The sequence below is a fragment of the Sphingobium algorifonticola genome (assembly GCF_004005485.1).
In the GTDB taxonomy this organism is placed as follows: domain Bacteria; phylum Pseudomonadota; class Alphaproteobacteria; order Sphingomonadales; family Sphingomonadaceae; genus Sphingobium; species Sphingobium algorifonticola.
On record NZ_RZUL01000007.1, the window covers coordinates 1 to 57,671 of the forward strand.

Sequence of the window (57,671 nt, forward strand, 5' to 3'; positions counted from 1 at the left end):
TGCCCTCCCGAGCGGGCGAACGGCAGATAACCGAGCTCGTCAAGCACGATCAGGTCGAGCCGCGACAGCTGCGCCGCCAGGGTCCCGCCTTTGCCGATCCGGGTCTCCTCTTCGAGGCGTGTCACCATTCTTCGTTGAGAATTGGAATCCCAAAGGTGGTTCGTCGAGGGTCGTCGAAGGTTTCAAAGAATCGCAGCGATCGGCAATGGAAGCGATTTGTGAGCGAACCAACAACGTGCTTGTCTCGCTCCCGACCGGCGAAGGGAAATCCGTCCTGTTCCAGGTGCCCGCGCTGAGCCGCGGCTTGAGAAACCGGCGTCTTACGCTGGTCATCTCTCCGCTGAAGGCGCTCATGCGCGATCAGGTCGAAGGACTGCGCGACCTGGGTTTTGCAGAATCGGCAGATTTCTTGAGCGGTGACCGTCCGAAACACGAAATCGAAGAGGTCTTGCAAGGCGTCCTCGACCATCGGGTCGTGCTCTTGTACGTAGCACCCGAGCGCTTGAGAAGCGCTGTCTTCCTGGACGTTCTCGACAAGCGAATGCACTCGGATGGCGGCTTGGATCATGTGGTGATCGATGAAGCGCATTGCGTAAACCAGTGGGGCTTCGAATTCAGACCCGATTACTTTTTTGCAACAGACCTCTTGCTGCGGAAGTGCCGTGAAAACGTGGGTGCTGAGCCTACACCATTCCTCCTGCTGTCCGCGACGATTACGGCATCTGACAAGGAACGCCTCGAAGCCATCGTATCGGGTATTGACGACGGTCAAAGGTTGCCAATGCTGGTTCGGCCCGAAACCTTTGCCCACCCGATCAGGTCTCACATCTCAATCCTGCCGCGGAGGGTTCGTGGCAGAATTGGTCAGGACGATCTCGAGAGAGAAATGGCAGAACGTCTGCCGCTCATCGAGAAGGCGATTTCCGACGCCAAACAGAACCGGCTCAACACCGGCCAGCGAAGCGCTGTTATTGTCTTTGTTCCCACCAGGCGCCTCGCGGAAGACCTTGCCAGGCGATTGTCAGATGACAGCGGAACCGACGCCGAATTCTACCATGCTGGACTTGATGCCGCGACAAAGGAAGAGGTTTACGCCGATTTCCGCGATGGTGAACTCGATGTTCTCGTTGCCACCAAGGCGTTCGGCATGGGAATGGATATTCCCGATATTCATTGGGTCGTCCACTTGTCGCCGCCCGGTTATCTGGAAGACTATCTTCAAGAGGTCGGCCGGATTGGTCGTGGCGAAGCCGAGCGCGAGCAGGCAAGGCTAACCAATCTCAGCGCTCTGCTTCCCTTTTCGAACGAGGATTTCGAACACATACGAGACCTTCGCGCGCGCAATACTCTCAGGCCTCAGGACATTGATGACATATTCTCGGAAATTCGAGGTAAGGCTCATAGCGTCGACGGACAGTCGCTCGCGATCGTTCCCGCAGAAGGCTATCAACCGCTAGAAACTGAGACGGAGAGGCGAGCGGCTGCCACGAGGCTGCGGATGGCCATCTATTGGCTGGAACGTGCCGGGCGACTCACGCTCTCTGGCTCGCTCGCGGACATCCTAACAATCGGAATCTCTCCCCAGATTCTTGAGAGGATCTCACAAGAGGAAGGGCCGCTTGGCGAATTGGCTCAGCTGCTTCTCGACCTCGAGAATGCCGACGCCGATAATTTAAGTGTTGCTGGTCAGGCGGAGAGCCGCGGAGGGAGGGCAAGTCAAACGGGCCTGCTCGGCCGGCTGCTCGAGGGCCTCGCCGATATCGTCGGACTGGTCTTCAGCGATACTTCCGACCAAAGCAAAATCGAGCCGTTCGCAAGTCCTGCAAGCCGCTCTAGCGGGCGACGGGCGACAGGCTCGGATCAATCGGGCCGAACGGCAGTCGTCAATCTTTCCCAGATCAGATTTCGTCTGCGATCGATGGATTCAAATGACGATGTCCTGGCAGGTTTGGTAGATCTCGAAAAGCGCGGCGGTGTTTCGCTAAATCGGGAAATCGAGTTCTCTCTCAGGCGGTTGGCACGAGATGAGCGTGAAGACAACATTCGAACGCTCTTCCGCTTCGTCGATGACGCCGCGAAGCGATTGCTGGACAAGCTTTCCAAGAATGCCAGCGTCGAATTCCACCCATTCGAATTGGTGGAGATCGAACCTTTCATTCGGACGGTCGCCGTAGAAGGGCCCGCCCAACAGGGGGATCAAGAACGCGAGGCTGAACCAATAACGCTAGCCGAGACCGACGACGAAGCCGTTCGGCGCCGACGCCGCTATGAACGCGCCTTTATCAATGGGTTTCGGACTTTGGTGCGATCGTCTGGCGTCCGCCTTCGACAAATCGCGAACGCCGACGAAACAGTTTTTTGGGAGGCTAAGCTCGCATCTTCTGAAGGCCGAAATGCCGATCTACGCCGTAAGGCACTGGTTCGCGGCGCTCAATCGGTGTTTGACGTCCTTAAAAAGTCAGATGAACGAATTGCCGTATCCAAGCTCGTTGAAAGGGTTCGAGACGCGAGTTTTGGGAAGAAATTCCGCGAGCAGGATCTCAAGAAAACGGCTGGCCTTCTGGCGACGATGAATCTCGTCGGTATGAGCGTTGATATCGTCCAGTTTTCGCACGTTGTGCTTCTTGGCGAAACCAAGCCCGACGATGAGGAACTGTGGAGCGAGCTTGCTGAAGTCAATGATTTTTCCGAAGCGCGCAACCTTGCGATGGAACTGTTTGCGAACGTGCGGGCAGATGCCCAAGAGGCATTCATTACCGGCTATTTTTCGAAGTCTGACGCAAGTGGTCTGAAGGATTTTCTTGAGACTCAGCTGGGCGAAATCGAGGAAATCGATGAGGATGAGGATGCTCCGCACAACTCGGGCATTATCGTCCAAATGCAGGAAAAGCTGCGGGCCACCAAAGCGGTAGAGTTCTTCGAGAAATTCAGGACTTCCGAAGAGCCTGCGCAGTGGGAAGCCGTGTGCCATCCGTACAACCAGCATTTGCTGGTCAACGCGGGGCCAGGGGCGGGCAAGACTTTCGTGCTAGTGGGACGTATCGTTCACCTTATACGCGAGCAGCACATTCATCCGTCACAGATTGTCGTGCTCGCATTCAATTGTGCGGTGGTTTTCGAAATCAGGCGTAGGATCCGCGATCTGTTCAGATCACTTGGCTATGCCGCTTACGCATCTAGACTTCGCGTTTCGACCATTCACGCATTTGCCATGCGACACCTCGCCAGGGATGGCTGGGAGGGCGAAGAATCCATGATGGACGGGGCTCTTTCCGAGTTTGCCCGGCGCATGGATCGAGATGTTGGGTTTCGTCGCGCGGTTTCCGGTGACGTTCGCTGTATTCTGGTGGATGAATTTCAGGATCTCACCGACGAAGTCTATGCCATCCTGCGTTCACTACACCAAGGCAGCGAGTTTCGTGCAGGTATCATGGTGATCGGGGACGATGATCAGGATATTTTAAGGTGGCAGCGCCCGGCGGGGAATTTCTCCGAAACCTACTTCGACCGTTTCGCACAGGACTTTGGAGGCGACAGCCTCAAACAGCTCTTGCTGTCGGTAAACTTCCGTTCCGGAAAGGAAATCGTTCAGAAGAGTCAGGCGATGATTGCCGCGTTCTTTGACCGATCGGCTCGCTCACACCGCCTGAAGAAGTCCACCCTCGTTCCCCGGCAAGACGCACCTGCTGAATCAGAGTGCCATCGCCTTGATTGGCGCGGGAAATCGTTTGGTGACGCCGTCAATGAAGTACTTAGATTATGGAACCGGATTGGCGGTCGTTCAGGAGAGACGGTAGCTATCCTCTGTCGCTCCAACGCCGAAGTTGCTCAAGTCCATCGGCTGCTTGAGCCCCACATATCCGGAATAACAGTTCAAGGAACGGCGAACCTACGGGTGGCCAATCTTCGTCACGTTGGTCTCTGGCTCGATTTTCTTCGAGCTGAAGTCACCAAGTCAGATCGTGCGCTTTCGGCGCAATTGGCTGACAAGCTTGTCGACCAATTCATCCGCAACATGGACACCCCCGAGGGCAAAGCACCCGGGGGAGATATGGTTAGCTTGGCAAGTCTTTGGGAGTTATGCTGCCAAGAGCAGGCCTTTCCGCACATATCATCACTGATCCGCTTCGTCGAAGAGTTGCGGAGCGATGACCTAAGCCGCCTTATGGGAACGGCCGCGACGGCTTCGACCGTTGTTGTATCCACCATTCACAAGGTAAAAGGCCTCGAGTTCGATAGCGTTGTCATCCTCCCATCAACCCTTCCATTCGGAAAGAGCCGCCATGGCAGGCATGCGGATCTGGAAGGGGACGCCGCAGAGGAAGCCCGCCTTCTTTACGTTGCAATGACCAGGGCCAAACGCAATTTGTGGCAATTTGTCGGAGATCGGGAGCATAGCTGGGCGAGAAGCTCACCCGCTCCCTTCGATGGCCAGCAAACCGACGGATGTGTGCTCATCGGGTCTCCTGAGGATGTTGGACTCGGTTGGGCATTGCAACGAAGCGGCTTCAATCCTGAGCCGGAGCGATGTCAGGATTATCTCGAGCGCGAAGTCAAAGTGGGTGATCCCGTGCTGCTCGGCGGGCGAGGGCTAGGTGCGAACAAGGCGCTGCTACATCGAAGCGCTTCGGGCGCAGTGCGTCAGATCGGATTTCTGGCGAAGAAGCATGGTGCCGGAAGCAATAATTCTGATCTGCGTGTTAGCTCGGTGATCAGATTTCACCCAAATGAGACAAACGATGGCGATCTGGGGGCGGTCGTGGCCGAACGAGGATGGGGGTACGTGGCACTGGTGTCGGGACGAATTCGATAGCTCGGTAATATCCTCGTCGAACCTTCCTCGGGCCACTTATGCGGCCCTGAGGTTCTGCTTATCGATGTTGGTTGGCGTCGTTGCCGCTGTTGAAGGGATATGAAAGCCCATCGCTCCGCAGTTTTGGTCGCCGCGCGCCTCAATTTCCTCGCGCAGCCAGCGCAGCAGAACAGTCGGCTCGCGCTCTGACAGCAAGCGAGCGCGATGCGCGACGACGGCAAAATCACCCGGCGTTTGTCCCTCATGGACTGGCCACTCTGCCGGCCAGACCTGGCCAAAGTGTGCCTGAAAGAGCTTGCGAGCCTGGTCCGTCTTCATCGGCCTGAAGGTGGCGCGCATGGTGAAGCGCCGCTGCGTTGCCGCATCCAGCTTGTCGGCGAGGTTCGTTGTGGCGACGAACGGTGTCCGCAAATGTTCGAGTTGGACGAGCATCTCATTGACCTGGCTGACTTCCCAGCTCCGCTGTCCCGCTTCGCGCCGGTAGAGGAAACTGTCTGCTTCATCGATGAGGAGCATGGCGCCGCGTTCTGCCGCCCTTGCAAAAGCCTCGGCGATGTTCTGTTCGGTCTCGCCGACATAAGGGCTCATCAGGTCCGAGCACCGTCGCTCTTCGACTTCAATGCCCATGACCTCGGCGAGATGCCTTGCAAACGCTGACTTCCCTGTCCCGGATGGCCCCGAAAGCAGCAGGCTCCACCCACGGTCCGGCGAGTTTGCCAACTGCTCCGAAAGTCGAGCAAGATTGGTGTCCGCTCGCGACAGCTGCGGGTCATAGAGGGAACTTCCAGGACTATCGGGTGCGCAAGACTGACCGAGAATGCGCATCACGCTGTGAATGGCAGTCTTTGCAACATCGCGGCCCCCGCTGGCGTTGCTGCTGTCTCCCCTTCTCGACTGCTTGGACGAATCTTGACGGTGCATCGCACTGGCTGCTGCGATGTGGCAGCGGTCTTCCGGCAAGCGTCAATGGCATCGCGGTTGTCGCGCTGGATGTCAGCGGCCTCCACCAGTGCATTCCATGCCTCGGGGCTGTCGCTTTGCATCAGCTGTGCGCCTGCGTCCCACCGAGAGGATGCGCCCACCATCCGCGCTGCCATGTGCTCGGGCCAGTACCAGCTATCCGGCATTACGCGGGCAATGGTGCCGGGAAGGAAAGACCATACAAGAATACCTGCCAGCAAGGCTCCGGCCGCTACTTGGTAGAGCTGCTGCCGCTGCTCGGCAGCGGTACGCGCATAGGAAGTGACGCTCCGCATTTCCTGGGCGGCGTAGTTCAAGTCACTCCGAGCCTGGCTTATCCTGTCCTGATCGCTGCGTCGCGCGGCTTCGGCTGCGGCGGCGATCTGATTGCCAATGCTGTCAGGGGTCATCTGCAATGCGGGATGGCGCGCCATTCCCTTCAGGCTCTCGCTGATCGCGCCCATTCGCTTGGCCAAGTCGGTGAGAGTCGCGCCGTAGTCGGGAATAACAATGTCGGCGCGCTCGGCGGCAAGGTGCTGAACCGCACGGCGCATCAAAGCCAATTCACCTTCCAAGCGGGCGAAAGCCTCGGCGGCGGGATCGCTTGCGGTATCCGGGGTGGCCGGGTCGGGTTTCGGCTCCGGCTCAAGGTCCAGGGTCAGTTCCACGTCATCCGTGTCAGTATCCATCGCGCTTCTCCTACAGGCCCATGCCGATTGACCGGCTCCGCTCCATCGAGATGGAAGTGGCAAGGTCGCGGGCCAGATCGCGACCGAGTTCTGTCTTGATGCCCAGCTCGCGGGTGCGGCTGCGCAGCAGGGATTCAACCTGCGCGTCGCGCTTCAGCCCCTTCGCCATGTCCGTCATGCGGTTGGTGAGCCTCTGCGCGCCCTTGGTGTCACCATCGCGCTGCATGGCCTGTCGCGCCTGCCCGGCCTCGCGCTTGTAGAGGACACTGTCTGCTTCATCGATGAGCAGCATGGCGCCGCGTTCTGCGGCTCTCGCGTGCCTTCCTTGCGGCACAGCCCGGCAATGCTGTCATCACCGCGCAGGCCGTCGAGAACGATCCGGATCTTGTCTTCTGCGGAAAAATGCCGACGGGTCTTGCGGCGGATGGCCTTCACCACCCGCTCAGCGGGGGCCTTCACCGGCGATTTTGCATTGGAGGGTTTGGGCTTCATCTTCGTTCCTTCGTCACTGCGACGAAGCCCAAACCCTCCTTAAATCACAACCTCAAATCTGTGCCATGGGCGCTGACGGCGGACAGGACGATCGAGATCATCAAGCGGTCCGACCGCGCCAAGAGCTTCGAGGTCTTGCCCAGACGCTGGGTCGTCGAGCGGACCTTTGCATGGCTCGGTCGTAACCGGCGTCTTGCCTAGGAGTTCGAGCAGACCATCGCCTCAGCAACCGCCTAGCTCTTCATCGCCTCAATCCAACTCTTCACACGTCGCATCGCAAGACTATGAAATTACGCTGGATAATTTCGAATCAGACTCTCAGAGGCCGTCCGGAATTGCACCAAAGATGATGAAAGCTGGCAGGAGATCGTCAGGCCTCCTTGAAAAGTATGCTGACTTGCTGCCGGAGCCATTGATTTGCAGGATCGTTATGCGCCCTGGAATGCCAGACCGAGCTGATGGAATGCTTGGGCAGATCAACCGGGAATGGCATGCTTTTCAGTCCGAAAGCCTCGTCGATCACTGTGGTGTATTTTTCCGGTACGCAGGCGGCGAGATCGCCGACCGCTAGCAAAGGGGCAAGCGTCCCGAAGTTGGATGTCCAGACCACGATGTTGCGATCCATGCCCACCTTGAGCAATTCGGCATTCACGCTTGCCAATCCGGATCCCTCAGAGCGTACGCCAATCCAGCGACAGGCCAGCAGGTCCTCGCGCGGCGCTTTGCTCGAAAATATGGGATGATCTTTACGGGCCAAAATGCTCCAACCCTGATAAAATAGACGGAATACGAACATGTTCGTTATGAGATCGGGCCGAAACCCGAGAAGTATATCTACTTCACCATTTTCTAAAGAGTCGACAATATGTGGCCTGTTGTTTCTAACAAACTCTATAGTTATATCCTGTGATATGTCTCTAATATGAGAAATGAATTTTGGCCCGAAATACATATCTCCCAGGTCAGAGGTTGCGATTACGAAATGCCGTTTGTCGCGCCTGGGATCGAAACTCTCCGATGCCTCTATGGCGATTTCGAGCGTCTTGAGCGCGTAGGAGATCGGTTCGGCCAATTGCATGGCGTATTGTGTCGGGGTCATGCCACTCCTGGTGCGGACAAACAATTCATCGTTGAACAGCTCGCGCAGCTTTTTGAGCGCGTTGCTGACAGCAGGCTGCGAGATCCCAAGGATCTCGGCTGCCTCCACAACCTTTCTGGTTTGAAACACGCATTCGAAGACGCGCAGCAAGTTCAGGTCGACATCGCGGATCTTCACCACACCAACTTCCCTCAACCAAGAAATCGTTCCGCAGCGTAAACAGGCCCAACATGGCGCACAATCGCCTTGGCTGCGCCTCTGTCCGTTCTCGACCCCGACTGCCCAGGCCAAAGGACTGGTGCCCGGGTTCTGCAACCTCGCCTCAATTCCGCAGGCCGCCCACCGCGTTCGGGAGACTCGGGTATTCGAGGATATATCACTGTCCGTGATGGAGTCTATTTGAACCTGCTGTTTGACGCAATGAGGTTCCAAGCTATCCGTATTAGGAAACTTGGTGACTTGAATTCTGGATAAGGCGCGGGTGAGCACATGCGAAAGGCAGTGGCAAAAGTTGAGGCAGTTCCGCCGGGGGAGATGCTTCCCGTGGACATCGAGGGGCTGCCTCCAATCGTGATCTTTAACCTGGATGGAGAATTATTCGCGACCAGCAATATTTGCACGCATGCCGTCGCCCGGCTCAGCGACGGTTTTTTCGAGGAGGGGGTTATAGAGTGCCCGCTTCATTCCGGGTGCTTCGATGTGAGAACCGGCGAGGCCAGGGAATTTCCATGTGAAATACCGCTCAAGACCTACAACGTCGAGGTCGATGGCGATGACATCCTGGTTGAATTTGACGAGGCGTGAATTGAATTCATTTAGCCCGTGAAATGGGCCTAGTGCAGGAGAATGAGGAAGATGACTGGGGATCAATCAGTTATTAAGCGCCATCAGGAATTGGCGCAAAAGTTGCTCCAGCCGGTTTACGGGCACTACATCAATGGCGAGTGGGTTGAGTCTCGCTCGCGCGAGACGATTGACATGGTCGATCCGACGACCGGCCAGACGCTAGCGAAGATCCAGTCAGGCGTTGGGGAGGATGCTGTGCGTGCCGTTGAGGCAGCGGCGGCGGCTTTCCCATCCTGGTCTGCGACTTCGCCGGCCCAGCGCCAGGAGATCCTGGCCGAAATGGGGCGCAGGCTGAAGGCGCGGGCCGAGGATTTCGCGATGATCGACACGCTCGACAATGGCAAGCCGTTCATGGAGGCGATGCATTTTGACATCCCGATGGCCATTGAGCAGTTCCAGGTCTTTTCCGGGATGCCATGGTTGATTCATGGTCTCACCATGGAGGTGCCGAACGGCTTGGGGTTGGTGTTGCGCGAGCCGCTGGGGGTTTGCGCCCAGATCATCCCCTGGAACGTGCCACTCATCATGATGGCGTCGAAGATTGCGCCCGCGCTAGCGGCGGGCAACACCGTTGTCCTCAAGCCGGCCGAGACGGTCTGTCTTTCGGTTCTCGCATTTGTCAAGGAAGTGCAGGATCTCCTGCCGCCGGGCGTTCTCAACGTGGTGACCGGCTATGGGCCGAATATCGGCGAGGCGCTCGTCACGCATCCCCTGGTGCGCAAGGTGGCGTTCACCGGCTCGCGTCCCACGGCGCAAAAGCTGATCCAATACGCATCGGTCAACATCATTCCCCAGACCATGGAGCTCGGTGGCAAGTCGGCCAACATCGTTTGCGCCGATGCCAATCTCGATGGCGCGGCCGAAGGGGCTGCAATGTCGACTGTGCTCAACAAGGGCGAGGTGTGCCTTGCCGGCAGCCGGACCTTCGTTCACGTGGATGTTCTCGAGGAATTCACCGAAAAATTCCTGGCCTTGCTTGCTCGCGTGCCTTCGGGCGACCCTACCGAACCGGGGACGGTTCTGGGGCCGCAGGCTTCGCGGATGCAGTATGACAAGATCTTGGGCTATATCGATGCGGGGCGCAAGGAAGGCGCGCAATGCCTGATTGGGGGTGGCCGTCGCGAGGTCGAGGCTTGCCCGGACGGGTTGTTCATCGAGCCGACGGTGTTTGCCGGTGTGCGCAATGAAATGCGTATCGCGCAGGAGGAAATCTTCGGACCGGTCAATGTCGTGATCCCATGGAGCGACGAGGATGAGGTCATTCGCATGGCCAACGATAATCTCTATGGTCTGGGTGGTGGCCTTTGGACGCGCGATCTCAATCGTGCGCACCGCATGGCGCGTCGGATGGAAACGGGAACCGTCTGGATCAACCGCTATTACAACTTCGTCGGCGGCATGCCGATCGGCGGTTACAAGGGCAGCGGCTTCGGCCGCGAGTTTGCGGCCGAAGTTCTCAACCATTACACGCAAACCAAGAGCGTCATCATCTCGCCCGACGATGGCCCGATGGGGGTCTTCGGCGCATGAAGACGGGTTCATGCCCCGGCAAGGTCTCGATCCGAATCGCCGACAGCGATATCGACTTCCATGCCGAGCCGGGCGATCCGCTTTTGCGCGCGGCCCTGCGCAGCGGTATCGGCATGGCGTATGACTGTAATTCGGGCGGCTGCGGTTCGTGTCAGATCGAGCTGGTGGAAGGCGAAATCGAGGACATCTGGCCCGAAGCGCCGGGGATTGGCGCGCGTGCGCGCAAGAGGGGGCGGTTGTTGGCGTGCCAGTGCCGCCCCCTTTCCGATTGTGTGGTGGAGGCCCGTGTCGAGGATCGTTTTCGTCCCGTTGTCTTGCCGCAAAGAAGGTCGGTCCGGTTGGTCGGTTTCCGACCCATCACGCATGATCTGGCCGAATTCACCTTTGCCAGCGAGGATGGAAAGGCCGATTTCCAGCCCGGTCAATATGCGATGCTGGCGATTCCCGGTGTCGAGGGCGAGCGGGCTTATTCGATGGCCAACCTTGCCAATGCCGAGGGGCAATGGTCATTCGTGATCAAGCGGATGGCCGGTGGCGCCGCTTCGAACCGCTTGTTCGACGAGCGCGAAGCGCTCGAAGGGCTTGAGCTCGATGGACCCTATGGCACCGCCTACCTGAGAGAGGAAACGCCAAGAGACATCATTCTCGTGGCCGGTGGTTCAGGCCTTTCGCCCATCCTGTCGATTGCCGCTGGTATCGCCCGGAGCGAGAAGCTGGCGGGCAAGCGCGTCATGGTCTTTTACGGTGGGCGCGAGGCCAAGGATCTGTGCGCGGCCCGCCAACTCGACCGCCTTTTCCCGGACGGGCATCGGTTTGAAGTGATCGAAGCGACTTCCGAAGGCGAGGAAGGCGCCTGGGAGGCGGGAGCTTCGCGCGTGCAATACAAGGGCTTTATCCATGAGGTCCTTGCCGCGTATCTCAAGGAGAACGCATTGGATTTCGGCGGCTTTGGTTATTATTTCTGTGGCCCTCCGCCGATGACCAACGCATTGCTCAGAATGCTGCAGCTGGAATTCAATGTTCCAGAAGATCAGTTGTTCTTTGATAGCTTTCTGTGAGCGGTTTTGGATTGGAGAAAGCAATAATGTCGACGATACGAACTCTGGAACATTCGACGCCGAGCAGCATAGATTACCGGGTCTACGATGATCCCGAGATCTTTGCCCTCGAGCAGGAAAGGATTTTCCGGGGTCCGGTGTGGAGCTTCCTTGGGCTTTCAAGCGAGGTTCCTGAAGAGAATTGCTACAAGAGCACCTTCGTCGGCGAAACTCCGGTCGTCTTGGTCGGGGGCAAGGATGGCGCCTTGCACGCTTGGGTCAATCGTTGCGTGCACAAGGGGGCCAAGGTCTGCCGCAATGCGCGAGGAAGGGCGGAGGGCGGCGCCTTCGTTTGCGTCTATCATCAATGGGCTTACGATGCGACCGGCGCCTTGCGCTCGGTTCCCTATCGCCGCGGCATGGTGGGCAAGGGCGGGATGCCCGCAAGCTTTGACATCAAGGCGCACAGGATGATGCCGCTACGGGTCGATAAGGTGGGCGACATGATATTCGCAACATTCTCGGATGAGGCGCCCGATCTGCGCAGCTTTCTCGGTCCGGCCATGTGCCGGGCCATCGAGCGGATCTTTGTCCGCCCAACCAAGGTAATCGGACGGGTTGCGCAACGCATAGAGGCGAACTGGAAGCTCTATGCCGAGAACAGCCGTGACAGCTACCATGGCGGCCTGCTGCACCTGTTTTACACCACTTTCGGGCTGTGGCGTCCTGCTCAGGATTCCAAGGCCGAGATCGACGAGGTTTATGGATTTCACAACTCGTTCCAGATCCGCAAGCCGCAGCAAGCAGAAGATCCTCAGAAGCACAAGGAGGAAACCGCCCGTCCGCTCGACGCGATGACCTTGCTTGACCCCACATTGCTTGAATTGCGACAGGATATCGGGGACGACATTTCCCTTTCGATCCAGTCGATTTTCCCATCCGTCGTATTGCAGCAGATTGGCCAGGCCCTTGCCGTGCGGCACATGATCGTCCGCGAACCGGGCGCCATGGACCTTGTCTGGACCTATTTCGGTTTCCAAGATGATGAGGAGGACATGACACGTCACCGCTTGCGGGCCATCAACATGGTCGGGCCGGCTGGCTATGTTTCGGTTGAAGATGGAGAGGCGGTCGAAATCTGCACCGATGGCATCAAGGGCCCTGACGGCCATTCGCTCATCCTGATGGACATTGAGAAAGCCGAAAACCCAACGGTCCCGATGGGGCTCGATGAGAATGCTGTGCGCGGATTCTGGAAGGGCTATCTTAAACTGATGCGCGCGGGAGAAGGGCAATGACAGGCGATCGGAAGATGGAGGGGCTTGCCGCGGCCGTCGATCGTTTCAATACGCATTACGTCTATGTTGTCGACAATGACGTTTCCAACTGGCCGGAGTGCTTTGCGGAAGATGGCGGCTATCACGTCCTGACGAAGGACAGCGCATCGGAAGATCTTCCGGCGGGTTTCCTCTTCTTCGAGCGCAAACCCCAGCTTATCGACCGGATCAATGCCTTGCTCAATGCGAGCATCTATCCAAAGGCAAACCTGCGCCACCTGATCGGCGCATGCAAGATCCACGAGGCAACAGGCGATCGGATCAAGGCGACCGCGCCCTTCGTGGTTTACGAATCGCGCGAACAGGAAGTGCCGAGCGTTTACGCGACCGGCCAATATGAAGACGAATTTATCCGGAACGAGGGCGGAGAATTGCTCCTCTTGTCGCGGCGATGCGTGCTCGACAATGACATCGTCCGCACGATGATGGCGCTTCCTCTTTGATACGCATTTGCTGAAAAATCGAATAAGATCTCAGTCAGGAGAAGAATAGATGTCTGGTCCAATTATTGAGCTCGGCTACATGGGCCTTTCGGTTTCGAACGCAGATGCATGGAAGAATTTTGCCGGAAAAATAATGGGCCTTGAGATCAGCGACGAAGGTGAAGGCGACCGCTTTTACCTTCGAATGGACGAGTGGCATCATCGTTTCGTCGTTCATGTCGATGGCCAGGATGACCTTGCTTACATGGGGTGGCGCGTGGCCGGCCGACAGGAACTCGATCAAGCGGCTCGGCTGCTGGAAGCCAATGGAGTCGAGGTCACCTTCGGTTCACCCGAGGAAGCGGCCGAACGGCGCGTTCTTGGCTTGCTCAAGCTCCAGGACCCGGGCGGCAATCCCACGGAAATCTTCTATGGCCCGCAGGTCGATGCCCATCGTCCCTTCCATCCCGGTCGGCCTATGCACGGTCGTTTCGTCACTGGCGCGCAAGGCATGGGGCACAGCATCCTTCGCCAGTCGGACGATGACGCGGCCTATGCCTTTTACGAAATGCTCGGCTTTCGTGGCGACGTGGAATACCACTTGCCCCTGCCCAATGGGATGACGGCCAAGCCGATCTTCATGCACTGCAATGAGCGCGATCATTCGGTCGCTTTTGGCATGGGTCCGATGCCCAAGCGCATCAATCATTTCATGTTTGAATACACCGATCTGCGCGATTTCGGCAGGACGCATGATCTTATTCGCAAGGAAGGCACCGATGTTGCGCTGGCATTGGGGATGCACTCCAATGACCGGGCGCTCACCTTTTACTGCGCCAATCCATCGGGCTGGCTGTGGGAGCCGAGCTGGAATGGACGGCCGTCGAGCGATTTGCAGGAATATTACGTTTCCGATATTCTTGGCCATGACAATGAAGCAGAAGGCTATGGGATGGACCTTAGGCTGAAGTCGTAGCCTGTGCGGGAGTTGCGAAGTCGTAGGCGGAATTCGACGCAACCATCAAGGGGGTGAGAGCGGATTCGGTCGAGCGAATTTGCCGATGCGCTACGCCAGCATGGCTCGATTTGAGGCTGCCTTGGATTCGGATTACTTCATGGCCTCGCGATCTGTTTGCGTGATCGCATGGCGCAAGGACTTGGCGTGATCGCTCGACCTCTTGGCGGTGCGATCCAGAAAGCAAGGCGCAGCCGATGCCGCCTGCGCGCCATCCTCTCCACGCCGCCCGCATATCATCTGGGATATGGCGAAGGGGGGCGGCCTTTGGCGAGAGCCAAATATCCGATGTGGTGATATGGTTTATCAGGCAATCGGTCTGTGCATATATCGCTGACCCCTTTAAATTGGGTTCTAACCTAACCGAGTGAGGCGTGGACGTGCGCCGATGCCTGAAAGCTCTGTCGAATTAACAGATCCAACGAACTGGGAGGGGTGAGCATGTTGATGAATGAAGCAACCGGTAAGAAAAATATCTCTACGAAATTGACCGGGTCGGTCATGGTGCGCGGATCGCTATTGGCTTTGGCTGTCAGTCTGGGGTCTGCGGCTCATGCGCAAGATCAAGGCTCTGCGGCTCATGCGCAAGACCAAGGCTCTGCGGCGCAGGCTCAAGACCAAGGCGAAGGCGGCGACGGCGCCGTGGAACAGGCGCGATCGGGCGGATTGGATGAAATCGTTGTGACCGCCCGGAAAAGGGAGGAAAATCTTCAGGACACCCCCATTTCCGTGACGGCCTTCAGTAGTGAGGCGCTTGAGCGGCGTCAGGCGGATACTGTTGGCGATGTAGGTCGTTTTGCGCCCAACGTAAGCCTTGAACCGGTCGCCAATATTTCCGGCTCAAGCGCATCGATCACCACCTTCATTCGCGGTGTCGGACAGACCGACTTCAATATCACCGTCGATCCAGGCGTGGGGCTATACTACGACGGAGTTTATGTCGCGCGGACAGCGGGGGCATTGCTCGACCTTGGAGATGTGCAGAGCATCCAGATCCTGCGTGGACCGCAGGGAACCTTGTTCGGCAAGAACACTATCGGGGGCGCCATTATCGTCAATTCAATTCCGCCTTCCAATGACTTTGATCTGGAAGGCGAGATCGCAACCGGTAGCTTCAATCGTCTCGATGCCAGGGGGATGATCAATGTCCCCGTCTCCGATCGGGTCGCTGTTCGCGCTGTGGTCGGATTGCGGACCCGCGATGGCTATCAGGAGCGTCTTTCCGATGGGGGACGCCAGGGCAACGTCGACACTCTGGGCGGTCGCATTGCCATTCGTGCGGAGCTGACCGATGATTTCAAGGCGACGCTCAGCTTCGACGCCAACCGGCGGCGCGAGCAATCCGCGGCCAACACATTGCTTCAAGTGTCTGAAGGATTTGATGTTATCGGAGTAGCGGGTGGCTTTCCGGTAACCAATGGTGGCTTTCAGAGTTTCTTCTGGAACAAGGTGCTTCAGGCGCCCAATTGCGGACCGGTGGGAACTCCGGCTCCGGCAACAGTCAATTGCTATGGGCCGCACTGGTTCACCAACAATATCGATAAAACCTGGGGGACGAACCGGAATCTCTCCAATTTTGATCTGTGGGGCACAAACCTCACACTCGATTGGGAAATCGGTTCCGTAGACTTCAAGTCAATTACCGCCTATCGAGAAACCAAGGCACAATTCTCCTTTGATTTTGATGGCTCGCCCATTCCTCTTGGTGAGAGCTTCAACAATATCGATCAGAAGCAATTCTCGCAGGAGTTCCAGTTAACCGGAACTTTATTCGATGGCGTGGTCGATTTCACTGGAGGCCTTTATTACCTGAAGGAGAAGGCCACCGATAGCAATCTTCTCACCTTCGCCTTTGCAGACTTTGTCAGCGGCGGTGATGTCGACAACGATAGCTATGCGGCCTATCTCCAGGCAACCATCAATGTAACGGATCGGTTCTCGATCACCCCGGGCATCCGTTATACCGACGAGACCAAGCGTTTCGACCCATCGCGCCAGCGGATCACCGACGATCGAACCGGGGGCGCCTTGCTCCTTCTGAGCCGCTGTTTCGTGCGGCAGACGCCAATCATTCCGCCCGATCCGGCGCTGTGCCCTACGCCGGATACGACGCTCAATCCGCAGGGTGACAATATTCTGTCGGCTGTCGAGGTGCAAACGAAGGCGAGCGAGTGGACCCCCGCGCTCTCACTGGACTACAAGGTCACCGACCAGACGCTGATCTATGCCTCCTATTCCAAGGGGTTCAAGAGCGGTGGCTTCACACAGCGTATCTTCCCGCCCGAGCCGGCGGCCACGCCGTTCGCGCCGGAATTCGTGGAAAGCTATGAAGTCGGGGTCAAGAGCGAATTGTTCGACCGTCGCCTGCGGCTCAACATTGCGGCGTTCCAGGCGGATTACACCGACATTCAGATTGTCGTGAACGAAGGAATCGCACCGAAGGTTCGCAATGCGGGTCGTGCGCGTATCCGGGGTATCGAGGTCGAAACGCAGGCGAAACTGGCTGACTTCCTTACCATTCAGGGTGGCTTTGGCTATCTCGATGCCTATTACCGGGAGGTTTCGCCGACTGCCGCGCCGGTGAACGTCAATTCGCGCTTCCCTCATGTGCCGAAATGGACAGCCTCCGGTTCGTTCGACGCTGAGCTTTACAAGGGCGATGCGGGCACACTCAGCCTCCATGGCGACTGGAGCTACAAGGGTGGCCACTTCAAGGACGCGATCAACACGCCCGCGCTTTACCAAGAAGGGTACAGCGTGTTTGGCGCGAACCTGAGTTACGAACTGCCCGGGGATAACTGGGATGTGAGAGTCGGGGTCACGAACCTGACTGACAAGCGCTATCTCCTGGGCGGATATTCCGACCTTCAACAGACCGGCGCCACGACTGGGGGCTATTCTCGTCCTCGCGAGTGGTTCCTCAAGCTTCGTTATCGTTATTGAACGGTTGAGCCAGAGGCAGGAAGGATCGGATTATTGCAATGGCTAGTCATAGAGTAGGGGTGGCTGATGTGCAGGGGGTGTGGGCCATCATGCCCACACCGTCCAAGCCCAACGCAGAGGACCCTAATGCGCGCGATACGGTGGATCTCGACGAAACCGCGCGGGTCGTCAAAGCGCTGATCGACTCAGGGGCCAACGGCATCCTGACGCTCGGTTCGCTGGGGGAGGTGGCCACGCTGACCTGGGATGAGAAGCGCGATTTCATGAAGGCGCTTGTCGAGGCTGCAGGCGGCAGGGTGCCTGTCTTTGGGGGGACTTCGACCCTGTCGACGCGCACCACAATCGATGAAACGCGCGCGGCGCGCGATATCGGGGTCGATGGCACCATGGTCGGTCCGCCGATGTGGTGCGCGCCCGATGTTCCCACGGCCGTGCAGTTCTACCGCGATCTTGCGGAAGCCTGCCCCGACATGTCGATTTGCATCTACGCAAATCCGGAGGCCTTCAAATTCGAATTCCCGCGCCCCTTTTGGGCGCAGGTTTCCGAGATCCCGCAGGTTGTCACTGCAAAATATCTGGGCATTGGCGCACTGGTGCCGGATCTCAACCTGACGAAAAGACGGATCCGCTTTTTGCCGATCGATATTGACTACTATGCGGCGGCGAAGATCGATCCGGAATTCTGCACGGCCTTCTGGTCGAGCGGCGCGGTATGCGGTCCCAACCCGGTGATCGCTTTGCGTGATGCGGTGGCGCAGGCCAAGACGTCAGGCGATTGGAGCAAGGCCGAAGAGCTGACCGGCGCGATGGCACAGACCTATCAGACGCTCTTTCCGCAGGGCTCGTTCAAGGTCTTTTCTTCCTATAACATCCCGCTCGAAAAGGCGCGGATGGATGCCGCAGGATGGACGAAGGCTGGTCCTTGTCGTCCGCCCTACAACATTGTTCCCGAGGATTATCTCGAAGGCGGGCGCGAGTCCGGGCGGCGTTGGGCAAAACTTCACAAGAGCTTGGCGTGAGGCGCGAGTGATGGAGCAGCGCACCAAGGTGATCGATTTCTTTTTCGATTTCATGAGCCCGTTTGCCTATCTGGCGCATAGCCAATTGCCGGAGCTTGCGCGCAAGCACGGTTATGAACTGCGCTATCGCCCGATCGATCTGCCTGCGGCCAAGTTGGCTGCAGGCAATACCGGTCCGCCCAATGTGTCGATGCCTATCAAGTTGCGCTATCTGCGTAAGGATCTCGATCGCTGGGCTGAGCGGTACAAGATCCCGATCTCCTTTCCTCCATCCCTGAAGTCGGAGCTGGCCAATAAGGGCGTGTTTTTCGCCGAGGCCAAGGGGCAGTACGAGGATTATGTCCGCCATGTTTGGTCCCATTCCTGGGGTGAGGGGCAGGACATGTCGAGCGAGGATCTGCTGGCTGAGATAGCGAGCGAGTTGGGGTGGGAGCCAGATGCCTTTCTCGCCTATGTTCACTCCGAAGAAGCCGAAGATGCCTACCGATTAAGCAATGAGGAAGCGCATTCGCGCGGCGTATTCGGCGCGCCGATCATGATGATTGGCGAGGAAATGTGGTGGGGGAACGACCGATTGTTCTTCCTTGATGAATATCTATCGAGCCAGTGAAAAATTGAAATTGGGATTTATGCTATGGATGACCTGATCGACACCAAGCGTGGTTTGCAATCCGCCAGTATGTTCATCGATCCACATCTTTATGAGGTGGAGATGGAGAAGATTTTCGGCCGTTGCTGGCTCTTTCTCACTCATGAGTCGGCCATTCCGAATTATGGCGACTTTGTTACTGCGAAAATGGGCGAAGACGAAGTCCTCGTGGTTCGCCAAGCGGACGGAACGGTCAAGGCCTTTCTCAATGTCTGTCGGCACCGCGGTGCTCGCGTATGCCCTGTCGAGGCGGGGAACCGGCGTGCCTTCGTCTGCAGCTATCACGGGTGGTCCTACGCCGCCGATGGGTCATTGGCGACCGTCCCCTTCGAGAAGGAGCTTTATGGCGGCAAGATCGACCGCTGCGCGCACGGTTTGAAAGAGGTGGCAAAGGTTGATAGCTATCGCGGCTTCCTGTTCGGCAATTTCGATCCAGGGGCGATCTCGCTTGAAGACTATCTGGGCGATGTCCGCTGGTATCTGGATATCTGGATGGAAGCGAGCGGGGGTGTGGAACTGATCGGTGCGCCGGCGCGCTCGATCGTTCATTGCAACTGGAAAGCGCCGACTGAAAATTTTGTTGGTGATGCCTATCACGTTGGGTGGACTCATGCTTCCTCTTTGGCGGTGAGCCGTTCGATGTTTTCCCCGATGTCGGGAAATCAAAGGCTGCCCCCCGCAGGGGCTGGTGCGCAGATTGCAACGCGCTTTGGCCACGGACTGGGCATTCTTTACGATGTCAATCCGGGCGGCCAACCCGCGCAGACGGCCGAGAAAATCCTGGCCTGGCAGGCCACGAAAAAGGGCAAGATCGCGGAGAAATACGGGGAGCTCAAGGCACGTTTCTACGGTTCGCATCTCAACGGTTCGTTGTTCCCGAATGTTTCCTACCTTTGGGGGACCAACACGTTCAAGATCTGGCAGCCGCGTGGTCCGAGCGAGACGGAAGTTTGGACCTGGGCGATCGCGGAAAAGGATACGCCCGAGGATCTGAAGCGGGATATCTACAACGGCGTACACGGAACCTTCGGAACCGCAGGCTACTGGGAAGCTGACGACAACGACAACATGGAATCGGCTTCGCTTCTACCGACAGGTTGGCAGTCGCGCAAGTTGCGACTCAACGCCCAGATGGGGATCGGCAACGACACGGTGATGGACGAAATGCCCGGCGTGATCGGCCAGGCGGCGATCGGCGAAACGTCCTACCGCGGATACTACCGCTTTTATGACGAGATCCTGAAGCTTCCTTCTTGGGATGCTTTCGATCTGAATGACGAGGGATGGAAGCAGCAATTGATCGACGCCGATTGCTGATCATCCCTTTGCAAAATCTAGGCTTTCAGGATGCTATAAAATGGAAAACGCAAATCAAATCGTCAAAACGATGGGCGCGGATGTATGGGATGGCGATCCGGAGCTGATCGCCGATCACGATCTGCTTCACAGGGTGCAGGCTTTCACCAATCGCGAAGCGAGGTTGCTCGATACCGGGCGGGTGCGGGAATGGCTCGACGAGATGATCCATCCCGACATTTGTTATGTCATAATCAGCCGACAGCTGCGATACATCGAAGAGCGTCGCTATTCGCCGCCCGACAGCGTTTTCATCTACGACGATGATCACGGTGCGCTCAATGCACGTGTGGAGCAGCAGTTGCATCCGCAGAATTGGCGCGTCAATCCACACGAGGCTTATGTGCGGATCGGCACAAACCTCGAGGTTACCAAAGGTAGCGCAAAAGACAGGCTTTTCGTGCGGACGAATTGGCACCTTCGTCGCATGCGTCGGCAGTATGAGATCGACGATTTCATCTATTCCCGACACGACGAGCTGGTCATCACCCCGGATCAGGGGTTCAAGTTCGTGAAGCGCTTCATTGCGTTCCCGGAGCGCTGTGTGCAGGGCCGTAATATGACGCTGTTCCTGTAAGCGCCTGCATAAAGCAAGAAATCTGTAGGCTCGACCTTGTTTGAGCGCTGGGTCGGCGTGCGGATCAAGGAGGACAAGAATGGGTTGGTTGGAAGGTAAGATTGCGTTGATCACTGGCGGAGGCGCTGGCCTTGGGCTGGCACTGACGCGGCGTTTTGTCAAAGAAGGCGCGCGTATTCTCGTCATGGAGCGCGATGCAGAGCGCGCGGCCAAGGTCAAGGACGAGCTGGGCGACAAGGTGGAGATTCATGTTGGCGATGTCACCTCTTATGCCGACAATGAAGCCGCGGTTGCCAAGGCGGTTGAGAGCTTTGGCCAGCTTGATTGTTTCGTGGCCAATGCGGGCGTCTTTGACTTTTTCAAGCCCCTTGCCGAATACAAGGGGGATGAGCTGGCGGCCGCTTTCGATGAGCTGATGGCCGTCAACCTCAAGGGTGGGCTCCTTGGCGCTCGCGCTGCTTTGCCCGAGCTGGTCCGCTCCAAGGGCAACATGATCTTCTCGATCTCCAACTCCGGGTTCTATACTGGTGGAGGCGGACCGGTCTACACTGCGTCCAAGCACGGGGTGGTCGGGCTGGTGAGGCAACTGGCTCATGAGCTGGCGCCCAAGGTGCGGGTCAATGGGGTCGCGCCAGGCGGAATGCATACCAATCTCTCGGGGCTCAAGGCGACCGATACGGACAACCAGAGCCTCAAGGCGATGGAGGGTTTCGACGAGCTGATCATCGGAATCACGCCGCTGCGTATGGCGCCGACGCCCGAGCAATATTGCGGGCCTTATGTCCTGCTCGCCTCTGAGGAGAACGCGGCACCGACGACGGGCGTCGTCATCAATACCGATGGCGGCCTTGGCGTGCGGGGTATCATGAACGTCAATGGCGGCGACGAGCTCGAGATCTGAGCGCAGACACACAGAGAGGCGGAGCAGATGAGAATCTGCAGGTTCAATACGGATCGGGTCGGGATCGTCGAGGGCGATGAAGTTTTCGACGTGAGCGGGGCATTGGCTTGCCTTCCCGACAGCCGCTGGCCGTTTCCGCAAAAGGACATATTCATCGCGGAGCTTGCACGATTGCTCCCGCTCATGTCGGAATTGAAGGAACAGGCCACGCCCACGCCGATCGCGGATGTCCGGCTCGAAGCCCCTGTCGCCAACCCATCGAAGCTGATCAACGCGCCGATCAACTATCGCGCGCACATCGAGGAAACGGCGGCCAACCAAGAAATTGCCCATGGTCGCGACATGACCAAAAGCATCTGGCATTGGGGGCTGTTCCTAAAGGCCAACAGCGCCCTTTCCGGGGCTGGCGAACCTATCCGCCTGCGTTATCCAGGGCGCAGGATCGATCATGAGATCGAACTTGCGGTGATCATCGGCACACAGTGCCACGGTGTGACGCGCGATGAGGCCCTGAAATATGTGGCCGGCTATACGGTCGGATTGGACATCACCATCCGGGGGCCGGAACTGCAAAGTTTCCGCAAGTCGGCTGATAGCTTTGCGGTGCTTGGCCCGTGGATGGTCACAGCGGACGAGATTGACGATCCGGGGTGTCTCGGCCTGGAATTGCGGGTCAACGGCCAGATTCGTCAAAAGGCCAACACCCGCGATCTTGTCTACGACGTTCCCAAGCTGATCGAATACGCCTCCTCGATGTATCAACTCAATCCTGGCGATGTCATTTTTACTGGCACGCCGGAAGGAGTCGGGCCCATCGAAGCGGGAGATAGGATCGAGGCGAGGATCAGCGAGATCGGCGAATTGCGCGTCGATGTGGCTCCTGAAATTGTCGCGCTTCCGCGACACGATCCTGTTCTCGAGGAAATGCAATGCTGAAATCGGCATGATCGTCCAAGTCAAACCGATACGCAGGATCGTGCAATGCGACGAAGGCGAAGGGTTGCTCGACGTGCTTCTTCGGGAAGGTCTGCCCATTTCTTACAGCTGCAAGACCGGCAATTGCGGTATGTGCGAGGTGGAACCTTTCGATCTGTTTGCGCCCGATCGCCACAAGCAGGCGGTCCTGATGCAGAAGAACAAGGCCTTTCTTGCGTGCCAAAGAAACATCTCGATGGACATGGGGGTGCGTCTCCCATCGGTCAGACCGGCGGTGAACGTCCCCTTCCAGTATCATCGCGGCCGGATCACTGCTCTTGAAGAGATAGAGACCAACGTCATCCAGTTTGACTTCGATATCGGGCGAAGGCCGGCGCGTTTTTTCCCAGGGCAGAAATATGCTCTTTCCATGGATCGGGGGCGCTCCCCTCTCCTGTTTCCCGCCAATGCACCTGGTCAGTCGACCCTGAGCTTCCTTGTCGAAGCAGACACAGAGCCACCGTTCCTGGTTGAATTGAAGAAGGGGATGTCCGCCGGGCAGGAATTCAAGCTCGTCGGACCCATCGGAAAGGGCTATGTCCTGCCGCAAGACGAGGCCGCTGCCCTGGTTTGCGGGGTTGGCCCTGGAATGGTCGCGGTGCGCTCGATCGTTGAGGCGCTGATCGCGCAGAATCCGAACCGAGCGGTGCAGTTCCTGTTGCAGCCGTCGGCCTCCTTCATGCACCTGGTCGACGGTATCTGCAATTTGTGCACGCAACATCTGCCCAATAGCGAGCTCGTCGTGTTCAACGGACCGCAGCCGAAGGCATCGATGAGGCTGACCAGCCGACGTGGTTCGACGACCGAGATGATCGATTTCATCCAGCTCGAACGCCATCGGATCAAGGCGGAGCAGGCCAATGTCTTCGCCCCCGGCTTCGCTGTTTTGCCCCTCATGATGAGCCTGATGAAAGCTGGCCTCGATCAGGACGCAATATTTTTCACCGAGGCCGAGATCAATTTTGTTGAAGAGGAGGGCGTCAATGTCTCCTGATGGTAAGACGGCGAGCCAAGGGCACAATATCCGCCAGGCATTTTATGAAAAAATTGATCCTCACAACCTTACCCCCTTGTGGGAAGTGCTCGGAGCGCTCGTTCCCGAAACGCCCACTCCTCGCGCGCAAGCCTACAAATGGGATTTTGCCCAGACGCGGGACTATCTCATGGAGGCGGGCGATCTTATCTCGGCAGAAGAGGCCGAGCGCCGGGTTCTGGTGCTGGAAAATCCGGGCTTGCGCGGGCAATCGCGCATTAGCGACAGTCTCTATGCGGGCCTTCAACTGATCCTCCCCAACGAGGTGGCTCCTGCGCACCGCCACACGCAATCGGCTCTCCGCCTCGTCTTGTCGGGGGAGGGAGCCTATACGGCCGTCGATGGCGAGCGCACGACCATGCGGCGCGGGGATTTCATCATTACGCCGGCCTGGACCTATCACGATCATGGCAATGAAGGTGACCAGCCAGTCATCTGGCTCGACGGGCTCGATATTCCGATCGTTGAATTGCTGAACGCCGGTTTTCGCGAGGGCGCTCCGGAAAAATCGCAGATCGTTCAGAGACCGGAGGGCGATGCGCGTGCGCGTTACGGTAGCAACATGCTGCCCGTCGATTTCGAAGGCGAGCAGGGGATGGCCACCAAGCTCTTCGTCTATCCCTATGTCGATGCGCTCCGATCGGTCGAAAAGATCGCCAGTTCGCCGACCGATGACCATTTTGGATACAAGCTTCGCTATATCGATCCGGCGACGGGCTCCTCCCCCATCCCGACGATCGGAGCATTTCTCCAGCTCTTGCCCCGAGGGATGCGCACGCGAGCCTATCGTTGCACGGATTCAACAATTTATGTCTGCCTCGAGGGGCGAGGAACTTCCTTTATCGAAGGCCAGGAATTCCCCTTCGCACAGAACGATATTTTCATCGTGCCTTCTTGGCATCAGCTGGAAATCGCTGCGGCCGAAGAGACGGTTCTCTACAGCTATTCGGACCGGCCCGTCCAGAAAATGCTCGGCTTGTGGCGCGAGGCGCGTTTGTAACGTGCATGACTGAATTTTCAGGAGAATTATCTTGAGCGAACTTTGCTTTGAACTTCCGCCATCTCCTACCTTGACGATCGAGGAGAGCGATAAATGCTTTCCGGTCAACCGTATCTACTGTGTGGGAAAGAATTACGCGGCTCATGCCCGCGAAATGGGGCGGGATGAACGCGAGCCGCCGTTCTTCTTCATGAAGCCGGCCAATGCAGCGGTGGATGCAGCCCATCCGATCGAACTCGAATATCCACCGCAGACCAGCAATTTCCACTATGAGCTCGAACTGGTGGCCGTGCTGGGGGCGCCATTGCGAAACGCCACACAGGAAGAGGCGATCGAAGCCATTTTCGGCTATGCTGTGGGCCTCGACATGACCCGGCGCGACCTGCAGCTCGAAGCGCGGGAAAAGGGGCGCCCCTGGGAGCTTGGCAAATCCTTCAGCCGATCAGCGCCGATCGGAGCGATCCGTCAAGCCAAGGAGTGGCCGGATTCGCAGATCGTCCTCACCGTCAATGGCGAGGCCCGCCAGGAGAGCCGAACTTCCATGATGCTTTGGGGCGTGGCGGAGAGCCTCGCCTTTCTCTCGCAATTTGACACGCTTGAACCAGGCGATGTGTTGATGACCGGAACGCCTGCCGGGGTCGGTCCGGTAACACCCGGCGACAAAATGGTGGGAACGATCTCGCAATTGCGGCCCATCGAGGTGCTCATCACCGAGCCCAACCAGGATAGATGACCGGAGGTTAAGGCAATGAAACAGGATGGCCTGAAAGAAGCGATCGGATGGGAAGGCGGAGATTGCGCGAATATTCCTCTCAGCATCTATACCGATAGAGAGGTTTACGAGCGTGAACTGGAACGTCTCTTTTACAACGGGCACTGGTGTTACCTTGGGCTTGAGGAAGAAATTCCCAATCCGGGCGATTTCAAACGCACGGTCATCGGGGAGCGTTCGGTCATCGTCGTGCGCGACAAGAGCGGTGCGATCAACGGATTTGAAAACCTGTGCGCACACCGCAAGATGAAATTCTGCCGGGCTCGCGATGGCAATGTTGGGGAATTCGTCTGCCCCTATCATCAGTGGATTTATGATCTGCAAGGCAATCTGCGCGGCGTGCCTTACCAGCGCGGACTGCGCCAGGACGGCAAGCTTTCCGGGGGTATGCCTTCCGATTTCAAACGGGAAGAAAATGGCCTTCGCAAGCTGAAAATTGCGACACGCGGGGGCGTGATCTTCGGTTCTTTCGATCAGGATGTCGAGAGTTTCGAAGATTATCTTGGCGAAGAGGTGTTGCGCTATTTCGACCGGATATTCGATGGCCGCAAGCTCGTCATCCTTGGCTACAACAAGCAGAGGATCCCTTCCAACTGGAAGTTGATGATGGAGAACATCAAGGATCCTTATCATGCGGGCCTTCTGCACACCTGGTTCGTGACCTTCGGTCTGTGGCGCGCTGACAACAAAATGAGGCTCCTGATGGATCCGACAAAGCGCCATGCCGTGATGGCGGGCACGCGCAGTGTTCAGCAAGCGCAGGCCGAGCTCGTTTCCGGTGTCACGAGCTTCAAGGCGGACATGGCCCTTAACGATCCCAGCCAGATCGACATCGTCCATGAGGAATGGTGGGGCGAATATACGGCAACTATGATGACCTTGTTCCCAAGTGTCATCATCCAGCAGCAGGTCAACAGCCTTTCCACCCGGCATATCCAGCCATCCGGACCGAATGCCTTTGACTTTGTCTGGACTCACTTCGGCTTTGAGGACGACGACGAGGAAATGCATGCGCGCAGGCTCAAGCAGGCCAATCTGTTTGGTCCTTCGGGCTATGTCTCTGCCGATGATGGAGAGGTGCTCGAATTTTCTCAGGAAGGCTTCTCGGCCAATCCGTCGGATCGGATGATTGCGCTCATGGGTGGGCGCGGTACCGAAGAAGCCAACGTCATTGCAAGCGAGAACCTGATCCGCGGCATGTATAAATACTGGCGCGAGGTAATGGAGGTTTAAGATGCCTGACAATTTTGAATTGAATAGGATAGCGCAGCTTTATGCCTCCTACGAAAGGGCGATAAACCAGCGTGAGTTTGAAGCCTGGGTAGATCTTTTTTCATCGGAACCATACTACCGTATCACCGCGCGCGAAAATTTCGAAAAAAATCTGCCGCTTTCCACTCTTGTCCTGAGCAGCAAGGGAATGATGAAGGATCGCGCCTATGGTATTACGCAAACCATTTTCCATGACCCTTATCATCAACGCAACATAACCGGATTGCCCTTCGTCTCCAGCGTCGAGGACAGTGCATCAGGCAAGGGCAGGCTCGTGCAGTGCGAGGCCAATTTCAGCGCCTTTCGCACCAAGCTGGATAAGTTGAGTGAGGTCTTCTGCGTCGGTCGTTATTTCGATGAAATCGTCGAGGAAGACGGCGCATTGAAGTTCGCCAAGAGGGTTTGCGTCATCGACAGCGAGATGATCCCCAATGCGATCATCTACCCGATCTAGGAACCCGATCCCATGCTGAAACTCTTCGAATTTTTTCGTAGCTCTGCATCATACCGCGTCCGGATTGGGCTCAACCTGAAGGGTCTGGACTACACGTCTTGTCCGGTCAACTTCCGCAAGGACGAGCAAATGTCGGAGCCATTCACCTCCCTCAATCCGGCAAAGCTCGTCCCAGTGCTGGAAACCGGGGATGGTTGGTCTTTGGCCCAATCGGCGGCCATTCTCGAATATCTGGATGAGGTCTATCCGGAAAAACCGTTGCTGCCCCGGGATGATCCGAAGGATCGTGCCTTTGTCCGACAATGCGCGCTTGCTGTCGCCTGCGACATTCACCCTTTGAACAACCTCCGCGTTCTCAAATATCTCGTTGGCCCGCTGGGTCTGTCCGATGAAACCAAGAACGAGTGGGTCCGGCACTGGATCTGCGAGGGGTTCGAGGCGCTCGAAGCGATCATTTCAGCGCACAATGGACAACAGGCGCGCTTTTGTTTTGGCGATGCGCCCACGCTCGCGGATTGCTGCCTGATCCCGCAGATATACAATGCGCGCCGTTTTGAGGTCGATATGGCGCAATTCCCGATTCTCGAAAGAATCGACAAGAACTGTGGGGCATTGGAGGCTTTCGCAAAGGCTCATCCCGACGCCGTAGCCTGAAATGGATGACCGCCCAGCTTGCCAAGCTTTCACGCAATCACGATCTCGCCAAGGCGATCAACTATATGTTGCGCCGCTGGGATGCGTTCACGTGCATCCCCCGTCAGCGCCCATGGCAAAGAATTGAGGTTGTAAGTCAAGGAGCATTTGGGCTTTGTCGTAGTGACCGAGGAACGAAGATGAAGCCCAAATCCCCAAAGTCTAAATTGCCTGCCGAACAGGTGGTCAAGGATATCCGCCGCAAAACTCGCCGGCACTTCTATTGCTTGCTGATGACCAGATGCTGCGGGTCAGGTTGCAATGCAGGTTGAATAGCCCCTAGATTTGTGGACGCCTTCTTTCCTAAATTTGAGGACAGGAGGCGACGATGGGACAGGCTAATTTCAGTGATGAGTTCAAACGCGATGCGGTGGCGCAGATCACCGAGCGGGGCTACCGGGTAGCGGAGGTTTCGGAGCGGCTCGGGGTAAGCCAGCACTCGCTGTATGCGTGGAAGCGTAAGTTCGCGCAGCGCCCGGAGGAAGGATCGAAAGATGCCGAGATCCGGCAGTTGAAGCGCGAGCTGCAGCGGGTAACCGAGGAGCGCGACATCTGACGTGACCCCCTGATTTTCCTCCAAGCTTGATTAGAGTCCGGCCCTACGAGAAGGACAGACGAGATGAAGAGATCGAGGTTTACAGAGGAGCAGATCATTGGCGTGCTGAAGGAGGCGGAGGCAGGCGCGAAGACTGCTGACGTGGCCCGGGCGGCACGGGGTGTCGGAAGCGACGATCAACAACTGGAAGTCGAAGTATGGCGGGCTGGAGGTGTCCGAGGCCCGTCGGCTGAGGGAGCTTGAGAGCGAGAACGCGAAGCTCAAGCGACTGCTGGCCGACACGATGCTGGACAACGTGGCGTTGAAGGATCTCCTAGCAGAAAATGTATGACCCGCCCTGTCCATGCAAGGGTCGATTGGTGTTGACGGTGCCAGTCTGCACAAATGTATCCGACCTCTCGCGAGTGGGCCGCTGTTGCGGCCAGGCCTTGATGAGATCCGCGCGCCTCGTTCCCAGATAAATGCTTCGGGCTTGCTGCCCGCTTTTTTGCAGGGGTTTACGATGCGCTGGTCCACTGTCTCGTCATCACTCTCACGAACCTCGCAGTTGGTGGCGGCGCTGCTCAGCTGAACGCTGGAATTCGCCGCTCGTAGGTAGCACCCGGCTTGGTCAGGATCACCCAGACAATGCGGGCGATCTTGGCTGCCAGGGCAACCGTGACTTTGTTCTTATGCATCCTGCTCTCAAGCCCATCGAGCCATGGCCCCAACCTGTCCCGGCTGCGGTCAAGGTGTGTGACACAGGATCGAGCACGATGGACTATCATCCTTCGCAGATACTTGTTGCCGCGTTTGCTGATACCGAGCAGCTTGTTCTTTCCGCCGGTCGAGTGTTCGCGCGGTACGAGGCCGAGCCAGGCCGCGAGATCACGAGCCTTGCTGAACTGCTGCCCGGAACCGGCCGCTGCCAGTAGAGCGGTCGAGGCCAGTGGGCCGATGCCCCGCACAGTCATGAGGCGGCGTGCGGTATCGCTGCGCGCTGCGATGTCTTCGATCTCCTGGTTCATCGTTGCGATGCGCTGCTCGAGTTCCATCATCTCACCGTGCCTCTGCATTCGCATAAAGCGGTGAATCGGGATCCAGGTAAGCCATCACGACATCGACGATCAGCAGAGCTGGCTTGTTACCAGGCTCCAGATGGTTTGAAAATGCGTCAGCATAGTTTGCGGATAGGTCTTCGTTCATATGACGCCAGCCTCATTCAGTTTTTCAAGCGCAGTCGCATCAAGCCCGAGTAAAGCACCATAGATTTCGGCGTTGTGCTCTCCGGGGATCGCCGGGGCGGGGCGGCGCACCCCCGAAGGGGTCTTCGACAGCTTGGGAAAGGCGTTTTGCATCTTGAGCTTGCCAAAACGCTTGGTCTCGACCTCGATGATCGCTTTGCGCGCCTGAAAATGCGGATCCTCGATCATTTCGGGCGCGCAATAGAGTCGGCCGGCGGGGATCGAATGGTCGATCATCAATTGCTTGACCTCGGCGACGGTGCGCTGCGCGGTCCAGTGGTTGATGATCTCGTCGAGCTCGCGCTGGTGCTTGCCGCGCGCGATATGGGTGGCAAAGCGCGGATCGGAGGCAAGCTCCTCCTGCCCCATGGCCTTGGCAAGACGCGCGAAGATCTCGTCCTTGTTCCCGCCGATCATGAACATCCCGTCTTTGCACTTATAGACGTTCGAAGGGGCGATGCCCGGCAGGATCGAGCCCGACCGCTCGCGGATCACGCCATTGTGGTCATATTCGGGAACCAGCCCCTCCATCACCTGCAGCACCGCTTCGTAGAGCGCGGTGTCGATGATCTGCCCTTCGCCGGTGCGCTCGCGATGGTGGAGCGCGGCGAGCACCCCCATGCAGCCATAGGTGGCGCACAGCGTATCGCCGATCGAAACGCCCATGCGCGCGGGCGGGCGATCGGGTTCGCCGACGATATAGCGCCAGCCGCCCATCGCTTCGCCGATCCCGCCAAAGCCGGCGCGAGCGGCATAGGGGCCATTTTGGCCATAGCCCGACATCCGCGCAATGATGAGCCCCGGGTTCTCGCGCAAGAGATCCTCGGGCGCCAGACCCCATTTTTCGAGTGTTCCGGGCTTGAAATTCTCGATCAGCACATCGGCCTTGGCGATCAGCTGGCGCGCTAGTTGCTGGCCTTCGGGGATCCGCAGATTGCAGGTCACCGACCGCTTGTTGCGCGCGATTACTTCCCATTGAACCTTTTCTTCGCCCTGACCCCAGAGCCGCATCGGATCGCCTGCCCCGGGAGGCTCGACCTTGATCACATCGGCGCCCATGTCGCCGAGCAGCTGGCCGCAAAAGGGCCCAGCAATGAGCTGACCAAGTTCAACGACGCGAATGTCAGCAAGGGCACCCCTGTTGGAAGGCGTCATCATACTTTATCCCCAAAGCCAATTCCGCGGGCGCACATGGCTGAGGCAAGGTTCGACTTGCGATCTTGCGGTGACCTCTGAATCTCGCCAATCGCTGCTGTTTTTCGAAGGAACCGCCCAGTCTGCTGCAAACGGTTGAACTGCATGGAAGGATTATGAGGCACAGCGTTTTTCCTGAGATGAAGAGGGAAAAAGCGGCGCACGGGCGACCATTCCCGGCAATCTGCGCTGCATCAGATCGCCGAGCCAGTGATTGGCCTCAACCAGGGCATCAAGGTCAAAACCCGTGTCGATGCCGGCTCGCTCGAACATATACACAACGTCTTCGGTCGAGATATTGCCGGTTGCACCCGGCGCAAAGGGGCAGCCGCCCAGGCCGCCCAGCGCCGAATCAATCGTGACCGCCCCTGCCTGAACAGCAACCCATGCATTGGCCAGACCCGTCCCGCGCGTATTATGAAAATGGGCCCTCAACGGAATCCGCGGCACCGCCGCGCGAACTTTGCCAAATAGCGAAGCGACCTGGGCCGGATTGCCGGCGCCGATTGTATCAGCAAGGCAGATTTCGAGCGGCTGCGCCTCAGCCAGAGCGACCGCCATGGCGACGACTCGATCCTTGGCCACTTCCCCTTCGAACGGACAACCAAAGGCCGCGGCAATAGTGACCTGGCCGGTTTTTCCAGCGGCGCGCGCTTTCTCCATAATTTCACGAGCCACTTCAACCGAGCCATCGCTCGTCTGGCCTTGATTCGCCATGGCGAAGCTGTCGGTCGCAACCGCAACCGCCCCAAGCTGGTCGATCCGTCCGGTGGCCAGCGCACGCGCGGCACCGCGCGCATTGAGAACAAGGCTGACATAGGTGACATCTGCGCGCTCGGGCAGTTGCTCGCAAACGGCTTCGGCGTCTGCCATCTGTGGCACGGCCCGAGGATTGACAAAGCTGGTCACTTCGATCCGCCGTGCACCGGCAGCAATCGCGCGATCGATGAGCGAAGTTTTATCCTGAGTTGATATGAGGGTTTTTTCATTCTGCAAGCCATCGCGAGGGCCGACCTCAAGTATCTCGACATTTTTCGTATACATTATTGCTCTCGCTCTATCTCTTGGACTTGGCTCAAATCGGGACGGGATTCAACAAAAGCGTGGTAGGCGCGCATGATGTGAGACCGCAGCAGCGTTTCGGCCATAATGCTATCGCCGCGAGCCAAGGAGCCGATAATTTGCTCATGATCATCATAAGATCGGCGCAGTTCTTCGCGACTGTATTGGTGAACGGTGCGCGAGATTACTGGCCGCTCGATCAAGCCGTTGAGCAGGCTTGCAATATGACGCGATCCTGCCGCCCGGTGAAAAATGGTGTGAAACTCGTGATTTGCATCGAGAAAGGCGTCCGTGTCCACCGAGGGCTTGTCAATCGCCTGACAGATCCGGCGATTCGCAACGCGCAGTCTCTCTATGTCGGCGTCGCTTATCCGCGCGGCGGCGCGGTAGGCGGCCCTGCCTTCGAGCAAGGCACGCAGTTCAAAGCTCTCGATCACGTCATCATGCGACCAGTGCGCGATCATCGTTCTATTGGTATCCGTGCGGATCACCAAAAGCTCAGCTTCAAGCTTGCGCAATGCCTCTCGCACAGGTGTTCGTGAAATCCCGCATAATTTTGACAAGGATGCTTCCGTGACCGGCGCTCCGCCAGCCAACTCGCCGCTCAGGATCTTTTCCTTGATCATGCTGTGTGCGAGATCCGAGGCGCGGGACATGACTCGTTTCTGTCAGCTTGAGGTTGAAATTCGACCCGGTGCAGAAATTTGGTATACTTAATTGGGAAACAGTCAAGATCAGATGTCCACCGGACCATTGGCGACATTCGATGGGATTACTGCGATCGATCTTTGAATGGCCCCTTGTGCTCCGGGCGCCTTGGATGATCTTGATTTGCCCAGAAATTCCACACCCGGCCAGCCCGGTCGAAGCGGTGATCGAGGCTGCTGATTGGTTCCACACCAAGATCACCCGGTCGAACGAGATGTGGCCATGCGCGAAAATAGACCGGCTTCGCTATGCCGGGGCGTCGGGCAATCCGTGCACTAGCCAGAACCTATTGCTCGGAGAATGCCTCGGCAAGATTTTCCGACATTCGCTTGAGCACTGTTAAGCATTGGTCGATTTCGGCCTGATCCATGCCTTGCGCGGCGATCTGGTTGATCTTCGCACCATAGCACATCAGCTCGCTTTCCAGCGCGCATCCGCGATCGGTCAGCCAGATCTTGAACTTGCGCTTGTCGGCGGCATTGCGTTCACGAACCTGTCAGACTCTACCAAAAAAGCGGTCACAATTCAGGGAAGCACGTCACTCCGTCAGGTGGAACGGCCTGCTGCGATCTAATTTCTGCTCATCGCAAAGGTCCCATGATGGGGGTATTACAGGGGGTATTTTTGGCGAAGCTGATAGAGAAATAGCGGTATAACAGCTGGTTAAGTGACCTTGGTGGATCCCTCCTCCGCTACCATCCTCTTGTTTGGCATGGCTGCCAAGCGGGAGAAGGAAGGCGTATCACCGCGCACATTGGAAAAGCGATCGCTGGCTTGTAAAGCTGCGTGGCGATGCATTTGGGCGCAAGCCGGTGGCTGACACCAGCCCTGCAAAATTGCTTTATGAGATCAAGCTTCACGAACGATCGAGGCGTTAGCAACCGCCAAGGCGAGAGCCTGTACTTTGTGCACAAGGCGACTGCCCTGTGCGCCTGACTTAGCTATTGCGGCGATGATTATCGCAAAGGATCCGCGAACCTCTGGTCGACGAGCAATCAGCGGTCGTCCGCGAAAGCCGTTGTGATAGCGCAGTTCAAAGCAAGGTGCGAAGCCTTTCCGTTATGCGCTGACGTCGCATGAGCCGCCAAAGCGGACAGGCCAATTTCCACTTATATGGCCGTAATCGCGGCGATCGCGCTCCTACAGGCCCCAAATCGCCTATATCACCCCAATTTGGTAAGATAGGCACTTGCAACCTGTCCGACCATTATCTACTGTGGTGGTGCGATGATGCGTCCATAATCAATTTGGACGCCGGCAAAGGGGAGAATGGCTGTGGCGAAGTTGACCCAATCGACGTCAGTACTCGCGCTTTTGGTTTCGGCGATGGCATTCAGTGCGCCTGACGCCGCCTTGGCGCAGGACAATGGTGATGCGGAATCGGCGAATGTGGCAGCGGCAGGGTCGTCCGCGACCGGCGAAATCGTCGTGACCGCGCAGAAAAGGTCGGAGCGGCTTCAAGACGTGCCGCTATCCCTTCAGGTGGTCGATCCGGCCCAACTCGAAGCGGCAGGCGTCCGCCAGTTCTCGGACCTGGGCAAGGTTTCGCCATCGCTCGTGATCCGCCCGGCCGAGCATCCGCAGAACGCTCAGATCACGCTGCGCGGCGTCGGCACCTTCGCCTTTTCGATCGGTGTCGAGCCAAGCGTCGCCATTCAGGTCGACGATGCCCCGCTGGCATTTCAGGCGCGTGCCTTTACCGATCTTCCTGACGTAGAGCGCGTGGAAGTGCTGCGCGGGCCGCAATCGACCCTGTATGGCAAGAACGCCTCGGCGGGCCTGATCAACTTCGTGACCAAGGATCCGACGACCAGCTTCACGGGTACGATCAACGCGATCGGCACCACGGATGAGGAATATGGCGTCAATTTCAGCGTCGCCGGACCGATCAGCGACACGCTTGGCTACCGGGTGTCGGGCAGCTATTCGTTCTTTGATGGCAATGTCCGAAACCTCGTCAGAGGCGGCGAAGTCAACGGCCGGGAGGTCTTCACCACCCGAGTCAAGCTGTTGTGGGAGCCGGTCGACGACCTTAGGGTGATGCTCACCGGCAATTATATCGATGGCCGCACTGATTTCGGCCGGCCGTTGATCCGGCTCGATCCCGCGGCCAATTTCCGCGGTAACGCGACGCTGCCCGCATCCGTCTATCTGAGCCCGGGCATCGAAGTCGGGCTGGGCAATCAGGAGGTCAACAACCAGCGGTTCACGGGCACCGAATATGCCGGCGGCGGTCTGACGCTGAAGGCCGAATGGGAGGTCGCTGACCACACGCTCGTATCGATCACCTCGTGGGACAAGTTCAAGCTCGACGACTTCTTCGATTCGGATGAGCTCAACGTTGCCCCGACTTTTGACCAGAATCAGATCGGCACGTTCGACTCCGAACAGTGGACGCAGGAACTGCGGCTGCTGTCACCCGACGACAAGGTGCTGCGGTACACACTCGGCGCCTTCTTCGCGGACACGCAGTTTAAACGCCCCTTCGTGCGCGGCCCGGTGGCGGGCGCGTTGAACGGCTATGCTATCGCCAATTGGTCAGCCACCTCCGGGTCGCGACAATATTCCGCCTTCGGCCAGCTGGAACTCGAGCCGATCGAGGGTACCACCTTCATCGGCGGGCTCCGGGTGCAGCAGGAAGAGGTCGAATATACCTTTCTTGATGTGGCGGCGGGTAACCAGTTCTTCTCGGGCAATGCTGACGACACGGCGGTTACATACCGGCTTGGCGTTCGCCAGGAGTTCACCGACGACCTGATGGCCTTCGTCAATTACGCGACCGGCTACAAGGGGCAGACTTACGATCTGACGACCGGGTTCAACGCCAATCGTGCCGCCGCCGGGCCCATTCGGCCTGAAACTGCGGGCAGCCTGGAAATCGGTGTTCGCACACAGTTCTTCGACCGGCGCCTCACCGTCAACGCCACCTATTTCGACGCGACCTATGAAAATCTTCAGGCCCAGACAATCGAGGTGCTGCCTGACGGCACGTCGAACTTCCGTCTGACAAATGTGGGTGAAATCACCACAAAAGGTCTGGAACTGGAAGCGTCGGCTGCGCTGGGCGATGTGAACCTGTCGTTTGCGGCAACCTATCTCGATGCGATTGTCAACGATTTCCCGGTTGCGCAGTGCTTCCCGGGGCAAACCGCGGCGCAAGGTTGTGTGTCGCCCGGTCCCGGTCAGCCGACACGCCAGAATCTGAGCGGAACGCGGCCGTCGCAAACGCCCAAATGGCGCTTGGCTGCGAATTTCAACTGGACCCCGCCGCTCGGATCGTCAGGGCTTCGCGGCGTCGTGCAGGCGGCATGGAATTATCAGACGGACCTCAACTATTCGCCCAACCTCGACCCGGAACTGTTCCAGCCGGGCTTTCACATCGTTAATCTTGCACTGGGGGTGCGCGGAGAGGATCGCAAGTTCGAGGTAGCTGCTTTCGTTAACAACTTGTTCGACCAGCAATATTTTGCAGGCTTCGCCAACCGCTTCGGGGACTTCGGCAACCGCCGTGCAACCGCTGGCATTTTGCCTCGCGACTTCCGCCGCTATGGTGGGATTCGGGCTTCCTTCAACTTCTGACGCCCATAACCCTGCCGGGGCGATGCACGTCGCCCCGGCTCACTTTACCAGGCTCCAGATCAAGGCTGTATCGCTCCATGACGCTCCGCTCGCTGTTCCGCCTCGCCGTCGCAACCATGTTGCTGTTGATCGCGCCTGCCGTCACGGCCCAGACCGCGCCGTGGCGCTCGCTTACGCCCGATGCATCTTTGTCAGGATGGCGTGTGACCGGCGGCACTGCGAGCTACCGGCTCGAAAACGGCGAAGTTGTCGGCCGATCGGTCCTTCGCACACCCAATAGTTGGCTGGTATCGGAGGAGATCTTCGGCGATTTCATCCTGGAGTTCGAGGCGAAGACCGATCCCAAGCTCAATTCGGGTGTCATGATCCGCGGGCAAAGCCGCCCCGATTACCGTAACGGGGTGGTCCACGGCTATCAGTTGGAGATTGACCCCAGTCGCCGCGGCTGGTCCGGCGGACTTTATGACGAACAGCGTCGCCAGTGGCTCTACACTCTTGGTCGCAACGAAGCGGCGCGGCAGGCCTTCCGCTCCGGCGATTGGAACAGCTACCGGGTCGAGGCGATTGACAACCGTATCCGCACCTTCGTCAATGGCGTCCCGGCCGCCGATTTGATCGACGACATGGATGCGCGCGGCTTCATCGCTTTCCAGGTCCATTCCGTGCCTGACGATCCGGCGATGCAAGGTTTGGAGGCCCGCTTCCGCAACGTGCGCATTCTGACAAGCGGCCTTGCCCGATATGCCTCCAGCGCAACCCCTGCGATCGAGCAGCAGAGCTACCTCGTCAACCGTCTCACCGATGCTGAACGCGCCAGCGGCTGGACGTTGCTGTGGGACGGCAAGACGACGCGTGGCTGGCGCGGGGCCAAGCTCGACACCTTTCCGCCGAAGGGCTGGTCAATCAGCGATGGGATGCTGACGGTCGAGGCGTCGGCTGGCTATGAATCCCGCAATGGCGGTGACATCATCACCATCCGGGAGTTCTCCGACTTCGAGCTCTCGGTCGATTTTCGCCTTACACCGGGCGCGAACAGCGGGATCAAATATTTCGTCGATCCCAACCTCCTCAAGGGCGAGGGCTCGGCGATCGGGCTGGAATATCAGTTGCTTGATGACGAGCGCCACCCCGACGCCAAGATGGGCCGCGACGGCAATCGCACACTCGGCTCGCTCTATGACCTGATCACGGCCAAGAACCTCTCTGACCCTGACAGTTCGGGCAAGCGGTTCAACCCGCCCGGCGAATGGAACCGTGCGACGCTGATCGTGCGCGGTGCGAAGGTTGAGCATTGGCTCAACGGCTTCAAGGTTGTCGAATATGAGCGTGGCAGTCCTGAATTCCGTGCGCTTGTGGCGCAAAGCAAGTACAAGGACTGGCCGCGCTTCGGCGAGTGGGAAAAAGGTCCGATCCTGCTTCAGGATCATGGCGACAAGGTTGACTTCCGGTCGATCAAGCTGCGGGAGCTGCGCTGATGAGTGAACCGAAGGGGATGTCGCGCCGTGGGGTGCTGGCCGGAATCGGGGCCAGCGCGGGCGTCGTCGCGATGAGCGCGAAAAGCTATGCCCGGGTGCGTGGGGCCAATGACCGCCTGCAGGTCGCTGTCGTCGGCCTCAATGGGCGCGGGCAGGCGCATTATGCGGCTTTTTCCAAGCTGCCCAATGTCGAGGTAACCCATTTCGTTGACGTCGACGCGCTGGTCCTGCCGAAGCGCGCCGCCGAGTTCGTTGCGAAGGGCTATGCCGCGCCGAAGCTCGAACGTGATTATCGCCGCGTGCTCGATGGGCGCGGGGTGGACATCATGGCCATTGCGACGCCCGATCACTGGCACACCAAGCTGGCGATCGATTCGATGGCGGCATCACGCGATGTGTATCTCGAAAAGCCGATGAGCATGGCGCCGGCCGAGGGCGAGGCGCTGATTGCGGCGGAGCAGCGTTACCGTAGGACGCTCCAGATCGGCAACCAGCAACGATCGAGCCGCGAGACTCGGGAGCTTGCCGATCTGATCCGCGCGGGTGAACTGGGCGACGTGTATCACGGCGAGACCTGGTACGCCAATGCTCGCAAGTCGATCGGGCGTGGCGAAGCGGTGGCGGCACCAGCGCATCTCGACTGGGATCTGTGGCAGGGGCCTCGCCCGCGCGGCCCGTATCGCTCAAACCTCGTACACTATAACTGGCATTGGTTCTGGCGCTATGGCACCGGCGAAATCTGCAACAATGCGCTGCACGAAATCGATGTTGCGCGCTGGCTGATGGGCCTGGGCTATCCCGAGACGGTCGATGCGCGCGGCGCGCGCCATTTTCACCGGGGCGACGACTGGGAGATGTACGATACGCTCCAGCTCGACCTCGCCTATGGCAACGGCAAGACGATCCGATGGGATGGGCAGAGTTGCAATGGCATTGCGCGCTTCGGACGCGGCCGCGGCACCTTGCTCTATGGCACCAGGGGATCGGCGCTGGTCGACCGCAACGGCTTCGAAATCTTCGATCTGGCAGGCAAATCGGTTCGCAAGGTCCAGGCCCCGGCGGAATCCGAAACGACCGGCACGGTGGGTGAGGGCGCGCTCGATATGCTGCACGCTGGCAACTTTGTCGACGTGATCCGTGGCCGTGCGCCTGCGCTCAATTCGCCGGTGGGGGAGGGGCAGGTCAGCACCACGATCTGCCATCTCGGCAACATGGCGTATCGCACCGGTGCGGTGCTGCGTATCGATGCGGCGAGCGGCCGACCAGATAATGCCGAGGCAATGAAGTTGTGGGCGCTCGACTACGAGCCCGGCTGGGAGGTCAAGGCCTGAGCGTGGCGCCATGACCGAGGGGCATGCAGAGTGCTTCGTGGCGATGGGAACGCGGGTGGAGCTGCATGCCTTCGGGCCGTGTGATCCGCAAGCCTTGCGGCTGGCCCGTCACGAAGTCGAGCGGGTCGACGATGCGCTGACTATCCATCGTCCGTCGCCTACGGTCACGCTGAACGAGGCGCTGTCGGTGGCAAGTGGCGCTGCGGTCGATGATCCCATATTGCTGGCAGCATTGATCGAGACCCGCGTATTGATGCGCATGACCGACGGGCTGTTTGATGCGACCGTGCGCCAGGGGGCCCCGCGCGGGGCATGGGACCTTGATATCGCACGGGGCCGGGTCGAGGCCGAAGGCCCGCTTGCCTTCGACTTCGGCGGCATGGGCAAGGGGCTGGCGCTCGATGCTGCTGCGGCTTCGCTGAGGGCAGGGGGCGTGCAATCGGGTCTGCTGTCGGCAGGTGAAAGTTCGATCCTCGCCATCGGCCAGCATCCGCTTGGCGGTCCATGGCCGATAGGCGTTCCTCACCCCTTTGCGCCGGGAACCTTCCTTGCCGAACTCGACCTGGTGGATGAGGCTTTGTCCGTCTCCGCGACGGTAGATGCTGCCGCGCCCTGTCGTCAGCCGACCCTGCGCAGCGATAACGGAGCGCCCGTCACTGCGCCCCTCACCGCAGTCGCCGTGGCCGCGCAAGGGGCGAGGGCGGAAGGCCTGAGTACCGCACTCCTTGCCGCCTCGCCCGAGGAACGTGATCGCCTCGCGCAGCGCCACTCGGGCCGGATGCTTTGCTTTCGTTACGAAGGTCGCGATGCTATCACCCTTGCCATTACCGGAGAGCTTGCCTGCAATGTCTGACAATGCTTTCGATCTGACACGCCGCCTGTTTCTCGACCGCGTTGTGCAGGCCGCTGCGCTGGCCGGCATGGCGCAACTGGCGCCTTGGGCCGCGGCTTCGGCGGCGGACCCGATCGGGCGCGATCGGGTCAGATTGGGCGTGATCGGCACGGGCGATCGCGGCCGCGCCTTGATCCAGAACATCCTCAAGACACGAAACTGTGCGGTCGCCGCGATCTGCGACGATTATGCCCCGCATCTCGACAAGGCGCGGGCGCTCCTGCCGGCGGCCACCCCCGCGTTTACGGATCACCGGGCGATGCTGGACGCGGGCGGGATCGATGCCGTGGTGATCGCGACCCCGCTCCACGTCCATGCCATCCAGACGTTCGATGCGCTCGATGCGGGGCTTCACGTCTGGTGCGAGAAGGCCATGGCCCGCACCATCGCCGATTGCACTGCCATGGTCACGCGTTCGCAAGCGGCGGGCCGCATTCTGCAGATCGGCCATCAACGGCTATTCAACCCGACCTATCTCAATGCGCTCGCCCGCGCGCGGGCAGGGGAGATCGGCACGATTACGCAGGTTCGCGCCAGCTGGCATCGCAACCGCGACTGGCGACGCGCGGTGCCGCCGGGCAGCGACCTTGAACGCAAGCTCAACTGGCGTCTTTACCGCGAAAGTTCCGCTGGGCTGATGACGGAGCTTGCGACACACCAGATCCAGGTCGCCAACTGGTTCTTCGGCGCGTTGCCAACGCGCGTTATGGGATCAGGAAGTATCTGCTTCTGGAAGGACGGGCGCGAGGTCTACGATCATGTCGCTTTGATCTTCGATTATCCTGGCGGGCGGAAGCTGGTTTACACGTCGCTCCTCAACAACGCGCGCTATGGCTGCGAGGAGCAGATCATGGGGCACAAGGGCTCCATCGAGCCCGAATTGGGGCGCATTTATGCCGAGACGCCGCCGCGAGTGCCGGGTCTGCAGCAGATGCGCCGGGATGTCGCCAAGGGGCGTCGACGCACCATCCCGATTGGTGGGGCGACGTGGTTTCCCGAGCTTCCCGTCACTACGCCCGGGGAATCGCTTGGCTGGGGCGAATATGACGAAAGCATGCTTCAGTTCGAAGCCTTCGCCGAAGCGGTCAAGACAGGCACCCCCGCCCCCGGCCTGTTGCGTGAGGCCTATCACGCGAGTGTAGCGTCCTTGCTGGGCGAAAGTGCGATGGACGCGGGTCAACCGATAAGCTGGCCCTCGGGCCTGGCTTTCGAGAAGCTCGAAGCCTGATGCCTGGCTGATAGGATCTGACGGCTCCTTGTCCGGGGGCTTTCCTCGCGCTGCCGACAGGTTGCGGTCGCATGGCATCGGTGATCCACTCATCTTATCGGGCGATGTCGCTCCCAAATTCTATCCACCGCATTGATTGGATATCATCCAATCAATCACTTTGCATGGTCTATCCAGATGCTGCAAACTGGCATGACCAATAGCGATAACCCAACGGGGAGAGTAATATGGCCCGCAAAAGGCTTTTCCGCGCGATTGCGCCGCGTGCAGCAGCGTCATTGCTCGCCATCTCGTTTGCCATGTCCGCAACGGCGTACGCCCAGGACTCCGCCGACGACAGCGACGATGCTGATGCCAAGGTGATTATCGTCACCGCTCAAAAGCGTAGTCAAAACATCCTCGACGTGCCCGTCGCGATTTCTGCAATCAGTCAGGATACTTTGCAGGCCGCGCAGATCGATCGTTTCACAGAGCTGACGGCCGTGTCCCCCTCGCTCACCATCACCACCAGCGGCAACCGCAACCAGAACCCGATCTTCCTGCGGGGCATCGGCACCTTCAGCTTCTCGACCGCGGCGGAACCTGCCGTGCTCGTGATGATCGATGACGTGCCGCTTCTGTTGCCCGGACAGTCGATCGGCAACTTTGCCGACGTCGCCCGCATTGAGGTTCTGCGCGGCCCGCAAGGCACGTTGTTCGGGAAGAGCGCATCTGCGGGCGTCATCAGCATCGTATCGCAGGCCCCTTCGAAAACCTTGACCGGGTTCGTTGAAGCGTCTGTCACGGATGACGAGGAATATCGCACTCAGGCCGCTATCTCGGGCCCGATCGACGCGAATGGTGGATTTCGAGTTTCGGGGTTCTACAACAATTTCAATGGCTTTCTGCGCAATCTCCAGACCGGCAACATGCTCGGGCAGGAAGAAGCCTGGGGTCTGCGTGGTCGGTTCGACTACACGTTCGGCAAGGTCGATGTGCAACTGACCGCCGATTACAGCGAGTTCTTTGATAACGGCGGTGACAACACCTATCGTCAGGTCGATCGGGTTCGCGCCAATGGGACGCCCGGCAACCAGCAGCTCAATCTCACGGGGATTACCCCGGGGCCGACCAATCGCAACGTTCGGATCAATAATGAGGCGGTCAATGATTCGAAGCAATTGCTGCTGTCGAGCCGGATCAGTGTCGATCTCGACTTCGCAACACTGACGTCGATCACGAGTCTGCAGAACTGGAAATATCTCGCGCAGAACGACCAGGATTTGCAGCCGACCCCGGACATTTTCCAGGATTCGACCTACGATACCACCACCGTGACACAGGAACTGCGATTGACGTCGCCCACCGATGGCGATTTCGACTACATCGTCGGAGCCTATTTCGCGGACGGCGAGACTGACCGCAGCTTCGTGCGGACTGCAACCGCCCCGCCGCTGCGGCAGAACTGGGACTCGAACGCGAAGATCCGTAACTATGCGGCATTCGTGCAACTGGGTTACGATCTCTCGCCCAAAACGCTTGTCTCCCTCGGCGCGCGGGTCAATCGCGAAAGGATCGGAGTTGAGTTCGATGATCGTCGTCCGGGGCAGCAGGCGATTTTCCGCGGTGCCGACGCGGAAACCGCGTTCACTGGCAAGCTCGCGCTGCAGCACTTCTTCGACAATGGCCTGATGGCCTTTGCCTCGATCGCCACGGGCTACAAGGGGCAGGCTTACGATATTTCTTCCGGCTTCAACCAGCGCCGTGCTGACAATCCCATTCGTTCGGAAAGCAGCGTCGCCTATGAAATCGGGCTGAAGGGGCAGGCGTTCGACAATATGGCGCAATTCCAGCTGATCGGTTTTTGGACCGATTATGACGACTATCAGTCTCAGGGCATCAACACCGAGCTGGAGGTTGCGCAGTTCGAGCTGGTCAATGTCGGCAAGCTGCGCACGCGGGGGATCGAGCTTGAAACAACGCTCAATCCCGCCGAAGGACTGACCATCTTCGCTTCCGGGGCTTACGTTGACGCAACCATCCGACAATTCCCGAATTCGGAGTGCTATTTCGGGCAAACCGTCGAACAGGGCTGCGTCCGCAATCCGGCTTCCGGCCTGTTTTCGCAGGACCTCGCGGGTGCGCAGCTGAACAACTCTCCCGATTTCAAGTTCAACCTGGGCTTCAATTTCGAAACGCCGATCGCCTCCGGCGTTGAATTGGTGACGAACGGGAACTTCACCTGGCAGGATGACATCTTCTTCGATCTGCGAGGCAATCCGCGCACGCGTCAGGGCGCCTACGGACTCGCCAACGCGTCGATCGGGCTGCAGGGCGATGACAAGAACTGGCAGGTCAGCCTGTTCGTCAATAACCTGTTCGATCAGGATTACGTGACGCAGATCATCGATGACACATCGACCCGCGTCGATCCCTTCATCATTCTTCAGCAGATTCCACGCAATGCCAGCCGCTTTTTCGGCGCGCGTGTTCGGCTTGGTTTCTAATCCGCTTCTCCCGTGTCGCCGCAAGTTCCTGACGGAGCTGGCGGCGGCCTTTTCGAACGGTCAGGCGAGGCGCTGATCCAAGAATGCCAGGGCACTGGGCGATGCGACCCACGTGGCGGCAAACTGCCCGTTTTCACCAAATAGAGCGGCTGAAATGCCAGTGGCCCCTTTGGTCTTCCAGATGTCAGCGAGCTCCCGCGCTCGCGGATCATCCACCGGGCGAGAGTCGCCGCGGACATGTCGACACCATGCCGCGAGCGCCTCGAGCGTTGCGGGGCACATCCGTCCGGCAGCCTGATTAATTGCCAGCGGTTCGAGCCATCGTTGGGGGATCTTCTGCGATCCGTCCATTGCGATCTGAACAAGCCGGTGTTGCAACGCGCTGTTCGAAAAGCGGTCCAGCAGCCGGTCGGCATAGGCGAAGGTATCTATCCCGCTCGCCGGTGCCAGCGTCGCGGCAGCCTCTTCGCGCATGATCTTTTCAATCAGTGGCCGGACGACGGGATCGGCGACCGCCTGATGGACGAATGCGTGCCCGCGCTCGAGCCCAAGATAGGCAAGCGCCGAATGCGCCCCGTTCAGCATCCGCAGCTTGGCCGCTTCATAGGCGCTGACATCAGCCACGAACTGCACGCCCACTGCCTCCCAGCGAGGGCGAGGGCCTGCAAAATCATCCTCGATAACCCATTGCGTGAAGCGTTCGGTCAGTATCGCGCCTTCGTCGACAAGCCCGATTTTGCCTGCAACCCAATCCCGATCCGCATCTGTCATGGCGGGCACGATCCGGTCCACCATGGTCGAGGGGCAGCGGCACTCGCGAAGGAACCAGTCCGCAAGTGCCGGTTCGGTGCGTTCCAAATAGGCTGTCATCAACCGCTGCAACTGGCGGCCATTGTCGGCCAGATTATCGCAGCAAAGCAACGTCAGGCCGGGCAACCCCGACGCCCGTCGGCGCGCAAGACCAGCGGCGAGGTAGCCGTAGATTGTGCGCGACGCGGCATTGCCCGCAGCGTCCGACGCCAACGCCGCGTTACTCCAGTCGAGCGACCCGTCAGCCGCACGAACATAGCCCTTTTCGGTGACGGTGAAGCTCACGATCCGGGTGCCCGGATCGGCGATGGCCGCGATCACTGCTGACGGATTTTCGGGAGCGACGATCACTTGCCCTATTGCGCCGATCAACCGGGTTGAAGCGTCTTCGCCCGAACGTTCGGTGAGGGTGTAGAGCCCGTCCTGCGGATCAAGTTGTGCTGCGACATCGCCCGACCGAAGCGAAACTCCGGTGATCCGCCAATCGCGGTCACCAGCCGCCATGGCGGCGTCGGTATAGGCTGCTTGATGGGCGCGGTGGAACGCGCCGATTCCGAAATGGACAATGCCGCAGGCCTGCGCCTGCCAATCGTAGCCGAGGCGGGCGACATGCGTCGCCAGCCCACCGAGCGCCGCTTGCGATAGCCTCACAACCGATAGGCCTGCTTGGCCAGGTTGTAGGTGAGATCCCTTGCGAGTTCGGCTGCCTCCCATTCCTCAATCTGATGTTCAGCCACCAGTTGCGCGAGGAACCCGCAGTCGATCCGCCGTGCGACATCATGGCGAGCCGGGATGGACAGGAAGGCGCGGGTGTCGTCATTGAAGCCGACAGTGTTGTAGAAGCCCGCCGTCTCAGTCATCGCGTGGCGGAAGCGGCGCATGCCTTCGGGACTGTCGTGAAACCACCATGCTGGTCCCAGCTTCAGCGCGGGATAATGCCCAGCCAGCGGCGCAAGTTCGCGGGCATAGACGCTTTCGTCGAGGGTAAAGACGATGATCGTCAGCGTGGGGTTGTTGCCATGGCGCGCAAGCATGGGGCGCAGGGCGTGGACATAATCGGTGCGCGTCGGGATATCCGCCCCTTTATCACGGCCGAAGCGCGCGAAGATCGCCGGGTTGTGGTTACGGAACGAACCCGGGTGAATCTGCATAACCAGCCCATCCTCGGCGCTCATGCCGGCCATCTCGGTCAGCATCTGGGCGCGAAACAGCTCGGCATCGGTCGACGAGACGTCGGTGCCTATCACTCGCGCGAACAGCGCCTCGGCCTCGTGCGAGGCAAGGTCGGCGGTCTGGGCGGTAGGATGGCCGTGATCGGTCGAGGTTGCCCCGTGGGCAGCGAAAAAGGCTCGGCGCTTGCGGTGCGCGGCGAGATATCCCGCCCAGGTGAATGTATCCTCGCCCGTCAATTCGGCGAAGGTCGCAAGGTTGCTGCGGAAGCCCTCAAACTCAGGGTCGACCACCGGATCGGGACGATAGGCGGTGAGCACCCGACCCTGCCAGCCCGATTCGGCGATGGCGCGGTGATGCGCAAGGCTGTCGAGCGGGCCTTCCGTGGTGGTGATCACTTCGATCCCATACCGCTCGAACAGCGCGCGCGGGCGGAAAGCGGGGGTGGCAAGCGCGCTGGTGATGTGATCATAATATCGATCGGCCGTCGCGGCGCTCAGTTGCACATCAAGTCCGAAGGCTTCGGCAAATACCCAGTCGAGCCACATGCGTGATGGCGTGCCACGGAACAGGTGGTAGTGCGCCGCGAGGATGCGCCATGCCTCGCGCGGGTCGACATCCGGCGCAGGGCTGCCATCGACAGGCGCGATGCCCAGCGCCTCCAGCGAGATCCCCTGGCTGTAAAGCATGCGGAAGACGTAGTGATCGGGCTGGAGCAGCAGCGCGGTCGCATTACCAAAAGGCGCGTCGGTTGCAAACCACGCCGGGTCGGTGTGGCCGTGGGGGCTGACGATCGGCAGGTCGCGGATGCTCTCGAGCAGACGCCGGGCGATGGAGCGCACTTCGGGGTCCGTCGGCAGCAGGCGGTCAGGGTGGAGCTTCAGGGGTTGCAAGGTCACCTCAGAGGCTCGCAGCCCGCGCGTAGCGCGCCCTAGTCGTGGCAACATCGCGGCGCGCCGCTTCCACCGCTTCGGCCTCGGTCGCGAACAGCAGGTGATCGATGACCGAGGACATATGATGCCGCATAGCGGCGCGCGCCGCCGCGGAGTCGTGCGCACGCAGTGCTTCCAGCACCGCGCGATGCTCCTCCACGACCGGCTGAACGTTGGCGGTGCGCGCTTTTCCCAGCAGCAACGCACAGTTGGGTGACGTAGAGCGCAGGTGCCACATCTCCTCGACCTGGCTGCGAATGACTGCGTTCCGTGTCGCGGTGGCGATTAGCATGTGAAAGGCGTAGTCGGCGTTTGTGCTGACACCGGGAAGGCGGTTTTCATCCTCCATTGCATCGACAAGCCGTTCAAGTTCGCCCAACTCGTCATCGGCGATATGCACGGCTGCCAAGGCGGCCGCTTCCCCTTCCACAAGCAGGCGCGCTTCCATCAGTTCGAAGGCTGTAACATCGAAGCCGGGAGAGTCCGCCTCTCCCGGAAGGGCGCGAACATAGGCGCCCGACCCTATCCGCACTTCGATCAGCCCTTGCACTTCAAGCGCAATCATGGCCTCGCGCACGGCCGGGCGGGAGACATTGTACTGGACCGACAGTTCGCGCTCGGCCGGCAGGCGATCGCCCACGGCGTAGCGCCCCGCGGCAAGATCAGCGAAAAGCTCCCGCGCAAGTTTTTGGTAGAGCCGTTCGGCCTGCGAGGTTTCTTTCGGGGTGTCCGACAGTCTTTTCGGACGTGCCATCGCTGATGCTCCTAATGATAGGCCTGACCAATTTCAGGGCAGGCGCAAAGTGATATATCTGCCACATAATATCGCGCGCCTACAAGCGAAATCCGCAGTAATGCACAATTTTCGTGCCGCTCCGGCAACGCATAACACAGCCATTTCCGCCAAGAGGTCATGCCAGTTTAGGTGTACTTGCCGCAGGATCGTCAATCACGCGGCAATGTTCACGCAGCCGCGCGCAATTCCCGACCGCGATCTCTGAGCAGTCCCCACAGCACGACCGCCGCCAGCAGATCGAGCGCCGCCAGCGCCACGAACAGCGGATTGTACCCGAAGGTATCCGCGCTCTGGCCGATCAAGAGTGTAAACAGCATCCCACCGACCCATGCTGACGTGCCTGCCATGCCGGTGGCAGTGCCGACCGTCGACTTGTCGAACACATCCGAACACAGGGTCATGAGCGCGCCGTTCAGCATCTGGTGCGCAAACCCGCCGACGCAGAACAGCGCAATCGCCATGCCGGGCGAAGTAGCCAGGCCAATGCAAGCCGGTCCAATCATGCACAGCGCGCCCAATGTCATGGTGATCTTGCGACTGGTCAGCAACCCGGCACCGCGGCGCATCAGCCAGTTCGGCAGCAGTCCTGCCGCGAGACTGCCGAAATCCGCCGCCAAAAATGGCAGCCAAGCCCAGAGCGCAATGGACTTGAGGTCAAGGTTCCAGACCGCGACGAGATAGAGCGGGATGAAGAAGTTGAAGGTCTGCCACGCGGGCTCACACAGGAATCGCGGGGTGGCGATGGCCCAGAAGGAGCGGCTGCGCAGCACTGCGCGCTTGCTCGCGGGCTTTTCGGGAAGATCGTCCCCGCGCCCGTCCTCGATCAGCTTGCGCTCGGTATCGGACAGGCCGATGTGCGCAGCGGGATCGCGGTAGCTTACCCACCACATCCCCGCCCACAGGAGCGAAAGCAGGCCGGTGACGATGAACGCTGCCTCCCAGTTCCAAACAAGGATGCAGTATGCAACCAACGGCGGAGCGATCATGTTGCCAACGCTCGTGCCCATCTGGAACATGCTGGTGGCGAGCGGGCGTTCGCGCGCCGGGAACCAGGTCGCCACGGTTTTGGCTCCCGCAGGAATAGCCGCTGCTTCGGTCGCACCCAGCAACGTGCGGAAGAAGGCAAGGCTCTGCCAGCCAGTAGCGAAAGCATGTGCCATATTGGCCAATGCCCAACCCACCGCAAACAGGAAAAACCCCAGCCGGGTGCCGAGCGCATCGAGCACTGAGCCTGCAACGGTCTGCATAACCGTATAACTGGCCTGAAAGGCGAGGACGACCCAGCTGTACTGCTCGGTCGTCATCGCGAATTCGGTTTTCAGCGTGGGCGCCGCGACCGACAGGGTTGAGCGCGCAAGATAATTGAGGATCGTGCCCAGCGTCACCAATCCGATGATCCACCAGCGCAGCTTCCCGGAAACGATCGATTTCATTGCATCACGCTTTCAACTGATTTGGGCGACGACATCGCCGCGTCGCCTTCGGTTACATTCAGCCGCCACCCGGTCCGGCCTGTCGCGGCCGTCCCGTGGGCAGGTTGGGGTGGTAGGTTCCGTCAAGCACCGCAGAGAGGTAACGGGCGGAGCGCAAAACATAGTCTTCGTCGTCATCGACGATGGCCTTGATCGCTGGAACGATGGGCTGAGCCTTGCTCCCGATCGCATCGATTGCGTTCAGCGCCATCAAGCGCCGGGGTAGCGGCTGGCCGGTAGCGATGGCGCGCTCCAACTCGGCGAGGCCCGTTTCGACATCGCCCAGATTGCACAGCGCCTCGGCACAGGCGATGCGGACAGCCGACGCGCTGTCGTTGGTCACCGCGCGCAACAGGCCCGGCTTGGCAATGTCAGCGTTCTCGCCAAGGATCACCAGCCCCGTCGCCGCCCAGAAGCGGATGATCGCATTCTCATTCCCGAGCAAAGCTGCCAGCCGCTTTGCATTGCGGCTGTCTCCACGCGCCGCGACATTGGCAACGCGCATGATGCGGGCAAGCGGGTAGAGCGTCTTGTCCCTTGCCGCGGCATAGCCTTCGCCCGCGTCGCCTTCGGGCGCGAAGCCATTGTCGCGGATCGCCAGCATATGGCGATCAAGCGCCTTGCGGAACGTCGCAAGCCTCGCCGTCTGCGGCCGCTCGTCGATCAGGTTGACGAGTTGGTGCGGATCGCGTTCGAGATCATAGAACTCTTCGAAAGGTTTGCGGCCGAAGAACCGTGACTGATCGGGTGTGAGCGTCCCCGCGATCCGCGCGGTGTCGAGCGACTGGTAGCCCTTGGCGATCCATTCGAATGACGAATAAGCCCCCCAAGGGCGGTGCGGCATGTAGTTGCGGATGTAGCGATAGCGGCCGTCGCAGGCGGTGCGGACGAAGTCGTAACGTTCGTCCATGCGATTGCGCATCCCGAAGGTGAAGCTGCGCGGTGCGGCACGCTGGCTGCCGAGGAAGGCAGCGCCGTGCATCTGCCTTGGCTTGGGTACGCCTGCAAGCGATAGCAGCGTCGGCGGCAAATCGAGCAGGCTGACCGGTGTATCGACGCGGCTCCCCATCGGTACAGGACTGAGGTGCTGCCACCTCGGCGGAAAGGCGACGATCAGTGCTGCGCGCAAGCCTTCTTCATAACAATAGCGTTTGCTGCGCGGCAGCACCCCGCCATGGTCCGAATAGTAGAAGATGATCGTATCATCCGTGAGGCCGTCCGCCTCCAACTCGCCCAGTCGCGCCCCGACTTCGCCGTCCATGCGCGCGATGAGGTTGTAATAGCTGGCATAGTCGGTGCGGATCTCCGGCGTATCGGGCAAGTATGGCGGGATGCTCACCTGTTCAGGCCTAACCGCGCCATCGACCGGCTTCGGCCCGAACAGGCGCGATTCATGCGTCGTCATGTAGTTGAACACGGCCATGAACGGGGCACCTTCAGGACGACGGCGCCAATGGGCCTTGGCGCTGGACTCGTTCCAGATTCGCTCCGGCTCGACATCGCAATTGTAATCGGTCTTATCGTTGTTGGTGCAGTAATAGCCGAGCGTCCGAAGGTATTCGGGATAGGTCCTCAGTTCTGTTGGAAGGTTGGCCATCGCTCGCATATGCTGAGCCGGGCCAACGCTTTCAGGATAGCAGCCGGTGAGGATGCCGAAGCGCGAGGGCGCGCAGACTGGCGCGTTGGCGTGTGCGCGGCTGTAGAGCACCCCCCTTTTGGCCAGAGCGTCGATCACCGGTGTTCGTGCGAGGGGATCGCCATAGCAACCGAGAAACGGACTATGGTCTTCGCTGACGAGCCACAGGATGTTGGGCAGGGTACTGTCCGCCGCGCGCGCTTTGGCAAGCTGCGGCATGTTTGCCGCAAGGCCGCCCGCCGCGACGGCCTTGATGAGCCCTCTTCGGGTTACCATGATCGTTGGCTTCCTGCTTAGCGCTTTGGCTGGACCGAGATGGCCGAAACCACCGCGCCGCCTTCGCCGCCCGAGAAAGTTAGCATGACCTGACCGCCACGAGCCTGAACCGGGAAGCTGCGCGTCACTGCCTTGAGTGATCCGCCAGCGGCTGAGGCGGGGTTGAAACCGGTCAGCACCTGCTTTCCGTTGGCCTGCACCGTCATTGCCCGCGCCGACGCCTTGGCGGCATCGATCTCTGGCTCGAACATATGGAGGGTCACAGTCCACAAACCGTCCGGCAGAGGCAGGCTGTAGCTGAACTCTCCGGCACGGTAGGAGCCGTATAGCTCGGGATCGGGCGTGCCGGTGACATTGCTCGGCGCGAGCCGGGTGCGTCCGGCAAGGCGCAAGCCGGAGGCGCGGCCGCCGCTGAAAAAATTGTCAGATCCGAAACGTAGTCCGTCAGAGGTTGTGATGCCGGTCAGGTGCCCGGCCCGAATGTTCAGCCCGGCGGCGGCATCTGGCGCCGTCCAGCGCAGTGTGTCGGTCAACTGCGCGCCCTCGCGCTCTGCTTGGGCGGACAGCTCATTTTCTCCCGCGGCGAGCTTCACGCCTGGCCAAACGCAGATGCGCTGGGGACAAGCGACGGTCCCCACGGCGCGCCCATTGACTGTAAGGCTCGCGCTCGATGCGTTGCTGTAGGCGCGCACGTCGACCACCGGATAGGCGCGGTCCACATAGCGGCGCCCTGTCAGGTAGAGCACAGGTTCTTGCGACCACTGCGCCTTGTAGAAATAATAGGCGTCCTTGCGTGTCTTGCGGTCATAACTGACCAACCCCTTGTCGTTGAGGTCGTAGGCTTCACCTTCCTCGCGGCTGGTCGATGCAAAATCGAACATGTTCCAAAGCCATGTTCCGGCGAGCAGGTTGGACGATCCGACGACTTTCCAGGTTTCTTCATGCACCCAGGATTGCACCTCTTCCGGGTGCGGGCGGCCATTGGCGTGAACCGTGCCGCCCAGCGGATTGTCGGTGTGCTGAGTGAAGGCGCCCCCTGCGCCATATTCGGTAAGGCCCATTGCCCGACCGGGATACTTCGCACGCAGATCGACAAGCGCGGCAGTAAGATCGCTTGGCTGGCCATAATACCAGCCAAAATAGCGGTTGAGCCCGATCACCTGCGTTACATCGTTCAATATCTGCGCACCCGGCCTTGCGAGCGGCGAGGGGACAGCTTCGCAGCAATCCACATAGACCGTTGGGCGGGAGGGGTCTTCGGCCTTGGCGAGAGCGTCCAGATTAATCAGCATATCGCGAGATTTGGCTGGTTCGCCCTTGCCGCCCCGCTGCAGCGCGGCGATCGCTGCGCCGATGTCGATCTCGTTTCCAACCGACCACAACATGATCGAAGGATGATTGTAATTCTGCCGGATGAGTTCGGTCAGCTGCTGCCGGGCATTTGCGAGCAGTTCAGGGGCAGACAAGCCATCGTCAAAAGCGGATTGATGAACAAAGGGTAGTTCGGCCTTCACTACCATGCCGGTACGGTCGGCGAGATCGCTCCATTCCTGCGCGTGCTGATAATGGGCATGCCGGACGGTGTTCACCCCCATTTCGGCCATGATTGCCATGTCTTCGGCATGATCTTCGGGTGTCAGTGCCCACCCTTTACCCTGCCTGTCCTGATGGCGCGAGGCGCCGTGGAGCCGCAGCGGCTGGCCATTGAGGACGAAGCCTCGCCCCGCATCGATGGTGAAGCTGCGTACCCCGAACGGCTCGGTCACCCTGTCGATAATCCGCTTGCCGTCGCGCAATTCGGCGGTGACCTTGTAAAGATAGGGGTCGCTGCGACCCTGCCAAAGGCGGGGCTTGGGAAGAGCGAGTGCGGTAGTGATCTCGCGTGCCTGACTGGCCTCCAGAGCTACTGGCTGCATTGACGTCGCGACGATCCGCCCATCAGCATCGGCGATATGGGTCGTGAGCGAAAGGCGACGCGGCTTGCGACCAGTATTGCGCAATCGGGTCAGCACGGCGACCTTGGCCGCCTCGGCGGTGATCGACGGAGTCGAAACATACACACCCGGGCCGCCGTGATCCATGAGATCGAACCCAGCGCTATCAACCGTAAGCAACGACACGCCCCGATACAGGCCACCGTGAACGAAAAAGTCTCCGCCGAGCGGGATGACGTGTTCTGTGGTGCTCCCTGGTCCAGGCTTGCTGTTGTCGGCGCGCACTACCAGCAGATTGGTCTGACCGGATTTCAGGTAATCGCTGATGTCGAATCGGAAACGAGAAAATGCGCCCTTGTGCGTGCCAACATGCGTCCCATTCACCCACAGGTCGGCGATGGCGCCAACGCCGTCGAACTGAATGATGACGCGCTTGCCCTCGGGCGGTTTGATGTCCGGCAGGTTGAGGCGGTACCATCCACTTCCCTGACGCACGTCCGAGCCTTCTGCCCGTTCGGGCGCGTAGTTGCCCATACGGTTCCAGCTGTGCGGCAGCGAGACGGATGTCCATGCACTGTCGTCAAAATCCTGTTGCAGCGCCGCTTCGGGCGTTTCACCGAAATGGAAGCGCCAACCGTCCATCAGTGGGGTTACTTGACGGGGCGAAGGTGCAGCTTCGACCTGGCGCGGCTGCGCTTCCTGGGCCTGGGCCGTGGCATTGAACGTCAATCCGCTCAGTGCGGCGAGCATCGTTGCTCCCGCACGCAGGTTTAACCGCCGATGCCGTTCGTCCATCTCACCATTCTCCCATTTATTGGTAAGACCAGATACCAATAAATGGCATGAGTCAACTGCGATCGTCCGCGCAATCGAGCAGGTGCACCTTGGCGGAGGAGACGCCGCCCGGTCGTCAGCGCCGAACATTGGCGAGCTGCCCCACGTCATTTTCGGCGATTGCGGTCTGTATCGCGGTGCAGCGGAACGGTGCTGGGGGAAGGTATCAAATGTCAGATCATGAGCGGGATAAACGGCAATCAACTGCCCCTGAAAGGGCGTGGACAGCTGGGCGAATTCTACAGCTGCGTTGCGACATGCCCCGACAGCATCGCTCCAATAGTCGCGATTTTTGGTTGCGAGCGCCACGCGCAGGCAGCGTCTGTCCCAAGTCGGTATCGGTATGTCTTATAACCAGTATCGGACATCCGGCGCGCTGCTAAAACGAGCCTGACAACAGGCTGCGATTCCTTCATGAACTGCATCAAGGCGCTTTTAGTACCGGTGATTTTATAGATGTCCCCTTCTTAACGAAGGTGGATATGATTTTTACGACAAAAACGACCTCAATTTTCTCATAAGTGAAAATTTCAAGATCAGTCGTAAGGCTTTATCTCGATATTCTTGAACTCAATCCCATGGCCTTCACTTTGCAAGGCGATATGGCCTTTACGAAGCTGTACGCCATCTTTCTGAACCAGCGGCGCTGCATAGGGGTCCAGCGGATCGCGTTGCGGATCGACCACTCGCATGACCGTGCGCCCATTTATCCTGTGTTCGGACGATCCATCGGGTCGGACGATCAAGTCGACTTTGGTCCATTGCCCGTTCGGAATTGTCGGACCGGTCGAAAAGATGCAGTGGTTCGTCATGCGGGTCGTAAATACCCGCGCGAAGACGCCCTTGGGAATGCATATCGATCCAGTCGGCCTGGGGCCTTCGCCGACATCGCCAAGCAGTTGCAATTCAAGGCCTACCGGCATCCCCTGCGCCGGTTTGAGCGTGTCCGGGGACTGTACAAAATACAGCACACCGCTGTTCGACCGCAGGGCTTCCTGTGCATCCGGCAGTCCAGCGCCGGGAACCATCCGATACTGAAGCCGCAAGTGAAATGCCCCGAAACTCTCTTTAGTCACGAGGAATCCGGGCCGATCGGCATAAACGCCGCCATAGCCATCATAACCCACTCGGATTGTGCCGTTTCCGACGGAAAAGCTGTTTCCGAAATTGTCGCCGATCGGATACCCCTTGATCTTGGGAAGCCAGCCTTCAAGCGTCTTTCCATCAAACAACGGACGCCAACGCGCATCCCTGGCAATGGCCGATGCCTGAGTGCCGGAGCCGCCTACAAGTGCGGTCAGCGTCAGGCAGGCTGCTGCGATTGCTATCGTTCGCCTTACGTTGCTCACAACGCGCCCTCCCGGATCTGGCGGGCGGCATGATCGGCGGCGCGGGCTGTCAAGGCCATATAGGTCAGCGAGGGATTGACGCAGCTTGACGAGTTCATTTGCGCTCCATCCGTCACGAACAGGTTCGAGGCGGCATGCGCCTGGCTCCATCGGTTGAGGACCGATGTTCGCGGATCGGTCCCCATCGGCGCACCGCCCATTTCATGGATGGCGGAACCGGGGGTGGGTTCGGAATAGGACGTCTGTATGTCCTGCAATCCGGCCGCTTCCATCATGCGCCGGGCCTGCACCATGGAATCCTGCAGCAGCTTTTGTTCATTGTCTCTATAGGCGACATTGAACACGAGTTGGGGAACCCCGAAACGATCGACCTTTTCAGGGTGCAATGTCACGCGGTTGTCGGAATAGGGCAGGCATTCTGCAAAGGTAAGCAGGTGGACCCGCCATGGATCATAGCGCCGCATCGCATGCTTCATTTCCGCGCCAAAACCCGGCGCAAGCGACGGCATCCGCCGGGCTATGCCATGATAGAAATAGCCGCGGACGAAATCGGCATCGGGGTCCTGCTCGCCCAGATTGCGAAAGCGCGGGACCACGAATCCGGTCGGCGGCTGGCCATAGACGATGAAGTCGTCAAGGCCGGGGGGCGTGCCCGTGACGCGCGCCTTGGTGGGGTGATCCATCACGCCACGGCCCAACATGCCGCTTTCGTTGGCAAAACTGGTTTCGCCATTGGACAGGCGGGAATGCATCAGTATCTGCACCGATGCCATGGCCGACGCGCATAGAAAGACGATCCGGGCGGTCAGTGTTTCGGCAGTGCCGGACTGCGTGTCCACGATCCGCACCCCCGTCACCCGTTTCGCGGTTTCGTCGTAAACGAGCGACTGAACGACGCGATCGGCCAGAACCGTCAATCGCCCGGTCGCTTCGGCGGCGGGCAGCGTCACCGCCTGGGTCGAGAAATACGCGCCGAAGGAACAGCCACGATGGCATTGCCTGCGGTTCTGGCACTTGGTCCTGTTCTGATCCGGCCGGTCCACCGTGATGTTGGACGCCCGGCCGTGGATGACCCGGCGACCCTGCATCCGGGTTTCGACCTGCTGTTTGAACCACAGTTCGGCAACATTCATCTTGTGGGGCGGCAGGAACCGGCTGTCGGGCAGTTCGGGAAGATTTTCAGCCGAACCTGCTATACCGGCAAAGATTTCGACATGATCGTACCAGGGGGCCAGATCATCATAGCCGATGGGCCAGGGGACGCCATGGCCATCGGCGGCATTGGCGTTGAAATCGAACCGGCTCCACCGGAACGATTGCCGACCCCAGACCAGCGACCGTCCGCCGAAAGCGGCCGGCCTGATCCAGTCGAATGGCTGGCCGTCCTCTCGCGCATAGGGGTTCAGGCGATCATTGTTGAAGAAATGCTTCGACTCTTCATTGGCTTGATTGACGGCATGATCGCGCAGCAATTCCTGTGGCGGCGTATCCCCTCGAAACGGCAACTCGAACGGCGCCTTGCCCTCCGTCGGATACTCGCCATGGGCGACGACATGTCCGCGATCGAGCAGGAGAACGCGAAGCCCCTTTTCCGTCAGTTCCTTCGCTGCCCATCCTCCGCTGATGCCGGACCCAATGACGATGGCATCAAATCGCTGATCGGATGCGGGTAGGTTGAGTGTCATTAGTCTGTCCCGATCACAGAAAATTGAGGTTCGTGACGATGATTCGTCCCGCTTTTGCATAGGGATAACGCCCGTCGGATTCGCCGGGCACGGGAACGTAAAGCCGCTCCTGCGTGACGCCGACTTCCGAGGTGTAATAGCCGGTCAGCACAAGCTGCTTGAGATGATCGAAGGCGCGCGACGACAGCCCTGGTGCCGTGCCTTCCATGGCTGCGGTCAGGAGCGCGTCGAGACGCTGTGCCGGCAAGCGTTCCAGCGATGCGCCATATCGCGTATTGGCCAAAGCATCGAAGGCATCCACGTCGGAAAGAAAGGTGGTGGCGTCCTCGCCGTCATACCAGTCCGCCACCATCATTTCGATATAGGCGGGTACGCCCGCAGCGATGGCGCCGGGCGTATCCGTCGTCGGCACGATCCGTTCGCTCAGCAGAGCGACCGTGTTGCGCTGGGTTGGGGTGAACAGGCTTCGGGATGCCGAAAATCCCGGATCCGCACCCGCCGCCGCAGCCCTTGCCAAAGCCGGATGAAGGCCGATGCCGAACAACGCGATCATGCCTGCCAGTGCGGAGCGGCGATCCAAGTCGAACCCTTCGGAATGGTGCGTCATGTCGGTCCTCAAGGCTCGATGCTTTCCAGTCGTCGTACCCAGATGTTGCGGAAATCGACGCCGACCTCATGATCGACATGATCCTGCAACTCGATCGGCAAGGCGTCGGCATGGACGGTATAGGCCGCAACGGCCTTGTGCCGCGTCGCGCCCAGCAGCGGACGACGCAGGTGAACGAGCAGGCCATTATGGAAGGCAGTGATATAGGCCGGTCTGGCAAGAGACCCGTCGGGTGAAAATCTGGGTCTTTCGAACAGGATGTCGAGCGTTTGCCATTGCCCCGGCCGCCGCGATGCATTCACCAACGGCGGATGCTGGCCATATATCGCCGCTGCCTGTCCATCGGCATAGGTCGTGCTTTCATAGGAATCGAGTATCTGCAACTCGTAGCGTCCCATGAACAGGATGCCGCTATTGGCCCTGAGCTGCGCATTGGCTGCCCCCTTGCCGACGATTTTCGGGGATGTCCGATATTCGAGGTGAAGCTGAACATCGCCGAATGCCTGCCGCGATATCAGATTGCCCGAAGCCCGCCCTTCTTTCTCTGCCGGC

General features: G+C 59.3%; 47 protein-coding genes and 5 pseudogenes (1 of these 52 running past the window's edge). 31 read left to right on the top strand and 21 right to left on the bottom strand.

Translation table 11 applies throughout. The features are described 5' to 3' along the window. Window positions 1-128 (bottom strand): annotated as a pseudogene (locus ENE74_RS15095) (ATP-binding protein); the annotation flags it as partial. Between ENE74_RS15095 and ENE74_RS15100 the strand changes: the two are divergent. After that, window positions 119-4,813: a UvrD-helicase domain-containing protein gene (locus ENE74_RS15100; protein ID WP_164847502.1), complete on the top strand. Its 4,695-nt coding sequence runs from the start codon at window positions 119-121 to the stop codon at window positions 4,811-4,813. The pseudogene ENE74_RS15095 and the gene ENE74_RS15100 sit on opposite strands and share 10 nt — an antisense overlap. A 36-nt stretch (window positions 4,814-4,849) precedes the next feature. On the opposite strand, the gene ENE74_RS15105 is transcribed toward ENE74_RS15100, so the two are convergent. From ENE74_RS15105 to ENE74_RS15120, 4 genes and pseudogenes are all read right to left on the bottom strand, one after another. Then, window positions 4,850-5,734 carry an ATP-binding protein gene (locus tag ENE74_RS15105; RefSeq protein ID WP_127691758.1) on the bottom strand — a complete coding sequence of 295 codons (885 nt, stop codon included), beginning with the start codon at window positions 5,732-5,734 and terminating at the stop codon, window positions 4,850-4,852. Then, window positions 5,638-6,462 carry a DUF6118 family protein gene (locus ENE74_RS15110; RefSeq protein ID WP_206517733.1) on the bottom strand — a complete coding sequence of 275 codons (825 nt, stop codon included), beginning with the start codon at window positions 6,460-6,462 and terminating at the stop codon, window positions 5,638-5,640. Before ENE74_RS15110 ends, ENE74_RS15105 begins: the two co-directional genes overlap by 97 nt. A 10-nt stretch (window positions 6,463-6,472) precedes the next feature. Next, entirely contained in the window at window positions 6,473-6,754 is a 282-nt protein-coding gene (locus ENE74_RS15115; protein WP_164847500.1) for a hypothetical protein, read from the bottom strand. Window positions 6,755-6,780: 26 nt separating this feature from the next. Further along, window positions 6,781-6,954 (bottom strand): annotated as a pseudogene (locus ENE74_RS15120) (transposase); the annotation flags it as partial. An 87-nt stretch (window positions 6,955-7,041) separates the two neighbouring features. Between ENE74_RS15120 and ENE74_RS15130 the strand changes: the two are divergent. Further along, window positions 7,042-7,191, top strand: a pseudogene (locus tag ENE74_RS15130) (transposase); the annotation flags it as partial. A 133-nt stretch (window positions 7,192-7,324) separates the two neighbouring features. Here ENE74_RS15130 and ENE74_RS15135 read toward each other — a convergent pair. Beyond that, the gene (locus ENE74_RS15135; RefSeq protein ID WP_164847504.1) at window positions 7,325-8,230 is read right to left on the bottom strand and encodes a LysR family transcriptional regulator; all 906 of its coding nucleotides are present in this window, start codon (window positions 8,228-8,230) and stop codon (window positions 7,325-7,327) included. A 312-nt stretch (window positions 8,231-8,542) separates the two neighbouring features. On the opposite strand from ENE74_RS15135, the gene ENE74_RS15140 reads away from it, so the two are divergent. The 22 genes and pseudogenes from ENE74_RS15140 to ENE74_RS15245 all read left to right on the top strand — a co-directional run. Beyond that, a complete protein-coding gene (locus ENE74_RS15140) occupies window positions 8,543-8,857 on the top strand; it encodes a non-heme iron oxygenase ferredoxin subunit (RefSeq protein ID WP_127691761.1) in 315 nt (104 codons plus the stop codon). Window positions 8,858-8,908: 51 nt separating this feature from the next. Next, window positions 8,909-10,429 carry an aldehyde dehydrogenase family protein gene (locus tag ENE74_RS15145; protein ID WP_127691762.1) on the top strand — a complete coding sequence of 507 codons (1,521 nt, stop codon included), beginning with the start codon at window positions 8,909-8,911 and terminating at the stop codon, window positions 10,427-10,429. Next, window positions 10,426-11,487 carry a 2Fe-2S iron-sulfur cluster-binding protein gene (locus ENE74_RS15150; RefSeq protein ID WP_127691763.1) on the top strand — a complete coding sequence of 354 codons (1,062 nt, stop codon included), beginning with the start codon at window positions 10,426-10,428 and terminating at the stop codon, window positions 11,485-11,487. The genes ENE74_RS15145 and ENE74_RS15150 overlap by 4 nt, the downstream gene beginning before the upstream one ends. Further along, a complete protein-coding gene (locus ENE74_RS15155; RefSeq protein WP_241242030.1) occupies window positions 11,484-12,764 on the top strand; it encodes an aromatic ring-hydroxylating dioxygenase subunit alpha in 1,281 nt (426 codons plus the stop codon). The genes ENE74_RS15150 and ENE74_RS15155 overlap by 4 nt, the downstream gene beginning before the upstream one ends. Next, on the top strand, window positions 12,761-13,246 hold the full coding sequence (locus tag ENE74_RS15160; RefSeq protein ID WP_127691764.1) for an aromatic-ring-hydroxylating dioxygenase subunit beta: 486 nt from the start codon (window positions 12,761-12,763) through the stop codon (window positions 13,244-13,246). The genes ENE74_RS15155 and ENE74_RS15160 overlap by 4 nt, the downstream gene beginning before the upstream one ends. A gap of 79 nt (window positions 13,247-13,325) precedes the next feature. Further along, window positions 13,326-14,201, top strand: a complete 876-nt coding sequence (locus ENE74_RS15165; RefSeq protein ID WP_420902603.1) for a VOC family protein — start codon at window positions 13,326-13,328, stop codon at window positions 14,199-14,201. 480 nt (window positions 14,202-14,681) lie between these two features. After that, the gene (locus ENE74_RS15170; protein WP_241242031.1) at window positions 14,682-17,183 is read left to right on the top strand and encodes a TonB-dependent receptor; all 2,502 of its coding nucleotides are present in this window, start codon (window positions 14,682-14,684) and stop codon (window positions 17,181-17,183) included. Window positions 17,184-17,242: 59 nt separating this feature from the next. After that, the gene (locus tag ENE74_RS15175; RefSeq protein WP_478403541.1) at window positions 17,243-18,202 is read left to right on the top strand and encodes a dihydrodipicolinate synthase family protein; all 960 of its coding nucleotides are present in this window, start codon (window positions 17,243-17,245) and stop codon (window positions 18,200-18,202) included. A 10-nt stretch (window positions 18,203-18,212) separates the two neighbouring features. Then, window positions 18,213-18,812: a 2-hydroxychromene-2-carboxylate isomerase gene (locus ENE74_RS15180; RefSeq protein ID WP_095386344.1), complete on the top strand. Its 600-nt coding sequence runs from the start codon at window positions 18,213-18,215 to the stop codon at window positions 18,810-18,812. 24 nt (window positions 18,813-18,836) lie between these two features. Continuing rightward, entirely contained in the window at window positions 18,837-20,168 is a 1,332-nt protein-coding gene (locus ENE74_RS15185) for an aromatic ring-hydroxylating oxygenase subunit alpha (RefSeq protein WP_206517735.1), read from the top strand. 40 nt (window positions 20,169-20,208) lie between these two features. Further along, window positions 20,209-20,784, top strand: a complete 576-nt coding sequence (locus ENE74_RS15190; protein WP_095386346.1) for an aromatic-ring-hydroxylating dioxygenase subunit beta — start codon at window positions 20,209-20,211, stop codon at window positions 20,782-20,784. 79 nt (window positions 20,785-20,863) lie between these two features. After that, window positions 20,864-21,685 carry a 3-(cis-5,6-dihydroxycyclohexa-1,3-dien-1-yl)propanoate dehydrogenase gene (hcaB, locus tag ENE74_RS15195; RefSeq protein ID WP_127691768.1) on the top strand — a complete coding sequence of 274 codons (822 nt, stop codon included), beginning with the start codon at window positions 20,864-20,866 and terminating at the stop codon, window positions 21,683-21,685. Window positions 21,686-21,868: 183 nt separating this feature from the next. Then, on the top strand, window positions 21,869-22,621 hold the full coding sequence (locus ENE74_RS15200) for a fumarylacetoacetate hydrolase family protein (protein WP_241242032.1): 753 nt from the start codon (window positions 21,869-21,871) through the stop codon (window positions 22,619-22,621). After that, entirely contained in the window at window positions 22,557-23,654 is a 1,098-nt protein-coding gene (locus ENE74_RS15205) for a 2Fe-2S iron-sulfur cluster-binding protein (protein ID WP_164847505.1), read from the top strand. Before ENE74_RS15200 ends, ENE74_RS15205 begins: the two co-directional genes overlap by 65 nt. Beyond that, on the top strand, window positions 23,644-24,693 hold the full coding sequence (gtdA, locus tag ENE74_RS15210; RefSeq protein WP_127691771.1) for a gentisate 1,2-dioxygenase: 1,050 nt from the start codon (window positions 23,644-23,646) through the stop codon (window positions 24,691-24,693). The genes ENE74_RS15205 and gtdA overlap by 11 nt, the downstream gene beginning before the upstream one ends. Window positions 24,694-24,724: 31 nt before the next feature. Further along, complete coding sequence (locus tag ENE74_RS15215) at window positions 24,725-25,426, top strand: fumarylacetoacetate hydrolase family protein (RefSeq protein WP_127691772.1); 702 nt, start codon at window positions 24,725-24,727, stop codon at window positions 25,424-25,426. 15 nt (window positions 25,427-25,441) lie between these two features. After that, the gene (locus tag ENE74_RS15220; RefSeq protein ID WP_127691773.1) at window positions 25,442-26,698 is read left to right on the top strand and encodes an aromatic ring-hydroxylating dioxygenase subunit alpha; all 1,257 of its coding nucleotides are present in this window, start codon (window positions 25,442-25,444) and stop codon (window positions 26,696-26,698) included. A 1-nt stretch (window position 26,699) separates the two neighbouring features. After that, on the top strand, window positions 26,700-27,191 hold the full coding sequence (locus tag ENE74_RS15225) for an aromatic-ring-hydroxylating dioxygenase subunit beta (RefSeq protein WP_127691774.1): 492 nt from the start codon (window positions 26,700-26,702) through the stop codon (window positions 27,189-27,191). A 12-nt stretch (window positions 27,192-27,203) separates the two neighbouring features. Continuing rightward, window positions 27,204-27,845, top strand: a complete 642-nt coding sequence (gene maiA, locus ENE74_RS15230; protein WP_127691775.1) for a maleylacetoacetate isomerase — start codon at window positions 27,204-27,206, stop codon at window positions 27,843-27,845. A gap of 5 nt (window positions 27,846-27,850) precedes the next feature. Continuing rightward, complete coding sequence (locus tag ENE74_RS18305; protein ID WP_164847501.1) at window positions 27,851-28,156, top strand: hypothetical protein; 306 nt, start codon at window positions 27,851-27,853, stop codon at window positions 28,154-28,156. 56 nt (window positions 28,157-28,212) lie between these two features. After that, window positions 28,213-28,437: pseudogene (locus tag ENE74_RS15240) on the top strand (transposase); the annotation flags it as partial. A gap of 66 nt (window positions 28,438-28,503) precedes the next feature. Next, a pseudogene (locus ENE74_RS15245) lies at window positions 28,504-28,768 on the top strand (transposase); the annotation flags it as partial. A gap of 235 nt (window positions 28,769-29,003) precedes the next feature. Here the strand turns inward: ENE74_RS15245 and ENE74_RS15250 are convergent. The 5 genes from ENE74_RS15250 to ENE74_RS15270 form a co-directional block, all read right to left on the bottom strand. Beyond that, complete coding sequence (locus tag ENE74_RS15250; RefSeq protein ID WP_241242033.1) at window positions 29,004-29,477, bottom strand: IS110 family RNA-guided transposase; 474 nt, start codon at window positions 29,475-29,477, stop codon at window positions 29,004-29,006. 1 nt (window position 29,478) lies between these two features. Further along, the gene (locus tag ENE74_RS15255) at window positions 29,479-29,625 is read right to left on the bottom strand and encodes a hypothetical protein (protein WP_176473487.1); all 147 of its coding nucleotides are present in this window, start codon (window positions 29,623-29,625) and stop codon (window positions 29,479-29,481) included. Continuing rightward, window positions 29,622-30,818, bottom strand: a complete 1,197-nt coding sequence (locus ENE74_RS15260; protein WP_127691853.1) for a CaiB/BaiF CoA transferase family protein — start codon at window positions 30,816-30,818, stop codon at window positions 29,622-29,624. Before ENE74_RS15260 ends, ENE74_RS15255 begins: the two co-directional genes overlap by 4 nt. Window positions 30,819-30,971: 153 nt before the next feature. Continuing rightward, a complete protein-coding gene (locus ENE74_RS15265; RefSeq protein ID WP_127691776.1) occupies window positions 30,972-31,901 on the bottom strand; it encodes a hydroxymethylglutaryl-CoA lyase in 930 nt (309 codons plus the stop codon). Beyond that, the gene (locus ENE74_RS15270) at window positions 31,901-32,545 is read right to left on the bottom strand and encodes a GntR family transcriptional regulator (protein ID WP_241242034.1); all 645 of its coding nucleotides are present in this window, start codon (window positions 32,543-32,545) and stop codon (window positions 31,901-31,903) included. Before ENE74_RS15270 ends, ENE74_RS15265 begins: the two co-directional genes overlap by 1 nt. Window positions 32,546-32,973: 428 nt before the next feature. On the opposite strand from ENE74_RS15270, the gene ENE74_RS18310 reads away from it, so the two are divergent. From ENE74_RS18310 to ENE74_RS15300, 7 genes are all read left to right on the top strand, one after another. Continuing rightward, window positions 32,974-33,201: a hypothetical protein gene (locus tag ENE74_RS18310; protein ID WP_164847506.1), complete on the top strand. Its 228-nt coding sequence runs from the start codon at window positions 32,974-32,976 to the stop codon at window positions 33,199-33,201. A gap of 695 nt (window positions 33,202-33,896) precedes the next feature. Further along, complete coding sequence (locus ENE74_RS15275) at window positions 33,897-36,206, top strand: TonB-dependent receptor (protein WP_127691778.1); 2,310 nt, start codon at window positions 33,897-33,899, stop codon at window positions 36,204-36,206. Between the two features lie 77 nt (window positions 36,207-36,283). Further along, window positions 36,284-37,681, top strand: coding sequence for a 3-keto-disaccharide hydrolase (locus ENE74_RS15280; protein WP_241242035.1), 1,398 nt, complete (start codon window positions 36,284-36,286; stop codon window positions 37,679-37,681). Further along, window positions 37,681-39,012, top strand: coding sequence for a Gfo/Idh/MocA family protein (locus ENE74_RS15285; RefSeq protein ID WP_241242036.1), 1,332 nt, complete (start codon window positions 37,681-37,683; stop codon window positions 39,010-39,012). The genes ENE74_RS15280 and ENE74_RS15285 overlap by 1 nt, the downstream gene beginning before the upstream one ends. Window positions 39,013-39,022: 10 nt before the next feature. Continuing rightward, on the top strand, window positions 39,023-39,865 hold the full coding sequence (locus ENE74_RS15290; protein ID WP_127691779.1) for an FAD:protein FMN transferase: 843 nt from the start codon (window positions 39,023-39,025) through the stop codon (window positions 39,863-39,865). Beyond that, window positions 39,858-41,132, top strand: coding sequence for a Gfo/Idh/MocA family protein (locus tag ENE74_RS15295; RefSeq protein ID WP_127691780.1), 1,275 nt, complete (start codon window positions 39,858-39,860; stop codon window positions 41,130-41,132). The genes ENE74_RS15290 and ENE74_RS15295 overlap by 8 nt, the downstream gene beginning before the upstream one ends. Before the next feature lie 227 nt (window positions 41,133-41,359). Continuing rightward, window positions 41,360-43,618: a TonB-dependent receptor gene (locus tag ENE74_RS15300; protein ID WP_241242037.1), complete on the top strand. Its 2,259-nt coding sequence runs from the start codon at window positions 41,360-41,362 to the stop codon at window positions 43,616-43,618. Window positions 43,619-43,678: 60 nt separating this feature from the next. Here the strand turns inward: ENE74_RS15300 and ENE74_RS15305 are convergent, their stop codons facing one another. The 10 genes from ENE74_RS15305 to ENE74_RS15350 form a co-directional block, all read right to left on the bottom strand. Next, window positions 43,679-45,079: a mannitol dehydrogenase family protein gene (locus ENE74_RS15305; protein ID WP_241242038.1), complete on the bottom strand. Its 1,401-nt coding sequence runs from the start codon at window positions 45,077-45,079 to the stop codon at window positions 43,679-43,681. After that, entirely contained in the window at window positions 45,076-46,497 is a 1,422-nt protein-coding gene (gene uxaC / locus ENE74_RS15310) for a glucuronate isomerase (protein ID WP_127691782.1), read from the bottom strand. Before uxaC ends, ENE74_RS15305 begins: the two co-directional genes overlap by 4 nt. Before the next feature lies 1 nt (window position 46,498). Beyond that, window positions 46,499-47,284: a FadR/GntR family transcriptional regulator gene (locus ENE74_RS15315; protein WP_127691783.1), complete on the bottom strand. Its 786-nt coding sequence runs from the start codon at window positions 47,282-47,284 to the stop codon at window positions 46,499-46,501. Between the two features lie 209 nt (window positions 47,285-47,493). Then, window positions 47,494-48,759: an MFS transporter gene (locus ENE74_RS15320; RefSeq protein ID WP_127691784.1), complete on the bottom strand. Its 1,266-nt coding sequence runs from the start codon at window positions 48,757-48,759 to the stop codon at window positions 47,494-47,496. 58 nt (window positions 48,760-48,817) lie between these two features. Further along, window positions 48,818-50,710, bottom strand: coding sequence for a sulfatase-like hydrolase/transferase (locus ENE74_RS15325; protein ID WP_127691785.1), 1,893 nt, complete (start codon window positions 50,708-50,710; stop codon window positions 48,818-48,820). A 17-nt stretch (window positions 50,711-50,727) separates the two neighbouring features. Continuing rightward, the gene (locus ENE74_RS15330; protein ID WP_241242039.1) at window positions 50,728-53,787 is read right to left on the bottom strand and encodes a glycoside hydrolase family 2 TIM barrel-domain containing protein; all 3,060 of its coding nucleotides are present in this window, start codon (window positions 53,785-53,787) and stop codon (window positions 50,728-50,730) included. 227 nt (window positions 53,788-54,014) lie between these two features. Further along, on the bottom strand, window positions 54,015-54,827 hold the full coding sequence (locus ENE74_RS15335; protein ID WP_164847507.1) for a 3-keto-disaccharide hydrolase: 813 nt from the start codon (window positions 54,825-54,827) through the stop codon (window positions 54,015-54,017). Further along, the gene (locus ENE74_RS15340) at window positions 54,824-56,512 is read right to left on the bottom strand and encodes a GMC oxidoreductase (RefSeq protein ID WP_127691787.1); all 1,689 of its coding nucleotides are present in this window, start codon (window positions 56,510-56,512) and stop codon (window positions 54,824-54,826) included. Before ENE74_RS15340 ends, ENE74_RS15335 begins: the two co-directional genes overlap by 4 nt. Window positions 56,513-56,525: 13 nt before the next feature. After that, on the bottom strand, window positions 56,526-57,119 hold the full coding sequence (locus ENE74_RS15345) for a gluconate 2-dehydrogenase subunit 3 family protein (protein ID WP_127691788.1): 594 nt from the start codon (window positions 57,117-57,119) through the stop codon (window positions 56,526-56,528). An 8-nt stretch (window positions 57,120-57,127) separates the two neighbouring features. Beyond that, window positions 57,128-57,671, bottom strand: partial view of a 3-keto-disaccharide hydrolase gene (locus ENE74_RS15350; RefSeq protein ID WP_241242040.1) — the 3' portion only. Its footprint extends 275 nt past the window's final position; 544 of the gene's 819 nt are visible here — the last part of the coding sequence; its start codon lies beyond the right edge, outside the window — the gene reads right to left on this strand; it ends in the stop codon at window positions 57,128-57,130.

Excerpts from the sequence above, each read along its gene's own strand:
- ENE74_RS15105 (WP_127691758.1), bottom strand. The coding sequence starts at position 5,734 with ATGCACCGTCAAGATTCGTCCAAGCAGTCGAGAAGGGGAGACAGCAGC.
- ENE74_RS15110 (WP_206517733.1), bottom strand. The coding sequence starts at position 6,462 with ATGGATACTGACACGGATGACGTGGAACTGACCCTGGACCTTGAGCCG.
- ENE74_RS15115 (WP_164847500.1), bottom strand. The coding sequence starts at position 6,754 with ATGCTGCTCATCGATGAAGCAGACAGTGTCCTCTACAAGCGCGAGGCC.
- ENE74_RS15140 (WP_127691761.1), top strand. The coding sequence starts at position 8,543 with ATGCGAAAGGCAGTGGCAAAAGTTGAGGCAGTTCCGCCGGGGGAGATG.
- ENE74_RS15145 (WP_127691762.1), top strand. The coding sequence starts at position 8,909 with ATGACTGGGGATCAATCAGTTATTAAGCGCCATCAGGAATTGGCGCAA.
- ENE74_RS15150 (WP_127691763.1), top strand. The coding sequence starts at position 10,426 with ATGAAGACGGGTTCATGCCCCGGCAAGGTCTCGATCCGAATCGCCGAC.
- ENE74_RS15160 (WP_127691764.1), top strand. The coding sequence starts at position 12,761 with ATGACAGGCGATCGGAAGATGGAGGGGCTTGCCGCGGCCGTCGATCGT.
- ENE74_RS15165 (WP_420902603.1), top strand. The coding sequence starts at position 13,326 with ATGGGCCTTTCGGTTTCGAACGCAGATGCATGGAAGAATTTTGCCGGA.
- ENE74_RS15170 (WP_241242031.1), top strand. The coding sequence starts at position 14,682 with ATGTTGATGAATGAAGCAACCGGTAAGAAAAATATCTCTACGAAATTG.
- ENE74_RS15180 (WP_095386344.1), top strand. The coding sequence starts at position 18,213 with ATGGAGCAGCGCACCAAGGTGATCGATTTCTTTTTCGATTTCATGAGC.
- ENE74_RS15185 (WP_206517735.1), top strand. The coding sequence starts at position 18,837 with ATGGATGACCTGATCGACACCAAGCGTGGTTTGCAATCCGCCAGTATG.
- ENE74_RS15190 (WP_095386346.1), top strand. The coding sequence starts at position 20,209 with ATGGAAAACGCAAATCAAATCGTCAAAACGATGGGCGCGGATGTATGG.
- hcaB (WP_127691768.1), top strand. The coding sequence starts at position 20,864 with ATGGGTTGGTTGGAAGGTAAGATTGCGTTGATCACTGGCGGAGGCGCT.
- ENE74_RS15200 (WP_241242032.1), top strand. The coding sequence starts at position 21,869 with ATGTCGGAATTGAAGGAACAGGCCACGCCCACGCCGATCGCGGATGTC.
- ENE74_RS15205 (WP_164847505.1), top strand. The coding sequence starts at position 22,557 with ATGTGGCTCCTGAAATTGTCGCGCTTCCGCGACACGATCCTGTTCTCG.
- gtdA (WP_127691771.1), top strand. The coding sequence starts at position 23,644 with ATGTCTCCTGATGGTAAGACGGCGAGCCAAGGGCACAATATCCGCCAG.
- ENE74_RS15220 (WP_127691773.1), top strand. The coding sequence starts at position 25,442 with ATGAAACAGGATGGCCTGAAAGAAGCGATCGGATGGGAAGGCGGAGAT.
- ENE74_RS15225 (WP_127691774.1), top strand. The coding sequence starts at position 26,700 with ATGCCTGACAATTTTGAATTGAATAGGATAGCGCAGCTTTATGCCTCC.
- maiA (WP_127691775.1), top strand. The coding sequence starts at position 27,204 with ATGCTGAAACTCTTCGAATTTTTTCGTAGCTCTGCATCATACCGCGTC.
- ENE74_RS18305 (WP_164847501.1), top strand. The coding sequence starts at position 27,851 with ATGACCGCCCAGCTTGCCAAGCTTTCACGCAATCACGATCTCGCCAAG.
- ENE74_RS15250 (WP_241242033.1), bottom strand. The coding sequence starts at position 29,477 with ATGATGGAACTCGAGCAGCGCATCGCAACGATGAACCAGGAGATCGAA.
- ENE74_RS15255 (WP_176473487.1), bottom strand. The coding sequence starts at position 29,625 with ATGAACGAAGACCTATCCGCAAACTATGCTGACGCATTTTCAAACCAT.
- ENE74_RS15260 (WP_127691853.1), bottom strand. The coding sequence starts at position 30,818 with ATGACGCCTTCCAACAGGGGTGCCCTTGCTGACATTCGCGTCGTTGAA.
- ENE74_RS15265 (WP_127691776.1), bottom strand. The coding sequence starts at position 31,901 with ATGTATACGAAAAATGTCGAGATACTTGAGGTCGGCCCTCGCGATGGC.
- ENE74_RS15270 (WP_241242034.1), bottom strand. The coding sequence starts at position 32,545 with ATGATCAAGGAAAAGATCCTGAGCGGCGAGTTGGCTGGCGGAGCGCCG.
- ENE74_RS15275 (WP_127691778.1), top strand. The coding sequence starts at position 33,897 with ATGGCTGTGGCGAAGTTGACCCAATCGACGTCAGTACTCGCGCTTTTG.
- ENE74_RS15280 (WP_241242035.1), top strand. The coding sequence starts at position 36,284 with ATGACGCTCCGCTCGCTGTTCCGCCTCGCCGTCGCAACCATGTTGCTG.
- ENE74_RS15285 (WP_241242036.1), top strand. The coding sequence starts at position 37,681 with ATGAGTGAACCGAAGGGGATGTCGCGCCGTGGGGTGCTGGCCGGAATC.
- ENE74_RS15290 (WP_127691779.1), top strand. The coding sequence starts at position 39,023 with ATGACCGAGGGGCATGCAGAGTGCTTCGTGGCGATGGGAACGCGGGTG.
- ENE74_RS15295 (WP_127691780.1), top strand. The coding sequence starts at position 39,858 with ATGTCTGACAATGCTTTCGATCTGACACGCCGCCTGTTTCTCGACCGC.
- ENE74_RS15300 (WP_241242037.1), top strand. The coding sequence starts at position 41,360 with ATGGCCCGCAAAAGGCTTTTCCGCGCGATTGCGCCGCGTGCAGCAGCG.
- ENE74_RS15315 (WP_127691783.1), bottom strand. The coding sequence starts at position 47,284 with ATGGCACGTCCGAAAAGACTGTCGGACACCCCGAAAGAAACCTCGCAG.
- ENE74_RS15320 (WP_127691784.1), bottom strand. The coding sequence starts at position 48,759 with ATGAAATCGATCGTTTCCGGGAAGCTGCGCTGGTGGATCATCGGATTG.
- ENE74_RS15325 (WP_127691785.1), bottom strand. The coding sequence starts at position 50,710 with ATGGTAACCCGAAGAGGGCTCATCAAGGCCGTCGCGGCGGGCGGCCTT.
- ENE74_RS15340 (WP_127691787.1), bottom strand. The coding sequence starts at position 56,512 with ATGACACTCAACCTACCCGCATCCGATCAGCGATTTGATGCCATCGTC.
- ENE74_RS15345 (WP_127691788.1), bottom strand. The coding sequence starts at position 57,119 with ATGACGCACCATTCCGAAGGGTTCGACTTGGATCGCCGCTCCGCACTG.